General features: G+C 64.9%; 53 protein-coding genes (2 of these 53 running past the window's edge). 23 read left to right on the top strand and 30 right to left on the bottom strand.

What is annotated here, in order from left to right:
- A protein-coding gene (locus CEJ45_RS13310; protein ID WP_034331706.1) for a response regulator crosses the window boundary here: on the bottom strand, positions 1 to 312 show its 5' end (the start). 402 nt of this gene lie to the left of the window's left edge; only the first 312 of its 714 coding nucleotides appear in the window; its start codon is at positions 310 to 312; its stop codon lies beyond the left edge, outside the window.
- Between the two features lie 24 nt (positions 313 to 336).
- On the bottom strand, positions 337 to 1,668 hold the full coding sequence (locus CEJ45_RS13305; protein WP_088755561.1) for an ABC transporter substrate-binding protein: 1,332 nt from the start codon (positions 1,666 to 1,668) through the stop codon (positions 337 to 339).
- A gap of 414 nt (positions 1,669 to 2,082) precedes the next feature.
- On the opposite strand from CEJ45_RS13305, the gene CEJ45_RS13300 reads away from it, so the two are divergent.
- From CEJ45_RS13300 to CEJ45_RS13270, 7 genes are all read left to right on the top strand, one after another.
- Positions 2,083 to 3,390, top strand: coding sequence for an ABC transporter substrate-binding protein (locus tag CEJ45_RS13300; protein WP_241517339.1), 1,308 nt, complete (start codon positions 2,083 to 2,085; stop codon positions 3,388 to 3,390).
- A gap of 88 nt (positions 3,391 to 3,478) precedes the next feature.
- Complete coding sequence (locus tag CEJ45_RS13295) at positions 3,479 to 4,393, top strand: carbohydrate ABC transporter permease (protein WP_088755560.1); 915 nt, start codon at positions 3,479 to 3,481, stop codon at positions 4,391 to 4,393.
- Between the two features lie 73 nt (positions 4,394 to 4,466).
- Positions 4,467 to 5,321 carry a carbohydrate ABC transporter permease gene (locus CEJ45_RS13290; protein ID WP_088755559.1) on the top strand — a complete coding sequence of 285 codons (855 nt, stop codon included), beginning with the start codon at positions 4,467 to 4,469 and terminating at the stop codon, positions 5,319 to 5,321.
- A 15-nt stretch (positions 5,322 to 5,336) separates the two neighbouring features.
- Positions 5,337 to 6,470: an ABC transporter ATP-binding protein gene (locus CEJ45_RS13285; protein ID WP_088755558.1), complete on the top strand. Its 1,134-nt coding sequence runs from the start codon at positions 5,337 to 5,339 to the stop codon at positions 6,468 to 6,470.
- A gap of 3 nt (positions 6,471 to 6,473) precedes the next feature.
- Positions 6,474 to 7,391 (top strand): glucosamine kinase nucleotide-binding domain-containing protein, encoded by a 918-nt coding sequence (locus CEJ45_RS13280; RefSeq protein ID WP_088755557.1) that lies wholly within the window; start codon positions 6,474 to 6,476, stop codon positions 7,389 to 7,391.
- Complete coding sequence (nagA, locus tag CEJ45_RS13275) at positions 7,388 to 8,515, top strand: N-acetylglucosamine-6-phosphate deacetylase (RefSeq protein ID WP_088755556.1); 1,128 nt, start codon at positions 7,388 to 7,390, stop codon at positions 8,513 to 8,515. The genes CEJ45_RS13280 and nagA overlap by 4 nt, the downstream gene beginning before the upstream one ends.
- On the top strand, positions 8,508 to 9,518 hold the full coding sequence (locus CEJ45_RS13270) for an SIS domain-containing protein (protein WP_088755586.1): 1,011 nt from the start codon (positions 8,508 to 8,510) through the stop codon (positions 9,516 to 9,518). The genes nagA and CEJ45_RS13270 overlap by 8 nt, the downstream gene beginning before the upstream one ends.
- Before the next feature lie 9 nt (positions 9,519 to 9,527).
- On the opposite strand, the gene CEJ45_RS13265 is transcribed toward CEJ45_RS13270, so the two are convergent.
- Positions 9,528 to 10,415 carry a LysR family transcriptional regulator gene (locus tag CEJ45_RS13265; protein WP_088755555.1) on the bottom strand — a complete coding sequence of 296 codons (888 nt, stop codon included), beginning with the start codon at positions 10,413 to 10,415 and terminating at the stop codon, positions 9,528 to 9,530.
- An 8-nt stretch (positions 10,416 to 10,423) separates the two neighbouring features.
- Here CEJ45_RS13265 and CEJ45_RS24560 point away from each other — a divergent pair, with 8 nt between their 5' ends.
- Together CEJ45_RS24560 and CEJ45_RS13260 are read left to right on the top strand one after the other, a co-directional pair.
- Positions 10,424 to 10,756 (top strand): hypothetical protein, encoded by a 333-nt coding sequence (locus CEJ45_RS24560; protein WP_141107000.1) that lies wholly within the window; start codon positions 10,424 to 10,426, stop codon positions 10,754 to 10,756.
- A 137-nt stretch (positions 10,757 to 10,893) separates the two neighbouring features.
- Positions 10,894 to 12,552: a DUF3300 domain-containing protein gene (locus CEJ45_RS13260; RefSeq protein WP_187697674.1), complete on the top strand. Its 1,659-nt coding sequence runs from the start codon at positions 10,894 to 10,896 to the stop codon at positions 12,550 to 12,552.
- 90 nt (positions 12,553 to 12,642) lie between these two features.
- On the opposite strand, the gene CEJ45_RS13255 is transcribed toward CEJ45_RS13260, so the two are convergent.
- Positions 12,643 to 13,164 carry a GNAT family N-acetyltransferase gene (locus tag CEJ45_RS13255; protein ID WP_088755554.1) on the bottom strand — a complete coding sequence of 174 codons (522 nt, stop codon included), beginning with the start codon at positions 13,162 to 13,164 and terminating at the stop codon, positions 12,643 to 12,645.
- Positions 13,165 to 13,609: 445 nt separating this feature from the next.
- Here CEJ45_RS13255 and CEJ45_RS13250 point away from each other — a divergent pair, with 445 nt between their 5' ends.
- The 4 genes from CEJ45_RS13250 to CEJ45_RS13235 all read left to right on the top strand — a co-directional run bounded on the left by CEJ45_RS13250 (position 13,610) and on the right by CEJ45_RS13235 (position 18,035).
- Positions 13,610 to 14,323, top strand: coding sequence for a gluconate 2-dehydrogenase subunit 3 family protein (locus CEJ45_RS13250; protein WP_088755553.1), 714 nt, complete (start codon positions 13,610 to 13,612; stop codon positions 14,321 to 14,323).
- Positions 14,324 to 14,376: 53 nt separating this feature from the next.
- On the top strand, positions 14,377 to 16,149 hold the full coding sequence (locus tag CEJ45_RS13245) for a GMC family oxidoreductase (protein ID WP_088755552.1): 1,773 nt from the start codon (positions 14,377 to 14,379) through the stop codon (positions 16,147 to 16,149).
- Between the two features lie 14 nt (positions 16,150 to 16,163).
- A complete protein-coding gene (locus tag CEJ45_RS13240; RefSeq protein ID WP_088755551.1) occupies positions 16,164 to 17,447 on the top strand; it encodes a c-type cytochrome in 1,284 nt (427 codons plus the stop codon).
- 156 nt (positions 17,448 to 17,603) lie between these two features.
- A complete protein-coding gene (locus tag CEJ45_RS13235; protein ID WP_088755550.1) occupies positions 17,604 to 18,035 on the top strand; it encodes a hypothetical protein in 432 nt (143 codons plus the stop codon).
- Between the two features lie 15 nt (positions 18,036 to 18,050).
- Here CEJ45_RS13235 and CEJ45_RS13230 read toward each other — a convergent pair whose 3' ends face one another.
- On the bottom strand, positions 18,051 to 18,383 hold the full coding sequence (locus CEJ45_RS13230) for an ArsR/SmtB family transcription factor (protein ID WP_088755549.1): 333 nt from the start codon (positions 18,381 to 18,383) through the stop codon (positions 18,051 to 18,053).
- A gap of 125 nt (positions 18,384 to 18,508) precedes the next feature.
- Between CEJ45_RS13230 and CEJ45_RS13225 the strand changes: the two genes are divergently transcribed.
- Entirely contained in the window at positions 18,509 to 19,597 is a 1,089-nt protein-coding gene (locus CEJ45_RS13225) for an NADH:flavin oxidoreductase/NADH oxidase (protein WP_088755548.1), read from the top strand.
- A 189-nt stretch (positions 19,598 to 19,786) separates the two neighbouring features.
- The gene (locus tag CEJ45_RS24925; protein ID WP_167386300.1) at positions 19,787 to 19,939 is read left to right on the top strand and encodes a hypothetical protein; all 153 of its coding nucleotides are present in this window, start codon (positions 19,787 to 19,789) and stop codon (positions 19,937 to 19,939) included.
- Between the two features lie 387 nt (positions 19,940 to 20,326).
- On the opposite strand, the gene CEJ45_RS13220 is transcribed toward CEJ45_RS24925, so the two are convergent.
- Positions 20,327 to 20,950 carry a glutathione S-transferase family protein gene (locus CEJ45_RS13220; protein ID WP_088755547.1) on the bottom strand — a complete coding sequence of 208 codons (624 nt, stop codon included), beginning with the start codon at positions 20,948 to 20,950 and terminating at the stop codon, positions 20,327 to 20,329.
- A gap of 150 nt (positions 20,951 to 21,100) precedes the next feature.
- Here CEJ45_RS13220 and CEJ45_RS13215 point away from each other — a divergent pair, with 150 nt between their 5' ends.
- Complete coding sequence (locus CEJ45_RS13215) at positions 21,101 to 22,054, top strand: DMT family transporter (protein ID WP_241517338.1); 954 nt, start codon at positions 21,101 to 21,103, stop codon at positions 22,052 to 22,054.
- 74 nt (positions 22,055 to 22,128) lie between these two features.
- Here CEJ45_RS13215 and CEJ45_RS13210 read toward each other — a convergent pair whose 3' ends face one another.
- The 8 genes from CEJ45_RS13210 to CEJ45_RS13175 form a co-directional block, all read right to left on the bottom strand.
- A complete protein-coding gene (locus CEJ45_RS13210) occupies positions 22,129 to 23,049 on the bottom strand; it encodes an ornithine cyclodeaminase family protein (RefSeq protein WP_088755546.1) in 921 nt (306 codons plus the stop codon).
- A gap of 33 nt (positions 23,050 to 23,082) precedes the next feature.
- On the bottom strand, positions 23,083 to 24,021 hold the full coding sequence (locus CEJ45_RS13205) for a LysR family transcriptional regulator (RefSeq protein WP_088755545.1): 939 nt from the start codon (positions 24,019 to 24,021) through the stop codon (positions 23,083 to 23,085).
- Between the two features lie 200 nt (positions 24,022 to 24,221).
- Complete coding sequence (locus tag CEJ45_RS13200; RefSeq protein ID WP_088755544.1) at positions 24,222 to 25,376, bottom strand: TRM11 family SAM-dependent methyltransferase; 1,155 nt, start codon at positions 25,374 to 25,376, stop codon at positions 24,222 to 24,224.
- Complete coding sequence (locus tag CEJ45_RS13195; protein ID WP_206601749.1) at positions 25,373 to 26,560, bottom strand: hypothetical protein; 1,188 nt, start codon at positions 26,558 to 26,560, stop codon at positions 25,373 to 25,375. The genes CEJ45_RS13200 and CEJ45_RS13195 overlap by 4 nt, the downstream gene beginning before the upstream one ends.
- A gap of 4 nt (positions 26,561 to 26,564) precedes the next feature.
- A complete protein-coding gene (locus CEJ45_RS13190) occupies positions 26,565 to 27,614 on the bottom strand; it encodes a bifunctional nicotinamide-nucleotide adenylyltransferase/Nudix hydroxylase (RefSeq protein ID WP_088755543.1) in 1,050 nt (349 codons plus the stop codon).
- Positions 27,615 to 27,677: 63 nt separating this feature from the next.
- A complete protein-coding gene (locus CEJ45_RS13185; protein ID WP_088755542.1) occupies positions 27,678 to 29,375 on the bottom strand; it encodes an NAD+ synthase in 1,698 nt (565 codons plus the stop codon).
- A 28-nt stretch (positions 29,376 to 29,403) separates the two neighbouring features.
- The gene (gene pncB, locus CEJ45_RS13180; RefSeq protein ID WP_088755541.1) at positions 29,404 to 30,606 is read right to left on the bottom strand and encodes a nicotinate phosphoribosyltransferase; all 1,203 of its coding nucleotides are present in this window, start codon (positions 30,604 to 30,606) and stop codon (positions 29,404 to 29,406) included.
- A 26-nt stretch (positions 30,607 to 30,632) separates the two neighbouring features.
- Positions 30,633 to 31,496, bottom strand: a complete 864-nt coding sequence (locus tag CEJ45_RS13175; RefSeq protein ID WP_088755540.1) for a cysteine hydrolase family protein — start codon at positions 31,494 to 31,496, stop codon at positions 30,633 to 30,635.
- A 211-nt stretch (positions 31,497 to 31,707) separates the two neighbouring features.
- On the opposite strand from CEJ45_RS13175, the gene CEJ45_RS13170 reads away from it, so the two are divergent.
- Positions 31,708 to 32,370, top strand: a complete 663-nt coding sequence (locus CEJ45_RS13170) for an NUDIX hydrolase (RefSeq protein ID WP_088755539.1) — start codon at positions 31,708 to 31,710, stop codon at positions 32,368 to 32,370.
- Positions 32,371 to 32,466: 96 nt separating this feature from the next.
- Here CEJ45_RS13170 and CEJ45_RS13165 read toward each other — a convergent pair whose 3' ends face one another.
- From CEJ45_RS13165 to CEJ45_RS13135, 7 genes are all read right to left on the bottom strand, one after another.
- A complete protein-coding gene (locus CEJ45_RS13165; RefSeq protein ID WP_088755538.1) occupies positions 32,467 to 32,691 on the bottom strand; it encodes a hypothetical protein in 225 nt (74 codons plus the stop codon).
- 115 nt (positions 32,692 to 32,806) lie between these two features.
- Positions 32,807 to 33,067, bottom strand: a complete 261-nt coding sequence (locus tag CEJ45_RS13160) for a DUF4148 domain-containing protein (protein WP_088755537.1) — start codon at positions 33,065 to 33,067, stop codon at positions 32,807 to 32,809.
- 263 nt (positions 33,068 to 33,330) lie between these two features.
- Positions 33,331 to 33,534: a hypothetical protein gene (locus tag CEJ45_RS13155; protein ID WP_088755536.1), complete on the bottom strand. Its 204-nt coding sequence runs from the start codon at positions 33,532 to 33,534 to the stop codon at positions 33,331 to 33,333.
- 16 nt (positions 33,535 to 33,550) lie between these two features.
- The gene (locus tag CEJ45_RS13150) at positions 33,551 to 33,832 is read right to left on the bottom strand and encodes a hypothetical protein (RefSeq protein WP_088755535.1); all 282 of its coding nucleotides are present in this window, start codon (positions 33,830 to 33,832) and stop codon (positions 33,551 to 33,553) included.
- Between the two features lie 155 nt (positions 33,833 to 33,987).
- Complete coding sequence (locus tag CEJ45_RS13145) at positions 33,988 to 34,956, bottom strand: SphA family protein (protein ID WP_241517337.1); 969 nt, start codon at positions 34,954 to 34,956, stop codon at positions 33,988 to 33,990.
- 87 nt (positions 34,957 to 35,043) lie between these two features.
- Positions 35,044 to 35,811 carry a coniferyl-alcohol dehydrogenase gene (locus CEJ45_RS13140; protein WP_088755534.1) on the bottom strand — a complete coding sequence of 256 codons (768 nt, stop codon included), beginning with the start codon at positions 35,809 to 35,811 and terminating at the stop codon, positions 35,044 to 35,046.
- Between the two features lie 64 nt (positions 35,812 to 35,875).
- Entirely contained in the window at positions 35,876 to 37,345 is a 1,470-nt protein-coding gene (locus CEJ45_RS13135; protein WP_088755533.1) for a benzaldehyde dehydrogenase, read from the bottom strand.
- 294 nt (positions 37,346 to 37,639) lie between these two features.
- Here CEJ45_RS13135 and CEJ45_RS13130 point away from each other — a divergent pair, with 294 nt between their 5' ends.
- Positions 37,640 to 39,514, top strand: a complete 1,875-nt coding sequence (locus CEJ45_RS13130) for a sigma-54-dependent Fis family transcriptional regulator (protein WP_088755532.1) — start codon at positions 37,640 to 37,642, stop codon at positions 39,512 to 39,514.
- A 42-nt stretch (positions 39,515 to 39,556) separates the two neighbouring features.
- On the opposite strand, the gene CEJ45_RS13125 is transcribed toward CEJ45_RS13130, so the two are convergent.
- Complete coding sequence (locus tag CEJ45_RS13125) at positions 39,557 to 39,868, bottom strand: hypothetical protein (protein ID WP_241517336.1); 312 nt, start codon at positions 39,866 to 39,868, stop codon at positions 39,557 to 39,559.
- Between the two features lie 244 nt (positions 39,869 to 40,112).
- On the opposite strand from CEJ45_RS13125, the gene CEJ45_RS13120 reads away from it, so the two are divergent.
- Both CEJ45_RS13120 and CEJ45_RS13115 read left to right on the top strand, forming a co-directional pair.
- Positions 40,113 to 41,312: an ATP-binding protein gene (locus tag CEJ45_RS13120; RefSeq protein WP_088755530.1), complete on the top strand. Its 1,200-nt coding sequence runs from the start codon at positions 40,113 to 40,115 to the stop codon at positions 41,310 to 41,312.
- Positions 41,313 to 41,488: 176 nt separating this feature from the next.
- Positions 41,489 to 42,922, top strand: a complete 1,434-nt coding sequence (locus CEJ45_RS13115; RefSeq protein ID WP_154135020.1) for an MFS transporter — start codon at positions 41,489 to 41,491, stop codon at positions 42,920 to 42,922.
- 42 nt (positions 42,923 to 42,964) lie between these two features.
- On the opposite strand, the gene CEJ45_RS13110 is transcribed toward CEJ45_RS13115, so the two are convergent.
- Both CEJ45_RS13110 and CEJ45_RS13105 read right to left on the bottom strand, forming a co-directional pair.
- Positions 42,965 to 45,454: a DEAD/DEAH box helicase gene (locus CEJ45_RS13110; RefSeq protein ID WP_088755529.1), complete on the bottom strand. Its 2,490-nt coding sequence runs from the start codon at positions 45,452 to 45,454 to the stop codon at positions 42,965 to 42,967.
- Positions 45,455 to 45,511: 57 nt separating this feature from the next.
- Positions 45,512 to 45,691, bottom strand: a complete 180-nt coding sequence (locus tag CEJ45_RS13105; protein ID WP_034331740.1) for a hypothetical protein — start codon at positions 45,689 to 45,691, stop codon at positions 45,512 to 45,514.
- A gap of 168 nt (positions 45,692 to 45,859) precedes the next feature.
- Here CEJ45_RS13105 and CEJ45_RS13100 point away from each other — a divergent pair, with 168 nt between their 5' ends.
- Positions 45,860 to 46,390, top strand: a complete 531-nt coding sequence (locus tag CEJ45_RS13100) for a cysteine hydrolase family protein (RefSeq protein WP_088755528.1) — start codon at positions 45,860 to 45,862, stop codon at positions 46,388 to 46,390.
- 9 nt (positions 46,391 to 46,399) lie between these two features.
- Here the strand turns inward: CEJ45_RS13100 and CEJ45_RS13095 are convergent, their stop codons facing one another.
- Both CEJ45_RS13095 and CEJ45_RS13090 read right to left on the bottom strand, forming a co-directional pair.
- Complete coding sequence (locus tag CEJ45_RS13095; protein ID WP_088755527.1) at positions 46,400 to 47,686, bottom strand: NAD(P)/FAD-dependent oxidoreductase; 1,287 nt, start codon at positions 47,684 to 47,686, stop codon at positions 46,400 to 46,402.
- Positions 47,687 to 47,765: 79 nt separating this feature from the next.
- Positions 47,766 to 49,433: a phosphoethanolamine transferase gene (locus tag CEJ45_RS13090; protein WP_088755526.1), complete on the bottom strand. Its 1,668-nt coding sequence runs from the start codon at positions 49,431 to 49,433 to the stop codon at positions 47,766 to 47,768.
- A gap of 241 nt (positions 49,434 to 49,674) precedes the next feature.
- On the opposite strand from CEJ45_RS13090, the gene CEJ45_RS13085 reads away from it, so the two are divergent.
- Positions 49,675 to 50,301 (top strand): cysteine hydrolase family protein, encoded by a 627-nt coding sequence (locus tag CEJ45_RS13085; RefSeq protein WP_088755525.1) that lies wholly within the window; start codon positions 49,675 to 49,677, stop codon positions 50,299 to 50,301.
- Positions 50,302 to 50,405: 104 nt separating this feature from the next.
- On the opposite strand, the gene CEJ45_RS13080 is transcribed toward CEJ45_RS13085, so the two are convergent.
- The 3 genes from CEJ45_RS13080 to CEJ45_RS13070 form a co-directional block, all read right to left on the bottom strand.
- On the bottom strand, positions 50,406 to 51,956 hold the full coding sequence (locus CEJ45_RS13080) for a methyl-accepting chemotaxis protein (RefSeq protein WP_088755524.1): 1,551 nt from the start codon (positions 51,954 to 51,956) through the stop codon (positions 50,406 to 50,408).
- A 173-nt stretch (positions 51,957 to 52,129) separates the two neighbouring features.
- On the bottom strand, positions 52,130 to 52,966 hold the full coding sequence (locus CEJ45_RS13075; RefSeq protein ID WP_420913293.1) for an amidohydrolase family protein: 837 nt from the start codon (positions 52,964 to 52,966) through the stop codon (positions 52,130 to 52,132).
- On the bottom strand, positions 52,963 to 54,204 hold the full coding sequence (locus tag CEJ45_RS13070) for an MFS transporter (protein WP_088755523.1): 1,242 nt from the start codon (positions 54,202 to 54,204) through the stop codon (positions 52,963 to 52,965). Before CEJ45_RS13070 ends, CEJ45_RS13075 begins: the two co-directional genes overlap by 4 nt.
- A gap of 404 nt (positions 54,205 to 54,608) precedes the next feature.
- Between CEJ45_RS13070 and CEJ45_RS13065 the strand changes: the two genes are divergently transcribed.
- Positions 54,609 to 55,343 (top strand): GntR family transcriptional regulator, encoded by a 735-nt coding sequence (locus CEJ45_RS13065; protein WP_088755522.1) that lies wholly within the window; start codon positions 54,609 to 54,611, stop codon positions 55,341 to 55,343.
- A 60-nt stretch (positions 55,344 to 55,403) separates the two neighbouring features.
- Here the strand turns inward: CEJ45_RS13065 and CEJ45_RS13060 are convergent, their stop codons facing one another.
- Positions 55,404 to 55,807: the 3' portion of a type II TA system antitoxin MqsA family protein gene (locus tag CEJ45_RS13060; RefSeq protein ID WP_088755521.1), read on the bottom strand. The gene runs 79 nt beyond the window's last position; the window shows 404 of its 483 coding nt (coding positions 80–483); the start codon falls outside the window, past its right edge; it ends in the stop codon at positions 55,404 to 55,406.

Here is a 55,807-nt window from a genome sequence, read left to right as displayed (position 1 = left end):
CTTGGCGATGTAGTCGTCCGCACCCAGCTCCAGCCCGACCACGCGGTCGGTCTCGTCGGAGCTGGCGGTGAGCATGATGACCGGCACGTTGGATTTGCGGCGCACCGCCTTGCACAGGGCAAAGCCGTCGGTGTCGGGCAGCATCACATCGAGGATCACCAGCGAAAGCTCATCGGCAAAACGCTGGAACTCGGTCAGGAAGGCCGCGCCGTCATGGGCCAGGCGCACTTCGTACTGGTTCTTTTCCAGATAGGCCTTCAGGAGGGTACGGGTCTTCTGGTCATCGTCGACGATCAATATCTTGCGCGTCATGTTGCTGCTCCATCTCCGAAATTCTTAATCGTTACGATTGCGGGCGAGTGTACGCGCAATCGCTGCAAGCCGTTTCTGGGTCTGTTCTTCGCTCAGGTTGCGGTCGAGGAAGAAGCGCTGCACCTCGGCCACGATGGCGTCCTTGGTCGTATCGTCGGTGGCCATGCGGTGCACCAGGCTGGGGGCCTGCCAGGCAGGACCCTTGCTGAAGGCGCGCCAGGAGTCGCGCGCACAGCGGTCCATGTGCGGATCGGCCGCGCGCAGCACGGGAATCGAACCCTTGATCCTATTGTATTCGGACTGCACGGCCGGCGACATGGTCAGCCGCGCCAGCGTTTCCTGCATCGGCTGGTGCGCATAATTGCCGGCGAACATGGCCAGGGTGTCGGTACTGTAGAGGTGGAAGTCGCCCGTGCCGGGCGCCGGTGCACAGCCGAACTGCTGGTCCACTTCCATGCCCCAGGCATTGAGCTCGCCCTTGGCCCAGTCGCCCATGATGAGCATGGCGGCTTCGCCGCTGACCATGCTGCGCGCCACTTCGGTCCAGGGCCGTTCGCGCACCGGCTGCGGCATGGCGGCGGCCAGGCTGCGCAGGCGCTTCAAGATATGCAGCATGCGCGCATCGAGGAAGGCGGCCGGGCTCATCTCCACGAACAGGCGGCGATAATAGGCGGGCCCGCTCTCGGCCAGGGCGAGGTTCTCGAAGAGCGTGGCCAGTTGCCAGGCTTCGGCGCTCTGCGCCAGCGGGACGATGCCGGTGCCCTGCAGCTTCTTGACGATCTGGTCGAAGTCGTCCCAGGTCTTGGGCGGCGTGAGGTTGTAGCGCTTGAAGATGGCCGTGTTGTAGAACAGCGAATTGATGCGGTGGATGCCCAGGGGCGCGGCTACCACGTGGCCGTGGTTGTTGAGCAGCGACCAGACAGTGGGGAACATCTGCTTTTCCCAGTTGCCCTGCACGGCCACATTGTCCAGCTCCAGCAAGAGGCCGAGGTCGGCCCACTCGCCGAAGACCACGCCATTCAACTGCGTGACTTCCGGGGCGCGGTTGGCCAGCACCATGCTCTTCAATACTTTGGCCGCGCCCATGCCGGCCCCGCCGGGGATGGCCACGTCGCGCCACTGGATATCCTGCTTGGCCAATTGATTGACTACCACGTTGATGGCCTGGCGCTCGCTGGCCGAGGTCCACCAGTGCAATACCTGCAGGGAACCCCCGCCACCGGCCGGCGGCACCGGCGACTGTGCGCGGGCCGGCAGGCCCGCCATCCCCAGCGCCAGCGCGAGCAGGCACAGCACGGCCAGCCCGAAGCGGGCCGGGCCGACGCGTGCATTCGCGGGCCGTTTCGTTTTTATCATGGGGGGTGCTGTCTCCAAACCGGAAGAGACTATAGCCGGGTGACTGCCATTGTGCAATTTGTGCAGCGGCGCGCCGCCGCCGCACGCATCTTGAAAACGATGAACTCGGTTTAGCTCTTGTTAATAAATGTAAGACTGGTTCTGCTTATCTTATCCACAGGCGCTGCCCGATGCTGCACCACACTCCCCTCCCGCCGCCTCGGAAAATCCGGCCGCGCCATGCTGCGGGTCCTGTAAGGATATGTAATCCGGCGGGCCCGGCGAAATGACTTAATTTCTTTTTGAATCAAACACTTGCGGCACTCTCCGCCGGGCCGCTGACCGGGCTCGCATCACATGCTGGCCGCTGCTACTGTCACGGCGTTTCGTGGCGCACGGCTGCTGCGATCCCTACAAAAACCAAGGAGACCCAAGATGCAGACCGAACAAAAGGCTGGTCGTTTTCCCCTCATCCCTTCCCTCCCGGCATTGCCGCGTCGCCGCCTGCTGGCCGCCTGTGCCCTGGCCTTGGGCCTCACGGGCCTGGCCGCCGCTCCCAGCCAGGCAGGCACGCTGACCATCGAAAGCTGGCGCGTGGATGACCTGCCACTGTGGCAGGAAGTGCTGATCCCGGCCTTCCAGCGCAGCAATCCGGGCATTACCGTCAAGTTCTCGCCCACCGCCCCGACTGAATACGATTCCAGCCTGGCCGCCCGTATGGCCGGCGGCACCGCCGGCGACCTGGTGGCCTGCCGCCCCTTCGACGTTTCGCTCTCGCTCTACAACAAGGGCCACCTGGAGAAGCTGGACGGCAAGCCCGGCATGGAATTCTTCGCGCCTGCGGCCAAGGCCGCCTGGCAGACCGATGACGGCAAGGATACCTTCTGCATGCCGATGGCCTCGGTGATCCACGGCTTCTTCTACAACACCAAGATCTTCAAGGAACTGAACCTGGAGCCGCCCAAGACGGAAGCAGAATTCTTCAAGCTGCTCGATACCGTCAAGGCCAATGGCAAATACGCGCCCCTGGTGATGGGCACCTCCGAACAGTGGGAATCGCACCAGGTGCTCTTCACCGGCATCGGCCCCAACTACTGGAAGGGGGAAGAAGGCCGCAAGGCGCTCATCGCCGGGAAGGCCAAGTTCACCGATCCGCAATTCGTGGCCGCCTGGGACTATGAAGCCAAGCTCGGCAAGTACCTGCCCAAGGGCGCGTCGGCCCAGACCTACAGCGACAGCCAGAACATGTTCGCGCTGGGCAAGGGCGCGGTCTATCCGGCCGGTTCCTGGGATATTGCCTACTTCAACGGCAAGATGGACTTTGCCGCCTTCCCGCCGCCGGTCCCCAAGAATGGCGATGCCTGCTACATCTCGGACCACAACGACATCGGCATGGGCATCAACAAGAAGTCCAAGAACAAGGACGACGCCTACAAGTTCCTGGCCTGGCTGGGCTCGCAGGAGTTTGCCGATCTCTACACCAACAAGGTCACCGGCTTCTTCTCGCTGTCGAACCACCTGATCTCGGTGAAGGACCCGATTGCCAAGCAGATGATGGGCTGGCGCAAGAACTGCGCTTCCACCATCCGCGTCAATTCGCAGATCCTCAACCGTGGCACCCCCAGCATGGAAAACGAGATGTGGAACGTCAATGCCCAGGTGCTCAACGGCAAGATGACTCCGCAGGATGCGGCGGCCAAGATCCAGGCCGGCTTTGCCAAATGGTACAAGCCGCAACAATGACCTGACGGCCTGGCCAAGCAAGGCATTACCCCGGAGCCAAGGACCCGCCAAGAGGTCCGCTCCCTCCCCTTCAGGAAGAGAGACACCCGTGAAAACCATCCGCGCCTGGCAACTGGCGGTGCTGCTTGCACCCGCCGTGCTGATCTACGCGCTCTTCAGCGCCCTGCCCCTGCTCGATACCCTGCGCCTCGGTTTCTACACCGCCAATGATGCAGGCGTGCGCAGCTTCGTGGGCCTGGACAACTACCGCACCATCCTGTTCGATCCCGACTGGTCGGCCGCCTTCTGGAATGCCATGTGGAACAACGTCAAGTTCTTCTGCATCCACATGGCCCTGCAGAATCCCATCGGCCTGTTGCTGGCCTCGCTGTTCAGCCTCAAGGGCCTGCGCGGTGCGCGCACCTACCGCACGCTGATCTTCCTGCCCACGCTGCTGTCGGTGGTGATCATCGGCTTCATCTGGCAACTGATCCTCTCGCCGCTGTGGGGCGTGGGCGAGAAACTGCTGGGCTTGGTCGGCCTGGCCGACTGGTTCGCGCCCTGGCTGGGGCAGGAATCGACGGCGCTGCTGACGCTGTCGCTGATTTCGGTGTGGCAGTACGTGGGCATTCCCATGATGCTGATCTACGCCGCCCTGCTGGCGGTGCCCGAAGAAGTGCTGGAGGCGGCGCACGCGGAAGGCGCCAGCGGGCTGCGCATCTTCTGGCAGATCAAGCTGCCGCTGATCTATCCGACCCTGGGCCTGGTGACCATCCTCACCTTCGTGGCCAACTTCAATGCCTTCGACCTGATCTATTCGGTCAAGGGCGCGCTGGCCGGCCCCAACTATGCCACCGACCTGCTGGGGACCTACTTCTATCGTACCTTCTTCGGCTACCAGGCGCAGATCGGCAGCCCGACCATGGGCGCGGCGGTGGCGACCCTGATGTTCCTGGTGATCCTGGCGGGGGTGGGGGCCTATTTCGTGATGGTGCAGCGTCGATTGACGCGCTACGCCCTGTGACGACCAGGAGAACGGCATGCAGCTTTCCTCTTCCGTCGGCACTTCTTCCACTCCTGCAACTAACCCGACCACCATGCGCAAACCCTCGCTGCTCCAACGCAGCTTCGGCCCCGCCGGCCATCTCTGGGTGCATGCGGTGCTGTGCCTGTATGCGGTGATCGCGCTGTTTCCGATTGCGCTCATCCTCATCAATTCGGTCAAGACCCGCAATGCCATCTTCGAAGGCCCGATGGCCCTGCCCACGGCCGAGACGCTGACCTTCGCCGGCTTCCAGAAGGTGCTGGCAGGCACCCACTTCCTGCTCTATTTCGGCAACAGCCTGGCCGTTACGCTCGCCGCCCTGCTGCTGATCGTTCTCTTCGGCGCCATGGCGGCGTGGGCGCTGACCGAGTACCGTTTCTTCGGCAACCGCGCGCTGAACTTCTTCATCGCCATCGGCATCATGATCCCGATCCGGCTGGGCACGGTCTCGATCCTGCAACTGGTGGTGGCGCTGGACCTCATCAATACACGTACCGCGCTGGTGCTGGTCTATACCGCGCAAGGGCTGCCGCTGGCGGTGATGATCCTGTCCGAATTCATGCGCCAGATCCCGGGCGAGCTGAAGGATGCGGCGCGCTGCGATGGCGTGGGCGAACTCAGCATCTTCTTCCGCGTGATCCTGCCCCTGCTGCGTCCGGCCATCGCCACCGTGGCCGTGTTCACCATGATCCCGGCCTGGAATGACCTGTGGTTCCCGCTCATCCTCGCCCCCGGTGAAGACACCCGCACCGTCACGCTGGGCGTGCAGCAGTTCATCGGGCAATACGCCACCGACTGGAATTCGGTGCTGGCGGCGCTGTCGATGGCGGTCATCCCGGTGCTGATCCTGTACATGGCCTTCTCGCGCCAGCTCATCCGTGGCCTCACCTCAGGCGCCGTCAAATAATTCAAAGGAGACTTCATGGCACACGTCAACATCAAGCAATTGCGCAAGACTTACGATGGCCGCGCCGATGTGCTGGCCGGGCTCAACCTGGATATCCGCGATGGCGAATTCTGCGTGCTGGTCGGGCCTTCCGGCTGCGGCAAATCGACCCTGCTGCGCATGCTGTGCGGGCTGGAAGAGATCAGCGGCGGCGAACTGGCCATCGGCGGCGAGGTGGTCAATCACCTGCCGCCGGCCGAACGCGGCATCGCCATGGTGTTCCAGAGCTATGCGCTGTATCCGCACATGAACGTGTACAAGAACATGGCGTTTGGACTGAAGGTGGCCGGCAGCAGCAAGAGCGACATCGATGCGCGCATCCGCCATGCGGCCTCCATCCTCAAGATCGATCACCTGCTGCAGCGCCTGCCGCGCGAACTCTCGGGCGGCCAGCGCCAGCGCGTGGCCATCGGCCGCGCCATCGTGCGGCAGCCGCGCCTGTTCCTCTTCGACGAACCGCTGTCCAATCTGGATGCGGCGCTGCGCGTGCAGACCCGGCTGGAGATCGCCAAGCTGCACCGGCAACTGGCCGCCACCATCGTCTACGTGACGCACGACCAGGTCGAGGCCATGACCCTGGGCGACAAGATCGTGGTCATGCACGAGGGCCGCATCCAGCAGGCCGGTACGCCCCTGGAGCTGTACCAGCAGCCGCAGAACCTGTTCGTGGCGGGCTTCATCGGTTCACCGAAAATGAATTTCTTCCCCGGCGTGGTCACACGCTGCGACGACAGCGGCGTGCAGGTCGAGATCGCTGGCGGACTGCGGCTGCTGGCCGATGTCGATCCCCAGGGGGTCGCGCCGGGTGCAGCCGTCACGCTGGGCCTGCGTGCCGAACAGATCCGCGAAGGACTGGGCGATGGCCAGCCGCTGCGTGGCGTGGTCAACCTGGTGGAGCACCTGGGCGAAGCCAACTTCCTCTATGTGACCCTGGAGGGCGGCCACGACATCGTGGTGCGCGGCGATGGCAATCGCAGCGTGCACATCGGCGAGCTGATCGCGCTCTCCGTACAAAGCCACGCCTTCCATCTCTTCGATGCGCAAGGGCAGGCGCTGCGCCGGCGCAACCCCGGCAACCTGCAGGCGGCACGTCGCCTCGCGCAGGAGTGATCCATGGAAGCGATCGCCTATCTGGTGGGCATCGATGGCGGCGGCACCAAGACCCTGGTGCGGCTGGCCTCGCTGCAAGGGCAGGTGCTGGCGCAGGCCAGCGGCCCGGGCTCAGCGTTACGGATTGGCGCGGCGCAGGCATGGCGCGTCATCGGCCAGACCATCGACGCCGCCTTTGCCAGCGCCGGGCTGCAGCGTCCCGCCGATGAGACGCTGGCGGTTGGCATCGGCATCGCGGGCGAGAACGTGGCGCAGTGGTCGGCCGACTTCCGTGCACAGGCCCCGGCCTTCGGCGTGCTGGAAATCGTCAACGATGGCGTGGCCACCTTGCTGGGTGCGCATGGCGGCGCGCCCGGTGCCATCATCGCCGTGGGCACCGGCACCATCGGCCTGTCGCTGGACCTGGATGGCAGCCGCCGCGTGGTCGACGGCTGGGGCTTTCCCAGCGGCGACGATGGCAGTGGCGGCTGGATGGGCTTGCGCGCCCTGCACCATGCGCAGCTGGCCCTGGATGGCCGCAGCCATCGTGGCCCGCTGGCCGACGCCGTGCTGGCGCTGTGCCGCAGCGAACTGCCTGCCAATACCGCACGCGATGAGCGCGCCACCTTGCTGGACTGGCTGGCCCAAGCGGACCAGGCGGCCTTCGCCCGTGCCGCGCGGCCGGTGGTGGCGCACGCCCATGACGATGTCGCCGCCCGCAGCATCCTGCAGGCAGCGGCCGCCGAGATCAGCCGCATGATCGATACCCTCGACCCCGCACAATGCCTGCCGCTGGCGCTGTGCGGCGGACTGGCCGCTGCCTTGCAGCCCTACCTGGAACGGCGCCAGCAGGCGCGCATTGTCCCGCCACAAGCCGATGCGGTGGACGGTGCCCTGCTGCTGGTACGACGCGCCCTGCAACCCAAGGAAACCCCGGCATGAATGCACTGACCCAATTGCACGGCAACGTGCTCACTCCCCAAGGCTGGACCCATGGCAGCATGGTCTTCGACCAGCGCATCCGCTCCATCGACGGCCGCCCGCTGCGGCAGCAGCCGCGCGTCATCGATGAAGGCGACTACATCCTGCCCGGCTTCATCGACCTGCACGTGCATGGCGGCGGCGGACGCGACGTGATGGAAGGCGGCGATGCCGTGCAGGTGCTCTCGCGCCTGCATGCGCGGCATGGCACCACGAGTCTCTTGGCCACCACCATGACCGCGCCGCTGGAAGAACTGGAAGTGGCGTTGAAAGCCATCCGCGCCTCCACCGACAAGCGCCTGCCCGGCCACGCACGCGTGCTGGGGGTGCACCTGGAAGGGCCCTACATCAACCCCGGCAAGCTGGGCGCGCAGCCCGACTTCGCCATCGCGGCCTCGCTTGAGCAGGTGGACTATCTCGACGGCCTGGCCCCCATCAAGCTCATCACCATCGCCCCGGAAGTGGACGGCCACCTGAAGCTGGTCTGCAAGCTGGCCCATCGCGGCATGAAGGTGCAGATCGGCCACACCGCCGGCAGCTATGACGATGGCGTGGCCGCGCTGGCGCATGGCGCCTCGGGCTTCACGCACCTGTTCAATGCCATGAGCGGCTTCCATCATCGTGCGCCCGGCATGGTCGGTGCGGCGCTGGCCCACGCGCAGTATGCGGAACTGATTCCGGACCTGTTGCACGTGCACCCCGGTGCCATCCGCGCGGCGCTGCGCTCCATCCCGCGCCTGTTCTGCGTGACCGATTCCACGGCGGCGGCCGGCATGCCCGATGGCGACTATGCGCTGGGCCGGCAGGTGGTGCACAAGTGCGCAGGCGGCGTGCGGCTTGACGATGGCACCCTGGCCGGCAGCGTGCTGACCATGGACCAGGCGCTGCGCAACCTCATCGCACTGGGCATGGACGTGGCCGAAGCCTCGCTGCGCACCTCGACCTATGCCGCCGATTACCTGGGCCTGGCCGACCGTGGCCGCCTGGCCACCGGCCACTACGCCGACGTGGTGGTGCTGGACCGGCAATTTGCCCTCAAGGCTGTCTATGTGGAAGGAGAAGAGATTGACCTCGCTGATGCTTAAGGAAGCCCGCTCTGCGGCCGATTACGTGGCCGTGCAGCTGACCCGCGACCAGGACCGCTATGCCGCACTGGGCGCGCAACTGCGCGCCACCCCGCCGGCCAGCATCGTGACCGTGGCGCGCGGCAGCTCCGACCATGCGGCCGCCTATTGCGCCTATCTCATCATGGCCCGGCTGGGCCGCATCGTGGCGTCGCTGCCGATGTCGCTGGTGACGCTGAACCGGGCTCCCCTGCAGGTGCGCGATGCGCTGGCCATCGCCATTTCGCAATCCGGGCAGAGTCCGGATGTGGTGGAGCCGATCCGCTATTTCCAGACGCAGGGGGCGAGTACGGTGGCGCTGGTCAACCAGGCCGATTCGCCACTGGCCAGCGCGGCGCAGTGGAGCCTGCCGCTGCATGCGGGCGTGGAAGCCAGCGTGGCAGCCACCAAGAGCTTCATCGCCAGCCTGGTGGCGGGGGCCTTGCTGACGGCACACTGGCAGGATGATGCCGCGTTGCTGGATGCCCTGGTGCAGTTGCCGCAGGCGCTGCGGACAGCGTGCGAATCCGACTGGTCAGCGGCGGTCGAAGCCCTGGTCCCGGCCGATCGCCTCATGATCGTGGGGCGCGGTATCGGCTTCCCGCTGGCGCTGGAGGCCGCGCTCAAATGCAAGGAAACCTGCGCCATCCAGGCCGAGGCCTTCAGCGGCGCGGAGATCAAGCACGGGCCGATGGCCTTGATCGAGGAAGGTTATCCGCTGCTCATGTTCGCCACGCGCGGACCCTCGCAGGCCGGCATGCTGGCGCTGGCAGCAGAGATGCGCGCGCGCGGCGCCAGGGTCTTGCTGGCGGCCCCCGGGGATGTGATCGAGCGCGACCTCACCTTGCCGGTAGCGGCCACGCCGGACCTCGATCCCATCGTGGCAATCCAGGCTTTCTATGTGATGGCGGCGCAATTGTCCGCCGCGCGCGGGATGGATGCGGACCGGCCGCGGCATCTCAACAAAGTCACAAAAACGAACTAAGTCTGCGGCTCATGCCTGTGCCTGCCGCGCCTCTTCAATGAAGGCGCGCAGGTAGTCGATCTCCACGTCGCTCTCGCGCGCACCCAGGTAGATGTGCTTGGCGATGCCCTGCTTGCCCAGGCGCACCGGCACGATCTCCATCTGCTCGGCATATTCCAGCACCAGCCAGCGCGGCAGGGCCGCCACGCCGCGTCCGCTGGCCACCATCTGCAGCATGATGTCGGTGGTCTCGATGGTCTTGTGCCGGCGCGGCACGATGCCGGCCGGCGCGAGGAACTGGGTGTAGATGTCGAGCCGGTCCACCGGCACCGGATAGGTCACCAGCACCTCGTTGTTCAATTGCTTGGGCTTGACGTAATCGACGCCCGCCAGCGGATGGTCGGCCGCCACCACCAGCACCTGTTCATAATCGAACACCGGCTCGAACACCAGGCCGGGCTTGTCCAGCGGATCGGGCGTGACCAGCAGGTCGATCTCGTAACCGAAGAGCGCACCGATGCCGCCGAACTGGAATTTCTGCTTCACGTCCACATCCACGTCAGGCCAGGCGGCCAGGTAGGGCGAGACCACTTTCAACAGCCATTGGTAACAGGGGTGACATTCCATGCCGATGCGCAGCGCGCCACGCTCGCCCTGGGCAAACTGGCGCAAGCGTTCTTCGGCCAGGTTCAGTTGCGGCAGCACGCGGTTGGCCACCGCCAGCAGGTATTGGCCGGCTTGCGTGAGGCGCAGGTGGCGGCCTTCACGCAGCCAGATGTCGGTGCCGAGTTGCTGTTCCAGCTTCTTCATGCTGTGGCTCAGCGCCGACTGGGTGACGTGCAGCACGCCGGCTGCGGCCGTGAGCGAACCCTGGCGTTCGACTTCCTGCACGATGGAGAGGTGGATGCGGTCCAGCATGATGTTGAATGGAACTCATGGTTGATGGCGATTCCATCATTTTAAGTCATGTGCATTCCGGCATGAAATCCTCGCGGGCGGTAGATAGTCCGATGCCGGATCATTCTTTCCAGCGACTCCAAAAACTAAGTTTTTTTATTTCCTTGGTCGTTTGTTGCATCGTTGCATTTAGCTGGAAGAATGCCACTTCCTTGCAAAACGCTGACAGAGCTCATTGCCCGGACGTTCTTTTCTGGTGCGGCTTTTCAGTCAGTGCTTTGTCAGTTTCCCGTATCACGCGATCTCTGCATTCTGAAACACTTCGCGTCGAACCTTTCAACTTGACCGTGCTCGAATCCTAACAGTGTGCGAGGCCTTGGCTGGCCTCGTACGGTTACATCCCATCACAATTTTTGCGTCAACTGGGTAGCCGCGCCTGCCGTTAGCCAGGCTATCGCAACGTCATTTTCCTGCTTCGGCACGGATCGAGGATTTCATCATGACAACAAGAAACAGATCTTCCGCCCTCATCGTCTCGGCTTCACTGCTCGGTGCAGTGCTGGCCCTCTCGGCCTGCCAGAAGCAGGATGCCACGCCGCCCACGGCCGCGGCCGCACCGGCAGCACCGGTCACGCCGCCCTACACGCCGCCCACGGCAGATCAACTGTCGCAGATGGTGGCACCCATTGCCCTGTTCCCGGACAAGCTGGTGGCGCAGGTGCTGGCCGGGGCCACCTACCCTGACCAGATCGTCGCGGCCAACCAGTGGCTGGGCCAGAACGGCGCACTCAAGGGCGATATCCTGCAGGCCGCCGAAGACAAGCAACCGTGGGACGTGAGCGTGAAGTCGCTCACCATGTTCCCGGCGGTGCTGTCACAGATGGCCGCCAACCCGGACTGGACCCGCTCGCTGGGAGACGCCTTCGTCAATGATCCCAACGACGTGATGAACGCCATCCAGGCCCTGCGCCTGCGCGCGCAGCAGGCGGGCAACCTCAAGAGTTCCTCGCAGCTGAAGGTGGTCAGCACCGCCCGCAGCAGCGAGACCGTGCGGGTGGATAACCCGCCCGAACCGCGCACCGTCTATGCCGGTGCCCCGGTGATCGCGCCGCCGCCGCAGACCATCGTGATCGAATCCAGCCAGCCCGACCGGGTCTATGTGCCGGCCTACAACCCGGCCGTGGTCTACGGTCCGCCGGTACCGGTCTATCCGGGCTATGCGTATCGTCCGCCCAGCCCGGTGGCCAATGAAGTGGTGGTGGGTGCGCTGTCCTTTGGCGTGGGCGTGTTCGTCGGCGAAGCCATCAGCCACCACGGTGACTGGGGCTGGCATGACTGGGGCATGCACTGGGGCGGCGGTGGCGGCGATCGGCCGTCCGGCGACTGGCAGCGTCCGGCCGTGGTGTACAAGAACACCACTTATGTGTCGCACTCCACCACGGTGATCAATCGCGTCACCAACAACAACGTGACGGTCAACAATACGCGCGTGGTCAACAACAACGTGAATAACGTGAACAACGTCAGCAACGTGAACAACGTGCGCAACGTCGACCAGCGCAACCTCATCAACCAGACCCGCATCGACAATCACCGCGAACCGGTGGCACCGGCCGCCATGAGCATGCCGCACTTCACCACCAGCGACGCACGACCCGGCGCGATGCCTGTACAGCATGCCCTGGTGCCACAGCAGAAGCCGGAGCCAGCCAATCTGCACGCGCAACAGGTACAGCAGAAGGAAGCGGCGCAGCAACAGGAGGCGCGGCAACACCAGCAAGCGGCACTGCAGGCGCAGCAGGCCCAGCGTGAGCAGCAGGAACAACATCAGCTGCAGCAACAACAGGAGCAGCGCGCGCAGAAGGAGCAGCAGGCTGTGCGTGAACATGAGCAGCAGGCCCAGCAAGCCCGCCAGCAGGCCGAAGAAAGGAAGGTGCAGGCGATGAAGCAGGAAAATGCCCGTCCGCAGATGCAGGCCCATGGCGCTGCCCCGGCGGCGCATGAAGAGCGTCCGGCACCGCACGAACAGAAGATGGCGCCCCATGCACAGGAGACGCATGGCGAGCCCAGGCATGAACCTGCCAAGCACGAGGCAGACAAACACGCCAACGACAAGCATGAAGGCGAGAAGCACGAGGGAGAAAAGCATAACGGCTGAGGCCGCCAGCGCCCGCCTCCCATCGCCGGGTACCAATACAAAGGGCCGCTTCCATGCGGCCCTTTGTCTTTGTGTTTGACGCTGCGGCAATCAGTTGCCGATGTTGTCCGGATCAGTGCGCTGGTCCAGCGTCAGCTGCAGGAAGGCCAGGTCCAGCCACTTGCCGAATTTGGTACCCACCTGCGGCATGTGGCCGACCTGCTCGAAGCCGAGCTTCTTGTGCAGGGCGATGGAGCCCACATTGCTGGCATCGATGGCGGCCACCATCACGTGCTTGCCGACGGCGCGCGCACGCGGGATCAGGGCTTGCATCAGGGCCACGCCCAGGCCTTCGCCACGGTGATCCTTGTGGACGTAGACCGAATGTTCCACCGAGTGGCGGAAACCATCGAAGGGCCGCCAGTCACCGAAGCTCGCATAGCCCAGCACCTTGTCGCCCTCCACCGCCACCAACACCGGATAGCCCAGCTGGCGACGGGCGGCCAGCCAGTCCTGGCGGTTCTGGTCGTCTACCAGCTTGTCGCTCCAGATGGCGGTGGTATTGACCACGGCGTCGTTGAAGATCAGGGTGATGCCTGGGATGTCGGCGGGGGTAGCGTCGCGGATCTGCATGGTGTCTCGGTCTCGGGTATCAGGTATGGGGTTCTAAGGGAACAATTGTGTGGGTGAGCAGTGTAGCCGAAGACGGGGAGGGGCGGATCTTGCCGCGCGGCGGTGTCTTAAGACATCCGACAACTAGAGGTGTTAGAATGCGTGCGCTCATCCATAGAGCAGCCCGCCTTGCCTGATTGAACATGGCCAGGACCGGGAACCACAAGAAATGCCAGCCCCGCAGGCTGGACGCAAGATCGGAGACGAGTTGACCCACTCTGAGATTGCGACCCATGACCGATTCCATTGTCCCGACGCCTCATCCTGCGTACACCGCTCCCCGCGGCGGCGCGGGTGCCGGCGCGCGTGCCGTGCATCGATCCTGGCAGGCGCAGTCCTGCCTGAGGCGTCCGTGTGCCGGCGCTTCGCGCAGCTTGTTTTCCACCTACTCCTTATTGCTCCCATCATGACCACCAAGTTCAGTCCCTCGCGGCGTGCCGTCCTCACGGCCACCGCAGCGGCGGTGCCGCTAGTCTCGCTGCCCCTGCTCAAGCAGGCCCGGGCCGATGGCCTGGAAGGCATCGAGCTGCAGCACTACAAGCCGGTGTTCTTCAATGCCGCCCAATGGCTCTTCATCCTGGCCGCCTGCGACCGCCTGATCCCCGCCGAAGGGCGCGGGCCCGGCGCGCTGGAAACCAATGTGCCGGTCTTCATCGACCAGCAATTGCACGCCGGCCTGGGCAGCGACATTTACCAGCAGGGTCCGCACCAGCCGGATGCACCGGCCACGCTGGGCTTCCAGATCCCCTATGCGCCGCAGGACGTCTATCGCATCGGCATCGAGCTGACCCAGCAGATCAGCCAGCAACAGCACGGCAAGCGCTTCGAGCAGCTGGAGGCCAAGGACAAGGATGCCCTGCTGACCTCGCTGCAGAAGAATGGTGCGGACTTCGCCGCGCTGGGCGAGAAGGCGATGAAGCCATCGCAATTCTTCGGCCAGTTGCTGGGCGATACCAAGAACGGCTACCTGGCCGATCCCATGTACGGCGGCAACAAGGACATGAAGGCCTGGGTCGCCATCGGCTTCCCCGGCGCGCGTGCGGCCTATACCGAATGGGTGGACCAGCACAACGTGAAGTATCCGCTGGGGCCCGTGAGCCTGTCGGGCAAGCGCGCCTGATGCGCGGCCCCGTCTCCACGTTCACGCCTGCAACCTCTTACTGACTTGATTCCATGCCTAACATTACCAACGACGACGTCGACGTCGTTATCGTCGGCCTCGGCTGGGCCGGCTCCCTGATGGCCATCGAACTGGCCCAGGCCGGCCTGAAGGTACGCGCCCTGGAGCGCGGCCCGGACCGTCCGCCCGAAGACTTCGCCTATCCCAAGCCAGCCGACCAGTACGGCTACGCCACCCGCAACAAGGTCTTCGCCACGCCGCGCGATGCCGCGCTGACCGTGCGCTACAACACCGCGCAGCAGGCCCTGCCGACCCGCAAGTGGGGCGCCTTCGCACCCGGTACCGGCGTGGGCGGCTCGGGCCTGCACTGGACCGCCGTGCTGATCCGCGCCACGCCCACCGACCTCAAGCTCAAGACCTACGCCGACCAGGCCTACAAGCACAGCAGTCTCGATCCCGAGATGCGCATCAAGGATTTCCCCTTCACCTGGAACGAGATCGAGCCGCACTACGATTTCTTCGACAAGGTCTGCGGCCTGTCGGGCAATACCGGCAACCTGCGCGGCCAGATCCAGCCGGGCGGCGATCCTTTCGAAGGACCGCGCTCGAACCCCTATCCGCTGCCGGCGCTGCACGACACCTACAACAACACCCTGTTCGCCGACGTGGCGCGCAAGCTGGGCTACCATCCCTTCCCCAATCCGTCGGCCAATGTCTCGCAGGCCTGGACCAATCCGTATGGCGCGCAAATTGCACCTTGCAACTATTGCGGTTTCTGCAGCAAGTATCCCTGCCTGAACTATTCCAAGGCCTCGCCGCAGACCACCATCCTCGATGTGGTCAAGCGCCTGCCCAACTTCGATTACAAGGTCAACGCCAACGTCATCCGCGTGGACCTGCACGCCGACAAGAAGACCGCACGCGGCGTGACCTACATCGACGAGAACATGAAGGAAGTGTTCCAGCCGGCCAAGATCGTGATCCTCTCCAGCTTCCAGTTCGCCAACGTGCGGCTGATGCTGCTCTCGGGCATCGGCAAGCCCTATGACCCGATCACCGAGACTGGCGTCATCGGCCGCAACTATGCTTTCCTCTCCAATGGCGGGGCGACGCTGTTCTTCAAGGACAAGCATTTCAATTCCTTTGCCACGGCCGGTGCCACCGGCGAAATGTTCAACGACATCTCGCCCGGCAACTTCGACGACGGCATCAAGCTGGGCTTCATCGGCGGCGCCAAGATCCACAGCTCGCAAGCCTCGGGCGCGCCCATCGGCACAGCCCTGCCGCCAGGCACACCGAGCTGGGGACGCGGCTGGAAGGAAGGCATGATCGACTGGTACGACCATTCCATGAAGATCAGCATCACCACCACCTGCATGTCCTATCGCGGCCACTTCCTGGACCTGGATCCGAACTACAAGGATCCCTGGGGCCAGCCGCTGTTGCGCATGACCTTCGACTGGCGCCAGAACGAACTGAAGCTGCAGCGCTACCTGCGCGACATCGTGCTCAAGATTTCCAAGGAGCTCAATCCGGACCACATGTCGGAAAGTTTCCTGGCCCTGGATTCGCACTGGGACATCACCAAGTACGTGTCCACCCACAACGTGGGCGGCGCCATCATGGGTGATTCGCCGCGCGATTCGGCCTTGAACAAGTACCTGCAATCCTGGGATGTGCACAACGTCTTCGTCCCCGGCGGCAATGCCTTCCCGCAGAACTTCCAGGCCAATCCGACGGCCACCATCGGCGCCATCACGCTCATGGCCGCGCACGCCATCAAGACGCAGTACCTGAAGAACCCCGGCCCGCTGGTCCAGGCATGAAGGGGGGAGAGAACATGAAAAAAATGACTTCATTGCTGGCCGCTCTGGCCTTGTCTCTGAGTGTGCTGGGTGGGCTGGGTGCCTGCAATGCAGCGCAGGCGGCCGACCAGGATGTGGTCGCGCGCGGCCAGTACCTGGCCCGTGCCGGCGACTGCATGGCCTGCCACAGCGCCGCCGGCAAGCCGGCCTATTCGGGCGGACTGGCCATCGACAGCGGCCACGGCATCATCTATTCCACCAACATCACGCCGGACAAGGAACACGGCATCGGCAACTACAGCGAAGCCCAGTTCTCCGCTGCCGTGCGCCATGGCGTGCGCGCCGATGGTACGCAGCTCTATCCGGCCATGCCCTACCCCAGCTATGCCAAGGTGAGTGACGAGGACATCCACGCCCTCTACACCTACTTCATGCAAGGGGTGAAGCCGGTGGCCTCCACGCCGCCGGCCAGCAGCATGAGCTTCCCCTTCAACATCCGCTGGGGGATGAAGCTGTGGAATGTCTTCTTCGCCAATGACAAACCGTTCAAGGAGCAGGACGGCTGGAGCGCCGAGATCAAGCGTGGTGCCTATCTGGCCGAGGGCCTGGGCCACTGCGGCAGCTGCCACACCCCGCGCGGGTTCGCCATGAACGAGAAGGCCAGCGACAGCAGCCAGGCGCAATTCCTCTCGGGCGGCGACCTCAACGGCTGGGCGGTACCGTCGCTGCGCGGCATGCCGCACTGGAGCGCGCAGGACATCGTCGACTACCTGCAGACCGGCCGCAACAAGACCGCCTCGGTGGCCGGCGAGATGAGCCTGGTGGTGGAACACAGCACCGCGCACCTCAAGCCGGAGGACCTGCAGTCCATCGCGGCTTACCTCAAGACGCTCTCGCCGGTGGCCTCGGCCGGCAGCGGCCGCGTCACCCCGCAAGGGGCCGAGGCGACCACGAAGAAGCTCACGGCCGCCAAGGACCTGAGCCTGGGCGAGCGCCTCTACCTGGACAATTGCGCGGCCTGCCACTTCGTCAACGGCAAGGGCGCGCCGGGCATCTTCCCGGTGCTCGATGGCGCGACCGTGGTCAATGCCGACAATCCCAGCGCATTGCTGCACGTGATCCTGGCTGGCGCGCGCACGCCCTCCACCGAGAAGGCACCGTCGATCCTGGTCATGCCGGGCTTTGCCCATCGCCTCTCCGACAAGGAAGCGGCAGAACTGGCCAGCTTCGTGCGCCAGGGCTGGAGCAACCAGGCAGGGGCGGTGTCGGAGAAGGAAGTGAAGCGGATGCGGGAAGGCCTCGCCAAGCACGGGTCCTGATTTCCTGCGCCCATTGCCACTGTGAAGGAGAAGGCTCGCATGGCAACATGCGGGCCTTTTTTACGCCGCGCTCACGCCATGCCGGCCGCACGACGATTGACCACGATGAACGATCGCGCCACTATAGCGCCCAGGCAATTCTTCTTGAAAGCACGCATGCTCCCCACTTATGGCGCCACCTATCGCGGCAAGCACATCAGCGTCTCCTGCACGCAGCAACGCGATGGCGACGTCCTTTGCACCGTGCAGGTCGACGGCGAACCGGCCCCCGGCCTGCGCGGCAATCCCTTCGCTTCGGTGGCCTCGGCACAAGTGGCTGGCGTGGGTTACGCGCGGGCGGTGATCGACACCCAGCTCGACAATGACGTGGCCGAGCACCACGGTTATTTCATCCGGGTCAGCAGCAGGGAACAGATCGACGGCACCTGGGTCGGCAGTTACCAGCTGCATCGCAATGACAACCCGGTCGCTTTCCGGCGCGTGGTGTGCGAGGACTTTCGCGGCAATACTTCGGTAGAGGCAGAACAGTATGCAATGGCCACGGCCTTCGTGGCAGTGGACGCCGAGGTCAAGGCCGGCAAGCTCTGAGCGGACGGGGCAGCTTCAGGCCGCTTTCCTGCGGCGGGCCGGCAGCTTGTCGTGCTGGGCCAGGATGGCCGACAGCAAACCCGGAAAGCGCTGCTCGATATCGGCGTGGCGCAAGGTGTTGATGTGGGTGGTGCCATTGCTCTCGGTGCGCACCAGGCCGGCTTCGCGCAAGACCTTGAAGTGATGCGAGACGGTGGACTTGGGACGCCCGCCATCGAGCTCGCCGCAGGTCGCACATTCCACGCGCGCCAGGTGGCGCACGATCTCCAGGCGGATCGAATCGCTCAGCGCGTAGAGCACGCGCTCCAGCACGAACTCGGCAATCTCGGGATGTTTGTAGGGACGCATCTGCAAGATGATACACCCTGGGTTATACTCCTTCCATAGTTCGAATATTTACGAACAACCGAAGCGAGTGCTGTGCCAGTGCAGTGCTTGTTGATTTCATTTTCATCATTGACAAGAAGCCATCCATGTCTGCTCTCTTTACTCCCTTCAAGCTCAAGGACCTGACCCTGCGCAACCGCATCGCCGTCCCGCCCATGTGCCAATACATGGCGGTGGACGGCAAGGCCAACGAATGGCACTTGTCGCATTACGCCAGCATTGCCCGAGGCGGTGCCGGCCTGGTGATCGTGGAAGCCACCGCCGTGGTGCCGGAAGGCCGCATCACGCCGGGCTGCACCGGCATCTGGTCGGACGAGCTGGCGCAAGCCTTCGTGCCTGTCGTGCAAGCCATCAAGGCAGCCGGTGCGGTGCCCGGCATCCAGATCGGCCACGCCGGCCGCAAGGCCAGCGCCAATCGTCCCTGGGAAGGCGACGACCATATCGCTGCCGACGATGCCCGCGGCTGGGACACCATCGCCCCCTCCGCGATTGCTTTCGGCAAGGGCTTGCCCAAGGTCCCCAAGGCCATGAGCCTGGACGACATCGCCCGCGTGCGCCAGAACTTCGTCGATGCCGCCATCCGCGCCCGTGACGCCGGCTTCGAATGGCTGGAGCTGCACTTCGCTCACGGCTACCTGGGCCAAAGCTTCTTCTCGGCGCATTCCAACCAGCGTGATGACATCTATGGTGGCAGCGTCGAAAACCGCGCCCGCTTCCTGCTGGAAACCCTGCGCGCCGTGCGTGAAGTGTGGCCGGAACACCTGGCGCTGACGGTGCGCTTCGGCGTGCTGGAATACGATGGCCGCGACGAGCAGACGCTGGTCGACTCCATCGGCGTGGTGCGCCAGTTCAAGGAGATCGGCATGGACATGATCAGCGTGACCATCGGCTTCACCATTCCGGAAGTGCAGATCCCCTGGGGCCCGGCCTTCCTCGGTCCGATCGCCCAGCGCGTGCGCGAGCAAGCGGGTGTGCCGGTCTCTTCCGCTTGGGGCTTCGGCACGCCGGAACTGGCCGAACGCGCCGTCAAGGAGGGCCAGCTCGACCTCGTGATGGTGGGCCGCTCGCACCTGGCCAATCCGCACTGGACTTACCAGGCCGCCAAGGAACTGGGCGTGGAGCGCCCCTCCTGGACGCTGCCGGCACCTTACGCGCACTGGCTGGAACGTTATTGATGGGCTGATGCGGCGGCGTGCTGCGACTTGCTGCGACTTGCTGCGACTTGCTGCTTGGCAGGATGACAGCATTGCCGGCCTGCAAGCCGCTCGGGGATTCCCTGATCGGCTTGTTTGTTTTCTAGGGAAAATCACTAGAGCCACGGGCGGTGCTTTCTCCTAAGATGAAGTCGTCTTGAGGAGATCATCATGTTCACCACCTTCCTGCTGACTGCCGTTCTCTCTACGCTGGTGACCGTTGCGTTGTCGGCAACGGGCATCTACCTGTTGGCCGAAGCGCGCTGGCGGCATCATCCGCTGGCCGGCCGTGCCAGCCTGCCGCCCCATCGGCTGCCGTATTGAGCGAGCGGGACGGCACCGTCTCCGGTGCCGCCTGGTGTGTGTCTGCCTGAATCGCGATGAAATGATGTTGGCCCCCTGGTCATTGGACCCGGGGGATTTTTTTTGCGTGAGCTGCGTGCTACCTGTCGGGGCAAGGCGTACCGGATTTCCAGGAAGAGCGAACCATCAACACCTTTTTTGTAACGCCTGATACGATTTCGAGCCAGGCGCAAGTGACCAAAAAAAATCAGTAAAACAGCAAAGCCCACAAGGGAACGCTGGCCAGCAGCAGACAGCCAAGGAAGGCGGCAAGGAAGAGCAGTTTTTTCTTTCGGGTGGCCATGGTGAACCTGCAGGACGGAAATGGGCGCGCATGCGCAAGGCCGCAGTGTACCGCGCCCGCCGCCATCAGGCCATGCCGTTGCGGCCGTAGGCACGGAAGCCGGGCCGCTCGCTGAGGCGCTCGCAATACGCTGCCACGGCCGGCAAGGGCGCATGCTCCAAGGGCGTGCCGAACCAGCGATTGACCGACAGCCCGACCGGAATATCGGCCAGCGTGAATGCAGGCCCCGCCACGAAACCGCCACTGTGCTGCAACTGCTGCTCCAGCACCTGCATGAAGCGTGTCCAGCCGGCGATGGAAGCCGCCAGTTGCTGCGCATCGCCATGCTCGGGCGACTTGCGCACCAGCGCCATGAAGGCATAGCTCCAGCTGCGGTTGAGGTCGCTGGCCTGCCAGTCCATCCACTGGTCGATGCGCGCGCGCAGGCGGGGTTCCTGCGGATACAGCGCGGTGCCGCCGTACTGCGCGGCGAGATAGCGCAGGATGCTGTTGGACTCCCACAGGACGAAGCCCTCATCATCGATCACCGGCACCATCGCATTGGGATTCATGGCAACGAAGGAAGGCTCGCTGGTCGGTTTGAAACCGATGCCCCAGTCCTGCCGCTCGAAGGCAATGCCCAGCTCGGTGCAGGCCCACAGGACCTTGCGTACGTTGATGGAATTGTCACGGCCGTAGATCGTCAGCATGCGGGCTCCTGTACAGTAAGTGTCAGGGTGGCAAGCCTAGCAGGTGGCCCGGTACGGTGCCATGCACAGTTCTTCCTCATTCTCCCCGGTGACTGTTGCGCTGCAGTCAAGTGGCCCGGTACAAAGCTGCCAACTGTACCGGGACGGCTCGTGGAAGTGGCCGTACAATCGACCTCCCACTGGCCATTCCTGCCGCCCTCGCCCATGTCTTCCTCCAACATTGCCAAGCTGTTGCTGCTCGCTGCCATCTGGGGCACCAGCTTCATGCTCATGCGCATTGCCGCACCGGTCTTCGGTCCCATGCTGACCACCTTCGGCCGTGCCTCGCTGGCCACGCTGTCGCTGCTGGCCTTTGCCCGCGTGCGCGGGGTACCGCTGCAGTGGCGACGCAACTGGCTGCCCTACCTGGTGATCGGCATCTTCAATACCGCCCTGCCCTTCGCGCTCTTTGCCTGGTCGGCGCTGCACATTCCCTCGGCCTACATGGCCACCATGAACTCGCTGGCGCCGATCTTCACGGCCATGTTCGGTTTCCTGCTCCTGGGTGAACGACTGAGCCTGGTGCGTACCGGAGCCTTCGTGCTGGGCCTGGTCGGCGTGGCGGTGCTGGTCGGCATCGGCCCGGCACCAGTCGATGCGCTGGTGATCGCCGGGGTGCTGGCGGCCATGGGTGCGGCGGTCAGCTATGGTTTTGTGGCCACCTTCACGCGCATGCGCGCCGGCGGCATCCCGCCCATCGCCATGGCCACCGGCAGCCAGTTCGCCGCGGCCCTGTGCCTGCTGCCGCTGGCTGCGCCGTCGATGCCGCATGCGCTGCAGGCCGGCACCCTGCCTGCGCTGTTATCTGTACTGGTGCTGGGCGTGGTCTGTACCGGTATCGCTTACGCACTGTTCTTCCAACTGATTGCCGCTGAAGGGGCGACCAAGGCCATCACCGTGACCTTCCTGGTGCCGATGACGGCGTCGCTGTGGGGCTGGCTGCTGCTGGATGAACCAGTGACCGTAGGCACCGTCACCGGCATCGCCGTCGTGCTCATCGCCACCGCCACCGCCTTGCGGGCCAAACCGGCAGCGGCCGCCAAGGACAAGAAAGTGGCGGCCTGATTCGAGGCTGACCCAAACAAAAATGCGCTGCGGGGAAATCCGCAGCGCATTTTTTCATGCCATCCAGGTTCGGCTTACCAGCCGTACTGCACGCACGCCTTGCGATACGCCAGCCCGGCCAGCGCCACATCTTCCAGCCCGATGCCGATGGCCTTGTAGATGACGATGTCCTCGTCCTGGCGCTGATAAGGCATGCTGCCATCGACAGCCTGCGCCAGTTCCATCACCTTGTCCCACTCGAACACGCCCGGTGCGCACTGCACCAGGTCGCCGGCCTCCTGCTGCGCCTGCGGCTTCCATTCCACGAACAGCGCGGCGGCACGGCCGATGGCGGTATCGTCCAGCTCGCGCACGTTGGCCTTGGAGGCACCGACGGCGGCGACGAACGCCCCCGGACGCAGCAGCTTGCCATCGAACAGCGGCGTGGCTGACCGGGTGACGGTCACCAGCACGTCCGCTGCGGCAGCGGCTTCATCGATACTCACCACGCGCGCCGGAACGCCCAGGGTGCGCGTGACCTCCTCGGCCAGGGCTTCGCGGCCCGACAAGCCGGCGATCAATACTTCCTTGAACGGCCGCACCTGCAGCAGCGCCGGAATGTGCGAACGCGCCTGCACGCCGGTGCCGACCACGGCCAGGGTGGCGGCGTCCTTGCGGGCCAGCGCGTCGCAGGCCACGGCCGTGGCAGCGGCGGTGCGCAGGCCGGTCATGGCATCGCCTTCGAGGGTGCACAGCGGAGCGCCCGTCTCGCTGGAGAACAGCTGGATGACGAACTTGAACTGGCCCTTGATGGTGGTGTAGACCTTGGCCCCGGCAATACCGGCCGAGGGAATGACTGCCCCCATCATCGACAGCATCACGCCATTGGCAGCACTGGTGCGCACGCGCCCCTGGTGTGCACCCTCGGCGGCGTGGGCAAATGCCTCGCGCATGGAGGCGATGGCGTCTTCGGTGGTCAGCAGTTCGCTGACCTGCTGGTTGGTGAGAAATTTCATGCGGGACCTTGGCTTCAAAAAATGCAGGAGAAATTACGGCGTGCCGTGCTCGGCCTTGAGATAGTTCCAAATCCGGTCTATGTCCGGATTGGCGCCATCGAGGCGGCGATAGACGCGGATATCCATCTCGTCGCACCACAACCCTTGCTCCAGCGCTTCACTGTCGTTCGGGGCGATGGCCAGGGTCAGCTTGCCCTCGGCGATCTCGCGCGAGACCGCGCTGGCCGGCAGCCAGGCGATACCGTGGCCTTCGACGGCCATGCTCTTCAAGCCTTCGGCCAGGTCGGTCTCGAAGCGGCGGAACAGGTGCACGCGGCGCGGGCTGGAATGCAGGGCCTTCTCGACGATGCGCGAGAGCGAGGAATACGGGGAATAACTGAGGAAAGGTTGCGGATCGTTGGGCGTGCCCGGCAACACGTACTTGGGCTGGCCGCCAGGCAGCGTCTTGACGTAGGGACGCAGCGGCTCCTTGCCCAGCGAGAGCACGGCATAGCGTTCGGTATCGAGGGCGATGCCCTGCTGGCGATGGTCATAGCACAGCAGCAGGTCGCAGTTGCGTTCCACCAGGGCCATGACGGCATCGTGCACGTTGCCGGCCATGACGGTGGTGGCGATGGCGCCGATGGTCTTTTCGATTTCCGACAGCAGCTTGGGGAACACCGTCAGCAAGAGCGTGTGCGGCATCGCAAAGCGTACCGAGGATTGCGCCCCGGCCAGCTGGCCGCGCAGCACCAGCCGGGCCTGCATGGACTGGTTGAGCATCTCCTTGGCGATGGGGACGAAGGATTCACCGGCCGGCGTGAGCGTGCAGGGATAGGACGAACGATCGAACAGTTCGGCACCCAGCCAGGTTTCCAGCGAGCGGATGCGGCGGCCGAAGGCCGGTTGCGTCACATTGCGCAGTTTGGCCGAGCGGCTGAAGTTCAGCGTATCGACGACCGAGAGGAAGTCCTCCACCCATTTGATTTCCATCTTCCCTACCCCGTTGGCGTGCCGCGCTGGTCCGGCGGCTTGTCTTTGGCGCCGGCCACGTTGTGCCTGGCAGCGACCTTCCCTTGGAACGCCAGCCACTATACCGAAATGGCATCGGGAGCGCCCCATGCCATTTTGGCATGGGGCGCAGGAAAAGCGGGTGAACAGTCGATGAATAAACGATGAGACGCAGTGGCAGCTCAGACGGTGGCCTGCAACAGCGCCGGCGGCATCAGCGGCAAGCCGTGACGGAAAACGGCTTGTCCGAGAATGTCTGCCCCGTCGTACCGGGCATCGCGCAGGCACAGGTCCAGTCGCACCTGCCGGCCCGTACGGTCAAGCCGCACGGCGCGCAGGTAGTGGCGCTGCGGGAGCACGGCCGCCGCAGGGCCGGTCATGGCAGCCGAGAACGGAGCGCCCCAGCAGGTGAGCGCGAAGCCCTGCTGTTCCAGCCAGTGGCACAGGGCAGCGAGCAGTGACGGGTTGTCGGGCAACAACAGATCCGCATCGGCAGGCGCCTGCGACAACGGCAGATCCTGCAGCCACCGCGCAAAGCTGCCGTAAAGGACAAACCCCGGATACGCCGCCTGCAGCGCTTGCAGCACGGCGAGGGTCTGGTCCGTATCGATGGCGTGCGGAAGATGGCGCGCGATCAGCGCATATTCATGCGAACGGTTGCTGTGCAGTTGGCCCGGGCTCTCGGGCAGGCTGGCGCGGTCATAGATCAGGATGCGCTCTTCGATGAATCGGAAGCGGTCCGCCATCAGCCGCGCCAGGTCCCAGGCCAGCGGCACGAACTGCTCGCCCACACGCAGGTTCTCGGCGCACAGCACCAGCCAGCCGCCGGGTCGCAGGCAATCGCGCAACGCGCGCAGCAGACGCTCCAGCATGCCGAGGAATGCGGCGTAGGTCTGGCTGGCGTAGAGCTGGCCATCTTGGGCGGCGTCGGCTGTGTCCGGCCACCGGCAGCCGAAGTAAGGCACGTTGCTCAACACCAGGTCCACCGGCGGCAGGGAATGCGCGAGCGCCGTGGCATCGCCTTGCAACACTTGCTGTGGCGGACCATCGGCCCCGAGACGCTGCAGCCGCTGGCGCGTCAATGCCACGCGCTGGCCATCTATCTCGATGCCGATGCCCGCGCGGCCCACGCTGTGCGCGGCGACTAGCGTGCTGCCGAATCCGCAGAAGGGATCGAGCACCGTGCCACCCGGCGGGCACAGGTGCGCAATGAACGGCTGCATCTGCTCCACCCAGCCGCAATCGCGCGCGCCGAAGCGGTCGGTATCGGCCAGCGCCTGCGGCAGGGTCCAGGCCGGGTCTTGCTTGCTGAGGTGCAGCCAGCTGTTGTCGTTCATGACGGACTCCGCAGCAGCGGGCGCAGCGGCTGCACCGTGCGGCTGCGCATGGGCGCGGCACCGGCGGTTTCCAGCAGCACGTGCTGTTCGGGATTCCAGCCGCCGCACAGGCGGCCATTGGCATGGAACACCAGCTTGTAGATGCGTCCGCTGGCATGGCGCGCATGCATGCGCACGTAATCCGAGGCTTCGAAGGTGAGTTGCATGCCGCGCCAGTGCAGCACCACATTCCAGAAATAGTAGCCGGAGGTGGCGTGTGCCAGTTGCGCTTCCGCGCTCCATTCCGGATCGGCCAGGCAGGCTGCCAGCAAGGCCGCGACATCGATGCGCGCGCCGCCGATGTAGCGGGCCGTGACGTTGTTGCGGTACTGCGGTCCGAGTTGTGAGAACTCGCGCAGGATCACCGCCTTCACACCGTGCTGCCGGGCCCAGCGCAGATAAGCTTTCAGCGCCGGGACGCCATCGATGCCGCCCTGCTGCACGATGCACACCAGCTTCACCGGCAACTGCGGCACCAGTTGCGTGAGCGTGGCGTCGATGCCGATCTGCGTGGCAACCGTCTGTCCGCTGCGAAAGCGCATGATGGCCTGGTTGGCGCCGGCCTCATGATGATGGCGCGACAGTTCCACCCAGCCCAGATCAAAAGCCTGCAGGCGCGTGATCAACTCCGCGCCCTGCGGCGAGGCCAGGCCGGCGCCATTGGTGTAGAGCACGCTGCCCTGCACCGGCGAATGGCGCGCGTGCTCCTGCAGGGCATCGAGCATGGACAGCATCCAGCCGGCGTCATCGGTGGTCTCCAGTCCTGAGAGCGACCACGACAGCGGCAGCCCGCGCAGCGCGGCAAGCGCCTGCCGAAGCTGCGCGCCGTACTGCGGACCGGGGCGCAGTGCGGCGGCGTGGGGGCCGCCATCGTCCAGCGTTTCCGAACAGAAGCGGCAGCGTGCCGAGCAAGGCCGCGCCGAGGCATAGGGCGTGAAGGTCACCGGCTGGGCGATCTGCACGGTGCGCCCGCCGATCTCCCAGCGGCGCCAGCGCGTCGCATCGTCCTGGCCGGGTTCGCGCCGGATCACCCGCGGCAGGCGGCTTTCCAGCAGCTGCTGCAGGGCGGCGGGCATCAGGTCCGGCAGCGCTGGCCCATGCGGCGCGATGGCCTCGGTGCTGTCGACGGTATCGGGGATGGCCATGGTCTCACTGGCTGCCGGTGAGGTTGAGGAAGGTATCGAGGATATGGAAGTGATCGTCGAAGAAGCTCGCTTCCATCGCCGCCAGGTTCGCGATGGGTGTCCACACCGCCTGGGCTGCATCATCGGCGGCCTCAACCTCGGGCAGGTGTTCCAGCCGCAGGTCGAAGTAGTAGGCGTGGGTGATGGTGCGGCCGCGTGCGCTGCGGTCGGGGTGATCGAAGATCTTGACGTCCACCAGGGCCTCTTCCAGCGTCACGTCCAACACGGCCAGGTTGGTTTCCTCGGCCAGTTCGCGCAGGGCGGCCTGCATCAGGCGCTCGCGCTGGTCCAGGAAGCCGCCGGGGATGGCCCACAGGCCGCGTCCCGGAAAGCCCTTGCGCTGTACCAGCAGCACGTGGTCGGCGGCACGGATGACGGCATCGACGGTCGTGAAGACGGGCGGATAAGGTGCCGCCGCCCAGGCCGCTTGATACTTGCGTAACTGGCGATGTTCTTCCACCAGCGCGGCGTAATGCGGCAGCAATGACCAGGCGCGCAGGTAGTGGCGTACGCTGGGCGGCACCATCGTGTCCAGGACATCCAGGCTCACTTCCAGGTCCTCGGCCTCGAACCAGACGTTGCGGATGTCGGTGGCATCGATGTCGCCGGCGCGCGGCAGGGTTTCCAGCTGCCATTGCGGGAAGTGGCGCAGGTAGTAGCTGGAGGCATCCTTGAAGTGGCCGACCAGCAGCACCCTTGCCTGGGGATCGGTCTGAGCCGCGACCAGGCGGCGCACTTCGGCGGACCAGCGGCGATCGTCGTAGTAATCGCGGGTGGCCACGAAGCGCAGGCGTTCGCGCTGGCCGGGCGGCATGGCGCCGGCGATCATGGCAGCGCGCTCTTCCCGGGTGAAGGGGTTCTTGGTGTTGCGGGCGTGGAAGGCCGACCCCAGCACCACGATCACCGTGGCCGCGCGCTCCAGCGCGTGATGCAGCAGGTGCAGGTGGCCGTTGTGCACGGGCTGGAAGCGGCCGATCACCACGGCGGCATCGTATTGCGGAGTCAGGACGGGCATGCGCTTTCCTTTATTTTTATCAACAGGGTCGAACGGCCTGTCACCTTGATGACGGCCAGCGCCTCAATAGCGCACCGCGATCGGAATCTGCCGTCCGCTGCCGAAGGCGCGGGCGCGTACCCGGATCACCGGCGGCGACTGGCGGCGCTTGTACTCGTTGCGCGCCACCATGCGGCAGATGCGTTCGACCAGTGCGGCCCCGGTTTCGGTTCCGCTGAGCTGTTCGACTGCACGGCTGGCCGCCCGGGCTTCGTCGGCGGGAAGGCGGCTGCCTTCGATGTGCCATTTGAGGATCTCGTCGAGCACCTCGTAAGGCGGCAGGCTGTCGGTATCGCGCTGGTCGGGCGCCAGCTCGGCCGAGGGGGCCTTGTCGATGATGGCGGCGGGGATGATCTCGCGGCCGGCCTGCGCATTGAGGTGGCGCGCCAGGGCATAGACCTCGGTTTTGTAGAGATCGCCGATCAGGCCCAGGCCGCCGTTGGTGTCGCCATACAGGGTGCAGTAGCCCACGGAAATTTCGCTCTTGTTGCCGGTGGTCAGCAGGAGCGCGTCATAGCCGTTGGAATACTCCATGAGGATGGCCCCGCGCACGCGGGCCTGCAGGTTCTCCAGCGGCAGGCCGCGCAGGGGAGCGCCGAAGGCCTTGGCAAAACCGTCCTCGAACTCGCGCACCAGGTCGGAAATGGGGTGGCGGAACAGCGTCACGCCCAAGGCCTGGCACAGCGTTTCGGAATCATCGACCGAACCGGTGCTGGAGAACATCGAGGGCATGGTCACCGCCACCACGTTCTGCGCACCCAATGCCTCCACGGCCAGCGCGATGGTGAGCGCCGAATCGATGCCCCCGGAAGAACCGACCACCACCTTGCCGAAGCCACAGCGGCGCGCATAGTCGCGCAGGCCCAGCAGGATCTGGCGGCGCTGGAATTCCGGGGTGGCCAGGGTCTGGTCTTCACGGACCGGTTCGCCCACACCGTCGCTGCGCAGGAAGCGTCCGCTCTCGAAAGCGATGACCTGGAAATCTTCGGCCAGGCGCGCCGCCTCGAAGGCCAATCCCTGCAGCGGCGACATGGCGAAGGAGCCGCCGTCATAGACCAGCTGGTCCTGCCCGCCCACCTGGTTGACGTAGAGCAGCGCCATCTGGCGGCGCAGGCAGGCGGCCTGGAACAGGGCGTGGCGCTGGCTGCGCTTGCCCACATCCGACGGGCTGGCATTGATGGAGACCACCAGTTGCGCATCGGCCTGCGCCAGCTTCTCGAAGGGATTGACGCGGTAGCTGCGCAGGTCATCGTTCCAGCCGTCCTCGCAGATCAGGAAGCCGACCCGCAGGCCCTTGATGGGCAACACGCAGGCGGTCTCGGGACCGGCCTCGAAATGGCGGCCATCATCGAAGACGCCATACACCGGCAGCAATTGCTTGTGATATTCGGCCACGATGCTGCCCTCGCGCACCGCCAGCAAGGCATTGAAGAGCGGCTTGCCCGGACCGGGATTGCGGCGCGGCGCGCCGATGACGGCCGTCAGTCCGGGCAGGCTGCGGGTGGCGTCGATGACCGATTGCAAGCTCTCTTCGGCCTGTGCCAGGAAGCGCGCTTCTTCCAGCAAATCGCCGGGGTAGTACCCGCAGAGGGAGAGTTCGGGAAAGACCACCAGGTCGGCACCGGCCCCGGCGGCGCGCTGCAGGCCATCGAGGTGCAGTGCCAGGTTGCCGGTGAAGTCACCGATGGTGGGGTTGCATTGGGCGATGGCGATGCGAAGCATGATGCATCCTTTCTGCCGCCGCAGCGGCTCAGGCAGGGGTGGCCGGCGCGGCGATGCCGAACAGCTGGCGCAGGTAGGCCAGGAAAGTTTCATCCTTGCACAAAGTCTTGCCCGGCGAATCGGACAGCTTGGCCACGGCCTGGCCATTGCAGGACGACAGCTTCATGACGATGTTCAGCGGCGCGATGCCGGTGTCGTTGCTGAGGTTGGTGCCGATGCCGAAACCGGTCATGGCACGGTCGGAAAAATGGCGATACAGACGCAGCGCCTGCGGCAAGTCCAGTCCATCGGAGAACACCAGGCGCTTGGTGTTGGCATCCAGGCGCAGCTTGCGATAGTGCGCCAGCGCCTTCTCGCCCCATTCGAAGGGATCGCCCGAATCGTGCCGCAGGCCATCGAAGAGCTTGGCGAAATACAGGTCGAAGTCGGCCAGGAAGGCATCCATGCCGACCACGTCGGTCAGGGCCACGCCCAAGTCGCCCCGGTATTCCTGCACCCAGTCTTCCAGCGCGGCCTTCTCGAAATCGCGCAGGCGCACGCCGAAGGACTGATAGGACTGCAGGTATTCGTGGGCCATGGTGCCGATGGGTACCAGCTGGTACTTCTTGGCCAGCCAGACGTTGGAGCTGCCCTTGAAATACTGCGGGACCTCGCGCGCCAGCGTGGCCACCACTTCCTCCTGCCAAGCACCGCTGTAGCGGCGGCGTACGCCGAAGTCGAAGAATTCGAAGGGATGGCGGCGCGGCACTTCGGTGGCGAAGGCGTGCAGCAGTGCGATCTTTTCCTGCAGGCGGCGGCGCGCCTCTTCCACCGCCGCTGCCTTGCCGATGCGGCGGAAATACAGCTCGTTGACGATGTAGAGCACGTAGATCTCGAAGCCCATCACATGCACCTGCGGACCGCGCGCCACGATGCACAGGCGCTCGCCCTCGGTGCTGACTTCGATGAACTTGCGCTGGAAACGGAACAGCGCGAGGAAATCGATGAAGTCGCTCTTCATGTAGCGCAGCTGGGCCAGGTAGGCCAGCTCATCGTTGCCAAAGCGCAGGCTGCACAGGTGATCCAGTTCGCGCTCCACCTCGTCTTTCAGTTCGGCCAGCGGGAATTGCGGCTGGTTGCGGCATACGAAGGTGTATTCGGCCTGGGCACCGGGATGGCCGTGCAGTAGCGCCTGCCACATGGTGAACTTGTAGAGATCGGTTTCCAGCAGACTGCGAACGACGGGTGCCATGATGGGCACTCCTTTCCGTAGATGGGTCAGGCGTTGGCTTGCAGCTCTTGCAGCACCTGCTCCGAAGTGGCCAGGCGCACGCCGGCCTGCGACATGGCGAGCAGGAAATCCTGGTACTGCGCCTCGAAGCCGGCCACCGGGCTCATGCAATCGGTCACCAGCACCAGCCGGGCACGGCCCGCGGCATCGAGGTTGGCGGCGATGTGTTCGGTGGTGGCGCGCACGCAGTGGCTGCCCGCTTCGCCGGTGATGTAGACGGTATCGGCCTGCGCCAGGGTAGCGATGAAGCCACGGTTGAGCTGGGTGGCGGGATCGTCCTCATCCGGTACTTCGGCCATCACTGCCGAATAGTGCTCGGTCCACGGATTGCTGCCCTTGCCCAGCTTGGTGACCACGCCCAGCGTGCGCTCTTCCCAGCGGTTGTAGGCGGCACGCACATCGGCGTGGACCGCACCGCCCCAGCTGCCGATCTCGCAGTGCACCGGCCAGACCATGAGGCGGTAGCGCCCGGCGGTTTCCAGGGCATCGAGATAGGCCAGTGCGCGCGGCAGCGCTTGCGGATCGCGTGGCAGGAAAGTACCGGCACGCACCTGCGCGGCCTCGATCTGGGTGAAGGGCGTGACCGCCGCGCCATCGGCTTGCTGCCAGAACGTGGGGTGGGCGATGTCCAGCCTGTGGTGCGCATCGAGGGTGATGCTGATGGCCGAGAGGCCCGTACCGCCCTGTTCGATCAGACGCGCCACGCGTTGCAGGTCGGCATGGCTGCCCGCCACCGGCAACGCCGGCCGCAGTACCCCGCCGGTAGCCGGATCCACCGGCAGCCAGTCCGCCGGAAGGTCACAGAAATCGTTTTGCGGATCGATCACGAGGAGATGCAGCGAGCGCTTCATGGTGTCCACCTTTCGGAGTGCGTCGGGTTACGGTAAGGCCAGTGTAGACCACTTAATTTACTTTTGCAACTAACTTGGAGATCGTAAATTTTCTGGAAGTGCCCTGAAAATCGGTTTCGTAGCGGGCCTATGGTGTCAATTGCAACAAATAGATTCACAATGACACTAAGTACCTTTAGACTTCCCGCACTTGGACAAGGCGAGGATAAAAATGGATCCGGTGATCTGTACAGTCGATGTGGCGTTGCTCACGCTCACAGCCGAGGGACTGGAGGTAGCACTGCTCAAGCGCGAACATGCGCCCTTCAAGGGGGTAGCGGCGCTGCCGGGCGGCTATATCCATGCGCGCACTGACGTCGATGCGCGCGATGCCGCGCGCCGCGTACTGCTGGACAAGACCGGCATCGCTGCGCCCTACCTGGAACAACTGGCCACATTCTCCGGCGCGGCGCGTGATCCGCGCGGCTGGTCGATATCGATCGCGTATTACGCGCTGGTGCCGGCCACCACCATCGCCCAGACCGAGCGGGACGAGGTCCGCCTGCACAGCGTGGACCGGCTGCCGCCGCTGCCCTTCGACCATGGCGACATCATCGGCACCGCCGTCTCGCGCCTGCGCAGCAAGAGCCAGTATTCGTCACTGCCCTGCCATCTGCTGGGCGATGTCTTCACCTTGCCGCAGTTGCAGCGGGTCTATGAGGTGCTGATGGGCGAAAGCATCAACAAGGTGAGTTTTCGCCGCAAGATGACTGAGATGGACATGCTCGATCCGGTGGACGGACAGTTCGAGAGCGGGGCGCATCGTCCGGCGCAGCTGTATCGCCTGAAACCGGCCTTCCGTGAACAGTTGCAGTTGCTGGAGCGCGGGCTTTGAGGCCAATGACGCTTCGAAACCGCACCGGCGCAAACGAAAACGGCGCACCCCGATGGGTGCGCCGCTTTTCTTCATATCGAAATTCTTGAGCCAGGCTCAGGCACAGCAATTGCCGCCGGTATCGGCACAGCGTTCACGACGCTGCAATTCACGGCGGTGGCGCACGCGCTGCCAGACGCGATAGACGGCGCGCTGGGTCAACATCATGGACAAGGTGCTCAAGCTGAACTCGGCGGCAATGAGCAAACCGACCAGAGCGGCAAATTGCAGGTAGATCCGTGGATACACGGAGAGACTACGCGAGAACAGTTGATGCAGCATGATGAATTCCTCTTTCTTGTTTTACGTGCCGGGGGTTCTGCTTCACACCAGTGACGATGCAGCGAACCGCGATGCGTGGCCGATCAATCCGGCCCACGCATCGGATCACCCTGCATCAGGCACCAGCGTAGGTCGAATCAGCAGCGCTGCCGGCGGTTTGCACGGCGCTCTTGGCGGGTGCATTGCTGACGGCCGGGAACACCGAGTCAGGTTGGTTGGCGATGCCTTGTGCCTGGGCGCGGGCCAGGTCAGCCTTCACTGCAGCGCGGGTGGTGTGCGAAACGAAAGGCTGGTCGACCGGGTATTGGGCTTCAGCGAATGCGACGGACGAAGCGGACAGGGCCAGGACGGCGGCGATGATGGTCTTTGCGGACATGATGTTTCTCCTTGAATGCGTTAAGTGGACTTCAGTAGGGTTGTGCTTACAGTTCAGTGATGCATGTGGCCGGGATGTCGGTCGGCTCATGCCACTCTCTAGAACCGCATCGTTTCTTGCGTTGCGATGTCGTTCATCGATGGACTGAAGTCTACGGAAGAGCGCGAAAGAGAAAAACCATGCTGGAAAGAATTGAGTGTTCCGGGTTCTGGAACAATCGTCAGGGACTATCAAGCCAATAGGCTACGGCCGCAGGACAGCGATCATCGCCCCTGGCGGTCCAGCTTTTGCTGTTCCAGCAATTGTTCTGCTTCGGACAGGCCGCCAGGCTTGAGCACCGTGCGGCCCTTGGCAGGCGCACCGGCCAGCGGATCGGGGACGATCTCGCGGGGCGGGGTGTGGCGGGCATCGGGATGATCGTCCAGGGCATTGTCGGCAGGACGGACTTGCGGATCAGGGCGGGTCATGGTGGGCTCCTCGGGATCAGGTCCACTGGCGCTGGCTCACGCGCAGGGGCTGGGTGTATTCCTCATGCTGGACTTGCTTGACCACGGCCTGCTTCATCACAGGCCTGGCGTGGCCGGCCTCGCGGACGGCACGGCAATCCGCCGCGCAAGGCTGGGGAGATAGTTGCAAAGTGCGCTTTAGCTGCTGCGGCGGACGCTCCACCGGCGGCATGCGCCCGCCCGCAAGGGTCTTGCGCGAACGAAGACGCAGCGCATCGTCGGCGATGGGGTCGGTTCCGGCTGGATTGGCGGCTGGCATGATGCGGGTCTCCCTTCTTGTGGCGGCACGCGTACGTGCCATCTTGGAGAAGGAGTATCCCTGCGCCAGCCGCAGCCGTTAAGCGGACAACGGCTCTGCCTGCTGTAGGAAAGCAGGCAGGGCCGCAAGCGACGGCAGGACTGAACGCGGCCGGCTCAGAAGTGATGGTCGTAGCGGACCTGGAACTTGCTGTTCTCGGCCCGGTTGCGCACGGCAAATTCCTGATAGACGTTGAAGAACAGCAGGTCGCGCTCGGACAACCTCACCATGGCCGCCGGCCCCAGTCCGACCACGCGCTCGCGCCGCCCGCTCACATCGTTGCCGTTGACCTTGGTATCGGTGACCTGCTGCAGCCAGTAGCCGGCTGCGCCAATGGTCAGCTTGGGATTGAGGACGTACTCGGCGGAGAAGTTGGCATGCACCGCTTGCCCCGCCTGCGTGGAACTGACGTTGTTGCCGAAGGCTGCATTGGGCGAGTTGTTGCGGGCATTCCAGAGATAGTGCAGGCGCCAGCTGAAGCTCAGGTTCTGGCTGGCCCAGAGCGTGCCGGCCCAATAGGGATCGAAGGACCAGGTATTGCTGCCCGGATTGACGGTGGCATTGCGGTCATAGGCCCCGGTCGGCAGGATGAACTGGAGTTCGAACCGCTGCGCATAAAGCGGCCCTTGCGCCCCCATGACGGGATCGACCTGCACAGACACGCCGGCGCTGATGTCGCCAATGCCGGTATTGCCGCGAAGGATGGCATTGCCGGCGCCATCGTCGACCTTGGCATGGGCCACCCACGGCACCAGCACCTGGAAGCCCAGTTGCTTGTTGCCGAACTTGGCCCCCGGTGGCACGTAGATGAACTGGCTGATGGGAGCGAACACGCTGATGTCCTGGGTGGCAGGAAAGCCCAGCCGGTTGCCGTTGTTGTCCACCAGCCTGGTGGCCTTGGTGTAGGTGAGGTATTCGACGAAATAAAAGCCGGGACCGCCGGGCAGCGGTGCGCCATCGAAGAAGCTGGTACCGCCCATGTTGACGGCAGGCTGGTCGTAGGCGCTGGCCAGCGCGGGCAGCAGGCACAGGGCCAGGGCCAGCCGCGCCGCACGCCGGCCGGCGGGCTGTCGATGCTCTCTCATGTTGTCTCCTTGTGTTGTTCTCGGTTGTTGTTGCCGGTGGTTGTTGTCGGCTGTGTTGTGGAATGGATCGCTTGCCGCGCTTGCGATTCAGAGATACGTCGAGGCCAGTCCCCCATCGACCGGCAGGTTCACGCCATTGATCCAGCGGCTGCCGTCGCTGCACAGCCAGACGATGGCCGCAGCGATCTCGTCGGGATAGGCCGGGCGTTTCATGCGATGGGCATCCTTCTGCACGCGCTCCTGGCCGAGCATGGTCACGAAGTCCCCCAGGATGGGCGTGAGCACCGGGCCGGGCGCGACGCTGTTCATGCGGATCGAGTGCTTCAGGAACCAGGGCTGGGCCTGGGCCATGCTCCAGACGATGAGCGCTTCCTTGAAATACTGGTAGCAGCTCTCCTGCGCGACCGGATGCCGTGCCAGCCACTCGGCGCCCGCCGCGAAACCTGCTGTCTGGGCCAGCGCCTTGTGCTGCTCCAGCCGCTTGGGCCATTCCGCACCCAGGATGGAGGCGACATTGACGATGGCGCTGCCCGGCGGCATGCGGCGAATCAGCAGCTCGGTGAGATGGCGCAAGCCGAGATAGTTCACGCGTGCAACCAAGTCAGCCGGGGCCGTGCCGGGCACACCGGCTACGTTGCAGAGACCATCGATCTTCTCGGGCAACTGCGCGGCGGCGTCATGGATGGCATCGGCGGTGGAAAGATCGGCCTGCACGAAACCCTCCACGCTGATGATGGGCGCATTGCGATCCACCCCGATCACGCGGGCACCCTGTACCCGCAGCAGCCGTGCGGTCTCGGCACCGATGCCGGAAGAAACGCCGGTGACGACGATGGTCTTGTCTTGCAGTGTCATGCTGGTCTCCTTGAATAATGATTGATATCGTTTGGTTTTTTGCAGCCGCACGCATGCGATGGCGTCAGAAGGGATACGGCGTGGCCTGCTCCTTGACCGTGATCCACTTCCATTGCGTGTACTCTTCCCAGTCGGCCGGTCCACCCACGCTGGTGCCGTTGCCGGCGATGCCGGGACCGCCGAAGGGGTTCACGCATTCGTCGTTGACGGTCTGGTCGTTGACATGGACCATGCCCTGGCGCAGCCGCCCCGCCACCCGCATGGCGCGGGCCAGCGAAGCGGAGATCACGCCGGCGGCCAGTCCTCCCTGGTTCTGGTTGGCCAGGGTGATGGCTTCTTCCTCGGAATCCACCGTGATGACGCTGGCCACCGGACCAAAGATTTCTTCATCAAATACGCGCATGCCGGGCCGCACGCCGGACAGCACCGTCGGCTGATAGAACAAACCTTCATAGGAGCCTCCCGCCAGCAAGCGTGCGCCGGCCGCCACACTGTCCTGCACCAGCCCGTGCACGCGCTGCAGCTGGCGCGCATCGATCAGCGGGCCCAGCGCCACCTGGCCGCTGGCGCCATCGCCCACGGGCAGGTGACGCGCCTTGTCCACCAGGCGTTCCAGCAGACCCGCTGCCTGCGAGGCGTGGACCAGGATGCGATTGGCCGCCATGCAGATCTGCCCCTGGTGCAGCCACGCACCCCAGGCCGCATTGCTGGCGGCGACATCAAGGTCGGCATCGTCGAGGATCACCAGCGCGTTGGCTCCGCCCAGCTCCAGGGAGACCTTCTTGAGATGCCGTCCGGCCAGCTCGCCGATGCGGCGGCCCACGGCGGGCGAACCGGTGAAGGCGATCATCGGCACCTGCGGCGCCGTCACCAGCGCCTCGCCAGCCTCCGCGCCACCGGGCAGGATGTGCAGCAAACCGGCCGGCAAACCCGCTTCCTCGAAGACGCGCGCCAGCATGAAGCCGCCGGAAACCGGCGTACGCACATCCGGCTTGACCACCACCGCATTGCCCGCCGCCAGGGCAGGCGCGACGGTGCGCAAGGTCAGGATCAGCGGAAAGTTGAAGGGCGAGATCACGCCGATCACGCCCAGGGGGGCACGTTTGGCGATGCTCAGCCGCCCGGGCGCGCTGGGCAGCAACTGTCCCTGCGCCTGCAGCGGCATGCCGGCCGCGAGGTGGCACAGGGTGATGGCTTCGCGCACCTCGTGTTCGCCCTTGAAGAGCACGCCGCCGGTCTCGCGCGCCACCATGCGCGCCAGTTCATCGAAGTGCTGCTGGAACAGGCTGGCCGCACGCCGGAAGATCTCGGCGCGCTCACGCGGCGGCACCGCCAGCCATTCGGCCTGCGCGGCCACGGCAGCCTGGACGGAGGTGGCCACGTCATCCGCGCTGGCCAGGCCGACATCGGTCAGCGGTGCGCCGGTGGCGGGTTCGATCACGGTGGTGCCGTGTGCGGTTTCTTCCCAGCGGCCACGGAACAGGTGGCGTTGCCAGCGGGCAGGATCGAGCAAGGGGGTCGGTGGGGCGGACATGCGGGTCTCCTTTGTAATGGCCGGTGAATCCGGATCAGCAGCCATTCTGCAAAGCCTGTGCCACCGCGCTGCGCGCCATCCCATGCGGCTTTGCAGCAAGCTAATCCATCCGCTACGAGGAAAGCCAGGGCAGGTTTCAGGGGGATTTTTTTGCTGCAGGGGAGCGACATCCTTGATGCACTGCAGCTTGCGCAATTGCGCAAATTCGCCAACCATCAGTCCACTGAACTTTCATCATTTGATGAAACTTTTCCACCGCGCGCCCCGCTATCCCCTTCCGCCAGGAGCCTGCCCATGCCGCCATCCCAGCGTATTTCCCTTGCCGAGATGGTGCGTAGCCAAGGCAGCGCCGCGGCCCCGGTGCAGCTGAGCTCTGCCAGTACCGACCGCTGGAGCGTGGATGCCCATCCGACCCTGGCGGACCTGGGCGAATGCCTGTTTTTCTCGCCGGGCGACGGCCGCATCTGGCTCAATGACCAGCGTATGCTGCTCATCCACAGCCGCAGCATGGGCACGCTGCGGCGCGAGCTGATCGACAATCTCGGCATCGACAAGGCACGCGGCCTGCTGACCCGCGCCGGCTACATCTCCGGCGCGCGCGACGCGCAGCTGGTGCGCGAACGCTGGCCCGATGCCGACCCCTCCACCATCCTCATGGCCGGGACCAGGCTGCATACGCTGGAGGGGGTGGTCAAGGTGATCCCGGTCAGCTTCAGCTATGACCCCGACAGTGGCCGCTACGAGGGCGAATTCCTCTGGCACAACTCCAGCGAAGCCGATGAGCACCTGGCCGCCTATGGCATTGCCACCGCGCCCTCGTGCTGGCAGCAGATCGGCTATGCCATCGGCTACGTCAGCACGCTGCTGGGACACCTGGTGATCTTCCGGGAGGTGGAGTGCCGCGCCATGGGCACACCCCATTGCCGCGTGATCGGCAAATCGGCCGAACTGTGGAGCGATGCCGAAGACGACCTGCGCTACCTCAATGCCCAGGACTTCGTCGGCAGCGGCATGCTGGCCACCGATGGCGAATCTGCCGCCACCGGCGCCAGCGGGCTCAGTGCCGAAGCGGTGGAAGCCATGGAGGCCGATCTCACCCGTGCGCTGGTGGGTACCTCCTCTGCCTTCAACGCCGCCTGCCATCTGCTGAACCGCGTGGCACCGACTGATGCGACCGTGCTTTTCACGGGCGAGTCGGGCGTGGGCAAGGAGCGCTTTGCGCGCATGCTGCACCAGATCGGTCGGCGCGAACGCCAACCCTTCGTGGCCATCAATTGCGCAGCCATTCCCGAGACGCTGATCGAGACCGAACTGTTCGGTGTGGAACGCGGCGCCTACACCGGGGCCACGCAGTCACGGGCTGGCCGCTTCGAACTGGCAGATGGCGGCACGCTGTTCCTCGATGAAGTGGGGACCTTGAGCCTGGTGGCGCAGGGCAAGCTGCTGCGGGTGCTGCAGGAGGGCGAATTCGAGCGCGTCGGTTCGACCCGTCCGCGCAAGGTCAAGGTGCGGGTGGTGGCCGCCACCAATGAAGATCTGGCCGTGGCGGTCCGGGAGGGACGCTTCCGGCAGGACCTGTTCTTCCGCCTCAACGTGTTCCCGATCCACCTGCCCCCGCTGCGCGAGCGGCGCGACGACATTCCGCTGTTGATGCATCACTTCCTCAAGTTCTACGGGCAACGCCACGCCATCGCGGTGCGCGGATTCACGCAGCGCGCCGTGCAGGCGCTGCTCAACTACAGCTTCCCCGGCAACATCCGCGAACTGCAGAACCTGATCGAGCGCGGCGTGATCCTGGCCCAAGGGCATCCGCTGGATTTGCCGCACATGTTCATCAGCGGCGAGACGCTCAATGACGAGGTCCTGTCGCTGGCGCTGCAGGGCGAAGGGGAAGGCGAGACTGGCACGCTCGCAGGGCGGCAGGAGGAGCGCGGGAAGAAAGCTTCACAGCTGCCTGGACCGGGAGGCAGCCTGCTGGAGACGGTGCAGCAATGGCGCAGCGGCCAGCAGGAAGATGACGCCGCGCTCTCCCTGCCAGCGCTTGAGCAGACCCTGATCACCGAGGCCATCGAACGGGCCGGCGGCAACCTGTCGGCGGCGGCGCGCCTGCTGGGCATTACGCGGGCGCAGCTGGCGTACCGGCAGCAGAAGAAGGAAAGCCAGGGATAGACGCACGAATCGCCTGCCGGGCAGGCGATCCATCGAAGACCGTCAGGCGACGTTCTTGTAGGGGCTGGGCCGGTCGTTCTCCTCGGCCACGATCTGCATCTCGCCGATGCGATTGCGCAGTTCTTCCCAGGGATGCGGGGGCAGATCGGCCTCGTGATGCTCCTGTCGCAGATGCTGCGCGAGTTCCTCCACGTCCTGGCTCACGCGGTCCTGCCAGCGGTGTTCCAGCGCGATGAACAGCGCAATGGAGGCCACCAGCCCGAGCGAACACACTGCCAGGGCGGCATAGATGACGTACTGCATGATGGTATCGAACCAGCCCATGTCCTCCCCGTTCTGGTTGGTTGGTGGCAATACGGCGATGGTAGCGTGGGGCCCTGCCAGCGCCCATCAGGAAATGACTGAGGCAAATGCAGCGTAGAACTGGCATGACATGCAGCGGATTTGCAGACCTTTCATCAATTTGCACACAGAGATACAAGCCAAAATTTTTCTAGAATGCAAATGTATTTGGCAAGGCTTCGGGGGGCCGGGTTGACGAGTCTACTGACTTTAGCTAATTTATCCTTACAACATAAAATGCATAAAAAGGATAGATATGAACCCGGTCACGAACCCCTACGCTCCCGGCGCGGGCAGTCCACCACCTGAATTGGCAGGCCGCGATGCGGTTCGCGAAAAGATGAGCATCTGCATCCAGCGTGTGCGTCTGGGCAAGGCCGACAAGAGCATCATGCTGGTCGGGCTGAGGGGGGTAGGCAAGACGGTCCTGCTTGACCAGATGATGCGTGATGCAGAGGCACAAGGCGTTGTGGCCATCCGCATCGAGGCACCGGAAGGCAGATCCCTTCCCGCAGCGCTCTTGCCGCAGTTGCGACTGGGCTTGCTTCGCCTGAGCAGACTGGAGAAGTCGAAAGATTATGCGGTGCGCGGTTTGCGCGCATTGGCCGGCTTTGTGGGGAAACTGAAAGTCACCTTCAACGACATCGAAGTCGGTCTTGATTACGAAGCTGAACCCGGTCTGGCCGACAACGGCGATCTGGAAGGCGACCTGACAGCGCTGCTCGAACAAGTTGGAAAAGCCGCTCAATCAGCAGAAACCGTAGTGGTCATCTACATCGACGAACTGCAGTACGTTCCCGAACCTCAGATGGCAGCGCTTATCTCCGCGCTGCACCGTTGTGCTCAGCAGAAATTGCCATTGATCGTCGCTGGAGCCGGCTTGCCCCAGCTCAGGGGGCGCATGGGTGAAGCGAAGTCGTACGCAGAGCGACTGTTCGCTTTCCCTCCCATCGGTCCTCTGGGAGAGGAGGATGCGACTGATGCGATCGTCAAACCCGCTGCAAGCGAAAACGTCGCGGTTGACGAGGATGCAGTCAAGCTGATCGTTCAATACACCCAAGGCTATCCCTACTTCCTGCAGGAATGGGGCAAACACGCTTGGGATGTCGCCGAAAAAAGTCCGATCACCAAAGCAGATGTCGAGAAAGCGTCCACCGAAGCTATCGCGGCTTTGGATGAAAGCTTCTTCCGCGTACGTTTTGACCGACTCACTCCCACCGAAAAAAGATACCTGCGTGCGATGGCGGAGCTGGGTCAGGGGCCTCACCGCTCCGGAGACATTGCTTCCGAATTGGGACGAGAGAGCTCATCCCTGGGACCGGTACGAAGCAGCCTGATTGCCAAAGGCATGATCTGGAGTCCGACACATGGGGACACCGCCTTCACCGTTCCCTTGTTTGATGACTTCATGAAGCGAATCATGCCGGGCCGCGACTGGCTCAATGCGGAGGTTTAACGGTGCCTCGGCATGAGCTCCCACAGGGGCGGCATGGACGTCACCCAATCCAGAAATAACGTCATCATCGCATTTGGCCGTCCAAGCTCATCCACAGGAACCCCCGCCGCCAGCGGGCGGTCTGCCGTTCAGGCGCAGGCTGCACGGTGCGCCTCGTCTCGCCCACGGAGCCCTCGATGATTGCCATCCCATCCGCCACCATTCCTGCCCGCCTCGACCGCCTGCCCTGGTCGCGCTGGCACTGGCGCGTGGTCATCGCCTTGGGCGTGGCCTGGGTGCTGGACGGGCTGGAAGTCACCCTGGTCGGCTCGCTGGGCAGCGTGCTGGAGCGCAGCGATACGCTGGCGCTGGATGCGGCGCAGGTCGGCTGGACCGGCTCGCTCTACATCGCCGGTACCGTGCTGGGCGCGCTCATCTTCGGCCGCCTCACCGACCGCCTGGGTCGCAAGCGGCTCTTCATGCTGACGCTCATGCTGTACATGGCGGCGACATTGGCTACCGCCTTTGCGCAGGATTTCCTGTTCCTCGCACTGTGCCGCTTCGTGACTGGCCTTGGCATCGGCGGAGAGTACGCGGCCATCAATTCCGCCATTGATGAGCTGGTGCCCGCGCGCGTGCGGGGACGGGTCAACCTCATCATCAACGCCAGTTTCTGGATCGGGGCAGCGCTGGGTGCAGGCTTGTCGCTGGTGATCCTGGACCCGCAGGTGATGGGCGCCGCACTGGGCTGGCGCGTCTGCTTCCTGCTGGGAGCCGTACTGGCAGTAGCGGTGCTGCTGGTACGGCGGCATGTGCCGGAAAGTCCGCGCTGGCTGCTCATGCATGGCCGCCACGCAGAAGCCGAAGCCGTGGTGCGCAGCATCGAAGCGCAAGTCGAGCAGCAACACGGAGCCCTGCCCGCCGTGGACCACGCGCCCGGCGCATCGATCCAGGGTGGCACGGCCGGCAGCGGCATGCTGCCCTGGCGCGAGATCGCCCACGTGCTGCTGCATCGCTATCGCCAACGCAGCGTGATGGTGGCGCTGATGATGGTGGCGCAGGCCTTCGTGTACAACGCCATCTTCTTCACCTATTCGCTGGTGCTCACGCGTTTCTTCCAGGTGCCGGACCATCGCGTGGCGCTCTACATCTTTCCTTTTGCACTGGGCAATGTGCTCGGGCCGCTGCTGTTGGGCCATCTGTTCGACAGCATCGGCCGCCGCCGCATGATCGCGGCCACTTACCTGCTCTCTGGTGCGGGACTGGCCGCCACGGCCTGGGCCTTCAATGCCGGGTTGCTGGATGCGCGTTCACTGGCGCTGTGCTGGAGCGCGGTGTTCTTCGTGGCCTCGGCGGCCGCCAGCTCGGCCTACCTGACGGCCAGCGAGGTATTCCCGCTGCGCATGCGGGCCATGGCCATTTCGATTTTCTATGCCATCGGGACCGGCGTGGGCGGATTCGTCGCGCCGGTGCTGCTGGGCTGGCTCATCGCCAGCGGTGACCGCCATGCGGTGGCCGCAGGCTATGCGCTGGGCGCATGCCTGGCGCTGTTGGCCGGGGGGTGTGCGCTGCGCTTTGCGGTGGATGCGGAACGGCGCACGCTGGAAGAGGTGGCGGAGTGGAAATCCTGAATGCCTGAGCTGATGGCGATACCGTTCAGTCATCAGCCGGGCTTATGACAGGATTTTCTCCGCAATGCCCGCCCCCAGCGGTGCCAGCAAGGCCTGCAATTCCTCTTCGCCGAACTTGATGGTGGCGGTGTCATCGTGCCCCAGCATGCCCTCGGCCAGCGCCGACTTGCGCGTCTGCAGTTCGAGCAGGCGTTCTTCGATACTGCCCTCGATGACCAGCTTGTAGACGAACACCTGGCGCGTCTGCCCCAGCCGGTGCGCGCGGGCAATGGCCTGCTCTTCCACGGCCGGGTTCCACCAGGGATCGGCCAGTACCACGGTATCGGCGGCGGTGAGATTGAGGCCGACGCCCCCCACCTTCAGGCTCACCAGCATCAGCGGCACGTCACCTTGCTGGAAGCGTTCAATCACACCGCTGCGGGCGGCCGGTTCGGTGTCACCGGTGAGCATGAGGCAAGGCAGTTGCAGCGCCTGCAGTTCTGCTTCGATCAAGGCCAGCATGCTGGTGAATTGCGAGAACAGCAGGATGCGCCGCCCCTCCTCCACCAGCGCGGGCAGGGTATCGCGCAGCCACTCGATCTTGGCGCGCTCCAGCCCGCGCGGCATGCGGCCCTGCTTCAACAGGTAGGGATCGCAGCAGACCTGGCGCAGCTTGAGCAGCGCATCCATCACCGAGACCTGGCTGCTGCCGAGGCCCCGGCGTTCCAGCGCACGGCGAACCTGCTTGTCGGCAGCGATGCGCACGCTCTCGTAGAGCTCGCGCTGGCGGCCCTGCAGTTGCAGGCGCTCGACGATCTCGATGCGCGCCGGCAGCTCCTGCAAGACATCCTCCTTGCGCCGGCGCAGGATGAAGGGCCGCACGCGCTGGGCCAGCAGGCGGGCACGGACGGTCTCGCCCTGCTGCTCGATGGGCTTGCGCCAGAGCCGCGCGAAGCTGCGCGCATCGCCGAGAAAACCGGGCATGAGGAAATGGAACTGGCTCCACAATTCGCCGAGATGGTTTTCCAGCGGCGTGCCGGTCATGCAAAGCCGATGACGTGCGTGCAGGCGGCGTGCGGCGGCAGTGCTGCGGGCGGCGGCGTTCTTGATGGTCTGCGCCTCATCCAGCACCAGCAGGTGAAAGCGCAGCGACAGCAGCAGGTCGAGATCGCGCCACAGCAGCGGATAGGTAGTCAGCACCAGGTCGGCCTGTCCCTGCCCGATGGCACCGGCATGGCGCGCGCGGTCCTGGCCATGCAGCACCTGCACGCGCAGGGCCGGGGCGATGCGTTGGGCTTCCTGCTGCCAGTTGAACAGCAGCGAGGTCGGCACCACCACCAGCGCGGGCAGGTCGAGCCGGCCCTCTTGTTGTTCGATGAGCAGATGGGCCAGCACCTGCGCCGTCTTGCCCAGGCCCATGTCGTCGGCCAGGATGCCGGCCAGGCCGTGCTGGCGCAGGTACTGCATCCAGGCCACGCCTTGCAGCTGGTAGCCGCGCAGGGTCAGGCCCAATCCTGCCGGTGGTGCTACCGGTGCAACGCTGCCGGCGGCACGCAGTCGCTGTGCCAGTTGCAGTACGCCGGCAGCGCCGCTCATGTGCCAGGACGCGCCACCCTGCAGCGCTTGCAGGTCGGTCTGCAGGCTATCCAGACGATGGGCATCCCAGGGCGAGAGCTGCAGCGGACCGTCCTTGCGCTTGAGGTCCACCAGCAGATCCAGCAAGGACAGCACCACCGCCTTGAGTGGACCGGCCATGGCATCGATGCGGCGGCCGCCCGGTGCACGCAGCGAGATCACGGCATGCGGATCCATGCGCTCCACCTGTTGCGCATCGGCCCAGCGCGGGTCGCGCCGCAACAGGTCGGCCACCATCGGCGCCACATCCAGGGTCTGGCCATCGACCTCGATGCCCATCGCCAGCAGCCAGCGGCCACTGGGGTCGAGGCCATCGAAGATCTCGCTGGAGAAGGCGCGCGGCTGCAGGGGCGCGGCCACCTCGCGCGCACCGGTCTCGCCGGCCGGGCTGCTGACGACGAAGCGCCAGGCCGTCACCGGTACGCTCTCATGCGCAAACCCCGGATGCACGCGCAAGGTCCAGCCCTGCTGCTGCAAAAGCGGGGCCTGGTCGGCCCAGAAATCGCCGAAGGATTCTTCCAGCATCAGGGTCCAGAGCGGACCGGCGTCATGCAGGGGATTCTCGGCACGCCATTGCAGGGCATCCTCACGCAGGGGCAGCAGGCCCATCTCGCGAATGCTCTCCAGTGCTGCCGCCTCGGCGGCGTGATCGCGCACGACATGCGCGGGCGTGTAACCGGCCTCGTCATCGGGGTGGCCCACAGGGGCCGGCATGCTCCAGCGCTGTGCCCCCTCGCCATAGACCCAGTCGATCTGCGCCACCGTCACCATGCCGCCACGCGGCCCGAACAGGCCGTGCGCGCGCATGCCCAGCAAGCCCTCACCACGGGTGAGCGTCTGCAGGGTCAGGCGGGGGTGGAAGGCACTGGAGGAAGGCGAAGCAGGCATGCGGCCGATGAAAAACGGGGAAGCGGCCATTGTAGGGCGCTTGAGGCCGGGCGTGCAGGAAGGCGGGGAAACCGGGCGACGGGAGGCTTACTTCGCCGGCGGCGTGATGCAGAAGTCCAGCATGCCGAAGGGCGTGCGGCCCTCGCCGGTGGCCCATACCCACACTGCCCAGCACAGCAGGCCGCACACCAGCAGCAGGGCCAGCAGGATATGCAGTCCGGATGCCTTGCGCAGGAAGCCTTCAACGCGGTCAAAGAGGGCAGTCATGGAGATTGTTGCAAAAACGGAATAAGCTCGGGAGACCTCATTGTAGCCAAGCACCGGGGCCGATGTAATGGGACAAATTGCCGCAGTGTCAGGCTGGCAAGATCCTTGCGGGGCCGCTTGGCCGGGGCTCTGTTACCCTAGCGCACTCTTGTCCACGCGTTCGCCACCATGACCACTGCCCTGCTCATCATCGACGTCCAGCAAGCCCTGTGCACCGGCCCCGAGCCGGTCGCCAACGGCGCGGCCACCATTGCCAACATCAACCTGCTCTCGGCCCGTGCGCGCGCGGCGGGTGCCCCGGTGATCTTCGTGCAGCATGAGGACAGCGGCAGCTTGCAACACGACAGTGCCGGGTGGCAACTCGCACAGGGATTGCAACACCAGGACGATGACCTCACCCTGCGCAAGCGCGGCTCGGACGCCTTCCACCAGACGGCACTGGAGTCGCTGCTGCGCGACCGTGGCGTAACGCGCCTGGTGATCGGCGGCATGCAGACCGAGTTCTGCGTGGAATCGACCGTGCGCCGCGCGCTGGCGCTGGGCTTCCCGGTGACGCTGGCGGCCGGGGCGCACACCACCGCGCCCAATGGGGTGTTGTCGGTGGAGCAGGTGGTGGCCCACCACCAGGCCACGCTGTCCAACCTGGGGGCGCATGGCGTGCGCACCACCATCACGGCGGCGGCCGATATCGTTTTCTGAAGCCGGACCTCAGAAGCGCTGCGGGCTGAACGGCGCCAGGTCGATTTCCGGCGCCTGCCCCGCCAGCAGCTGCGCGACGATGCGCCCGGTGCGCGCCGAGCAGCCCAGGCCGATGTGACCGTGTCCATAGGCGTGGATGATGTCGCCGCTGGCGCTGGCCGGGCCGATGCAGGGCATGCCGTCGGGGGTGCTGGGACGGCGGCCCAGCCAGTATTTCACGTCTTCCGCCGGCAGCGTGCGCGGCAGGCCGGGGAAGAGTTTCAGGGCGATGTCGCGCATGATCTCGCCGCGCCGCCAGTCAGGCGCCGCCTCGAAGGACGCGAACTCGACCTGGCCGGCGATGCGCAAGCCCGTTTCCATCTGCGTGGCGATGATCTTGAATTCGGACACCATCATCGGCGTGCGGGCACGCGCTGCATGCTCGTGCCCGCCAATGACGGCGTGATAGCCGCGCTCGCTCTCCAGTTGCACGTGATCGCCGGCGGCGGCGGCCAGGGCCTTGGAGCGTGCGCCCGCGCAGATGACGGCAGCGTCGCAGGCCAGTTCACCGTGTTCGGTCAGCACCGCCTTCAAGCGACCGCTCTCCACGCGGAAACCGGTGGCCCGTCCCTCGACCCGGCACGCTCCGCGCGCCAACGCATAGGCCTGCAAGGCCTGCAGGTAAGCCCCGGGATTGCGGCAATGGCCGGCCTCGTCGACCTGTACCGCAAAGCCGAAGGCCGGGTCCAGGTCCGGTTCGCGTTCGCGCAGGGCCGCGCCCTCCACTTCCTGCCACTGGATGCCCAGCTCGCGGCGCACGCCCCAGCCGAAGGCGTCATTGTCGAAATGCCGGCGCGAACGGTAGACGTGCAGCACGCCCGAGGTATCGATCAGGTGCGCCACACCGGCACGCTGCGCCACTTCCAGATGCAGGCTGCGGGCGTCGGCCACCAGCGTGCGCAGGGCGCGTGCGGTGGTGCGGATGCGATCACGGCGCGCGCTGGCGAGATTGCGCACCAGCCAGGGGGTGAGGCGCGGCAGGTAACGCCAGCGGATCGACAAGGGACCCAGCGGATCCACCAGGTAGCCGGGCACCTTCTTCCACATGCCCGGCTCCACCGGCGGGATCACCGAGTGCGAGGACAGCCAGCCGGCATTGCCATAGCTGGACGCCTCCTGGCTGCCGGCCTCGTTGAAATCGAGCAGGGTCACCTGCAAGCCCTGGTCGAGTGCGTGGATGGCGCTCATCAGGCCGACGGCGCCGGTGCCGATGATCACGGCGTGGCGGGGAAAGGCGATTTCGGGGGAAGTGGACATGGCGGGATCTGCGACGAAAGCAGCATGATACGAGAACTGGCGGGATCCTGCGGCAGGCCGAAGGCCTGCGCTGGCTGCGTCAATTCTGGTTGTAGGCCACGGTGCGCGGCTGGTAAGGCTGGCCGTTGATGCGTCGCTGCTGGTGGAACACGCCGCTGGTGAAGTCCTCGCTCAAGATGTCATGGCGCGCATCGTAATAGCGTGAGCGCACGCCCATGAGGCCCATGACCGTATGCTCCAGCTGGTCAGTCTGGTAGGGACGGTATTCGAGACGGGCCTTGTCTTCCGGACTCTTGCCGGTGAAGGAGCGGGTCCAGACCAGCATGGGGATTTCATAACCGGTGGCGTCGGCGACCGACTGGCCGGCGTGATTGCGGGTATGGCCCACTTCCTGCGCGTGGTCGGAACTGAAGAGCAGGCTGGCATTGTCTTCACGTGCCGCATTCATGGTCAGCCTGGCCATGTTGCCGACCACGTAATCGTTGTAGGCCATGGCGTTGTCGTATTCATTGCGCAGCTGGCGTATCCATGCCGAACGATCGGCCCCCTCCAGTTTTTCCATCACGCCATCACGCACGGTGTCAAAGCGCGCGTACTGGCTGGGATAGCGCATGTCGTAGGTAGGATGCGCGCCCAGCAGGTGCACCACGATCAGCTTTTTCGGGGCCGGGTCCTGCAGGGCGGTCTCCAGCGCCGGCAGCAGGTTGCCGTCGAAATTGTTTTCGCCGCGCCCGGATCCCTTGTTGATGAACACCTGCTCGTCGGCACGGCGCGAGACCAGGCCCAGCCAGCCATCATTGGGCGGCTGGTTGGAGAGCCAGTGAATCCGGAACCCTGCTTCGCGCGCCAGCATCAGCACATCGGGCTTGCGGTTCCAGGCCTGGGGATCGTTGAGGTCGGCCGGCGTCAGCATCTTCATCAGCGAGTCCATGGTGGCCGGCGCCGAGGAGACCACGTCACGGAACACGATGAGCTCCTTGCGCATCGATTCCAGCGTGGGCGAGGTGGGGCGCTCATAGCCATAGAGCGACATGTTGGCGCGATTGAGGCTCTCGCCGATGATCCACACCACGGTGTTGCGCTCGGGCCCCGCATAACGCACCTGCCAGTCGGAGCGATGCGCCATGTTGCGGGCCACGTCCGCTTCCATGTGGGCAGCCTGGGCCAGTTGCTCGCGATAGTCCAGATAACGGATGGGCCAGAACAGCAGCGGATTTTCCTTGGCCATGGTGGGATTGAAATGCAATGCCACGAACACGGCCAGCAAGCTGCCCACGGCCAACCGGCCGCGCCAGCGCCACGGCGCGGCTGGCCGTACCTGCTCACGGCGCTGCAGCCAGCGTTCGCCCAGCCACAGCCCCGTCCAGGCCACCAGCAGTAGGCCCAGTGACTCGGCCAGGTCGCGGCCGTTATGACGGAAGAATTCGCTGCTCTCGGCCGGGTTGGTGTTGAAGATGGCTTGCAGCACCAGGATGGGATTGGGGCGCAGGCCGAAGTAGTCGCGCAGGAACCCCTTGATGGCTGCATCCAGGAAGAACAGCCCGATGATGGCCAGGGCCGTGCGCGAGAACCAGCGCGGACGCTCGCGCAGCCACGGCAAGACCAGGAACAGCCCGGCGATGCCCGGCAAGGCGGCTGCCATGAGCACGCCGCTCTTGGCCAGTTCGTTGGTGCTGATGCACTCCAGTGCCCAGAAGAAAACCAGGCCGGTCAAACCCAGCCCGAGTCGTGCAAGCAGTTTGTTCAATGCTGTCTTTCAGCCGCCCCATCGGCAAGATGTTGTCCTGGTGAAATATTATCCGTCGCGCCGCTTCCCTGGCGGCTTGTCCCCGGTGGCACAAATGCGCTGCCTGGCCTGCGCGATAGGACAAGCTCAGCGATAATTTGTTTCCGCGTGGCGGGCAGAGTATCGCACGCTGCGGGAAGTGAGCACGAAATGAACAACCATACCGATTCTCCAGGCTCCCCCTGTTCCTGAAAGGAAACCCATGCGCCTCTTTTCCCACGCCCTCCTGGCAGCCCTGATGGGCCTCGCGGCAAGCATCCCGGCTGCGGCCCAAGGCGTCTATGACGACTGGTCGGCGGTGAAGGCCCCGGCCGCGCCGGCGCTGTCGCACGTGGTCATCGACCCGGCCACCACCGCCGTGCTGGTGCTCGACATCGCACGCCAGACCTGCCATCCGGATACGCGTCCGCGCTGCGTGGCCATGCTGCCGCGCGTGGCCAAGCTGCTGGCCATGGCACGCGAGAAGAAGGTTCCGGTGATCTACACCCTGGGCGGCAACAGTACCCCGGCCGACATCTGGCCTGAAGCCGCCATGCAGGGCGGCGAGCCGCTGTTCAAATCCGGCCCGGACAAGTTCGTCAACACCGACCTGGAAAAGATGCTGCGCGAAAAAGGTATCAAGACCGTGGTCTGCATCGGTGCTGCCGCCCACGGCGCAGTGCTGCATACGGCGGCCAGCGCCGCCTTCCGTGGCTTTGACGTGGTGGTGCCGGTCGACCTGATGGCCTCCGACACCGCCTATGCCGAGCAATACACGGCGTGGCACCTGGTCAATGCGCCGCGCCTGGGCGAGCGCGTCAAGCTCACGCAGTTGAGCTGGATCGAGTGAGGCCGGCGGCGCGCTGGAGGAATGATCCGCTGGAGCGATGGTGCAGCGGATGCATCAATGATGGGTGTTGATGCAGGCCATGCATCAATCGCTTTGGCTGGTTCTCATGCAGTGCGCAGCTGGAAGCGAGCGACCAGGCCCGCCAGCTGGTGCGTCTGGTCGCGCAGGGAATGAGCGGCTGCGGCGGCCTGTTCCACCAGCGCGGCGTTCTGCTGGGTACCTTCATCCATCTGCGTGACGGCGTTGTTGATCTCTTCGATGCCGCGGCTTTGTTCGCGGCTGGCCACGGCAATTTCACTCATCAGGGTGGCCACGCGCGCCACTGAATCCACGATCTGGTGCATGGTCCGTCCGGCCTGGTCGACCAGGTCCGCGCCGGTGGCCACCTGCTGTACCGATCCCTCGATGAGCTCCTTGATCTCGCGCGCGGCGGCGGCCGAACGCTGGGCCAGGCTGCGCACTTCGGTGGCGACCACGGCAAAGCCACGCCCTTGTTCGCCGGCACGCGCCGCTTCCACGGCGGCGTTCAAGGCCAGGATATTGGTCTGGAAGGCGATCCCGTCGATGACCCCGATGATGTCGGCAATGCGCGCCGATCCGGTACGGATCTCGCCCATGGTCTGCACCACGCGGTCCACCACGGCCCCCCCTTCGCTGGCCAGGCGCGAGGACGTGTTCACCAGTTCGTTGGCCTGGTGCGCGTGATCGGCATTCTGGCGCACGGTGGAGGTCAGCTGCTCCATCGCCGAGGCCGTCTCTTCCAGGCTGGAGGCCTGCGATTCGGTGCGGGAAGACAGGTCGGCATTGCCGCTGGCGATTTCGCCGGACGCCGTGTTGATGATGGCGATGCTGCGATGGACTTCACCCACCATGCTGCCCAGGCTTGCCGTCATGTCATTCAACGCTTGCATGAGCTGGCCGGTTTCGTCACGGCTGCGCACGCTGACCTGGCCGCTGAGATCATTGGCGGCCACGCGCCGCGCCAGTGTCAGCGCTTCGGCCAGCGGATGCGAGACCACCCGGGCAATGGCGATGGCCAGTACCAGGCCGATCAGGATGCCGGCCACCAGCAGCCCGATGATCCAGCGCTGCGAACTCCCGAAGACCTGGTCGGCGCGGGTGTTGGCTTCTTCCTTGTGGTCGATGTTGGCTTGGCGCAGGGTGGCGAATTGCTTCTCGATGGCGCGATAGGCCTTGAGCGAATCGCCCTTGGTCAGGGCCAGGGCGTCTTCCTTGTGATTGTCCCGGGACAGCGCGATGATTTTCTTGTGTTCCACCAGATAGGCCGCCAGCGTCTTGCTGAGCTGGTCGAAGGCGCTGGCTTCCTCGGCGGTGAGACCGAGCTGGCGATACTGTGTCTCCAGCGTGGCAAATTCGGCATAGCGCTCGGTGAGTGCCTTTTCCAGCGTGGCCATGGTCTGCTCATTGCCCAGGATGTGCTGGAATTCAGTGGAGCGCACGCGCACCAGCGTGCGTTCCAGCATCAGGCTGATGCGGATGCCGGGTTCCCATTTGTGGGCGATTTCGGTGGCTGCGTCATTGACCTTGTCCATCTGGTAGACCGCAAACAGACCCAGTGCACTCATCAGCCCCAGCACCGTCACGAAGGACAGCAGCAGCTTGGTGGCGATCTTCCTGTTCATGAACCATTTCATGGTGATACCCCTTTCCCTCATTGCTTGCGCCGCCCGATGCGGCATTTCCATCACGCAGGAAGATTGGCAATCCGCCATTTCCTTTCCCGCAAAAACAAAGGACCCAGCTCGTCATGCGAACCGGGTCCGGAATGCCATGGCCCAAGGCGGCCGCCCTCCAGCCTGTTGCAGGCTCAGGCGAACTGGAACAGCTGCGCCGCCGTCTCGCCAGTGATGCGACGACGATCTGCCTCGTCGCTGACCAGGGTTTCAAAGCGCCGCCAGCTGTCGGCATAGCTGGTCATGCTTTCATGCTGGGTATGCGGCCAGTCGCTGCCCCACAGCAACCGATCCGTCCCCAGGTGCTGGCGCAGCAGCGGCCATGCCTGGCCGGCGAAATGTGCGCCCCCCTCGCTGCCGCCATTGCGGTACTGCGCCGACAATTTGACCCACACCTGGCGCGAAGCGCCGGTGGAGAGCAGGTAGCGAAATCCCGGATCGTCCACACCCAATGCCGGGTCGACCCGGCCGAAGTGATCGACCACCACCTTCAGGCCCAACTTCAGCAAGGGCTCCAGCACCAGCGGCAAATCACCTGCCTCGCGATGGATCTCGACCTGCCAGCCCAGGGCGGCAACGCGGGTGAGCGTGTCGCGCCACGCGCCCTGGAAATCGGGCAACGGTGCGCCGCCGACCAGGTTGAAACGCACCCCGACCACGCCCCCTTGATGCAGGGCCTGCAATTGCGTGTCCTCGCACTGCGCATCGATCATGGCGATGCCGCGCAGGCGCTGCGGCGCGCGGGCGATGGCCTGCAGCAGGTAGCTGTTGTCGCTGCCCAGGAAGCTGGGCTGCACCAGCACGCCGTGGCTCATGCCATGCGCATCCAGGCGCGCCAGGTACTCCTCGACGGTGACGTCGTAGGCAGGCGTATAGCGGCGCGCGGCGGCCATCGGCAGGCTGCGCGCAAACACGTGCGCATGGGTGTCGATGCGCAGCGCCGGTAGGGCCATGGCGGGGGTGGTGTTCATGCGCCGGTTTCCATCTGGCGGCCCTTGGTTTCGGGCAGCATCAGCACGGCGATCACCACCAGCGAATAAGCGATGGCGGCATCGATGCCGATGGCCTGGCCCAGCGGCATGGAGTCGCTCATGTGGCCGACCAGCACCGGGAAGCCGGCCGAGGCCACGCGCCCGAAGTTGTAGCAGAAGCCCACGCCGGTGCCACGGATGCCGCTCGGGTAGAGCTCGTTGAACAGCGCACCCAGGCTGGCCGGGATGCCGGCAGCGAAGAAGCCCAGCGGGAAGCCGCAGATCAGCATCTGGGTATCGGTGAGCGGCAGGAAGATGTAGCACAGCACGGTGGCCACGCAGCACAGCGCGAAGGACGCCACGGTGCGGCGGCGACCGATGCGGTCCAGCAATTGCGCACTGGCGATGCAACCGCACCAGAAGGCGATGATGATGACGGCCAGGTAACCGCCGGTGGAGAGTACCGACAGGTGCTTCTCGGTCTTCAGGTAAGTGGGCAGCCAGGTCATCAGCGCGTAGTAGCCACCGTGTGCGCCCACGCCTAGCAGGCTGCCGATGAGGGTCAGGCGCAGCACGTCAGGGCGGAAGATGCCCAGAAGCGTACTGGCCGCAGGCTTGCCGGCGACGGCCTTGCGGCCGGCCAGGAAGGCATCGGTCTCGGGCACCGAGCGGCGCACGTAGACCACCAGCAGTGCGGGCAGCAGGCCGATGACGAACATCACGCGCCACGCCATTTCCTGCGGCAGCATCGTGAAGAGCACCGAGAACAGCAGCACCGCACCGCCCCAGCCGACGGCCCAGGCGCTCTGCACGGTACCCATCGCACGGCCGCGATGTTCGGCACGGATGGTCTCGGCCATCAGCACTGCACCGGCCGCCCATTCACCGCCGAAGCCGAAGCCTTGCAGCGCCTTGAGGACCAGCAGCTGCGGATAGCTCTGGGCGAAGGCGCTCAGGAAGGTGAAGAAGGAAAACCAGATGATGGTGATCTGCAGGGTCTTGACGCGCCCGTAACGATCCGACAGGGCGCCGGCGAACCAGCCACCGATGGCCGACGCCACCAGGGTGGCGCCGCTGATCATGCCGGCGTCCGCCTTGGAGAGTGAAAAGGCCGCGATCAGCGCGGGGATGGCCAGGCTGAACATCTGCACATCCAGTGCATCCAGCGCCCACCCGCTGAAGCAGGCCCAGAAAGTCTTGCGTTCCTTGGCAGTGACCTGCCGATACCATGAAAACATTGTCTCGTCCTCTAAGCTGAAGGCGCGCAACTACGGCGTTCCCGCGCCGGCGTCAAGCGGTGCCGGAGCATGGGGAAAACCGATGGTGGCGCGAAGCTGATTGATTTATCTGGTTGACTACTCATATAGTCATATATATGAGTTGTCGCACGATAACACAGCTGCGTTGACTCAACAATCCTCATCGGCTGCTTGTCTTTACGGCAAACCACGCTGCATCGCCGGGCGCGAAAGTCCGGCCGGCATGACATGGGTTGGGCGCATCATCCACCGGGCGCAAGTGCCGGACAAGGGAAGGCGCACTGTGCCGCCCGCTGGAGGCCGGCACTGTTCACCCTGTCGTTGTGAAGCTCGCCCGCCACAGGTAGACTGGGCACTTTCCCGTTTGCAAGGCCATTCCCTCCATGCTTGACCAGAACCGCGCCGATGCGCGCCTGCCGTTGTACCTGCAATTGCGCGATCAGCTCGCGGCCCAGATCCGTGCCCAGAAGTGGCAACCGGGACAGGCCATTCCCTCCGAGGCCGAACTGAGCCAGTCTTTCCAGGTGGCGGTAGGAACGGTGCGCCGCGCGATCGAGACGCTCATGAGCGAAGGCCTGGTGGAACGCACCCATGGGCGCGGCACCTTCGTGCGCAAGGCGCGTTTCGACAACTCGCTGTTCCGCTTCTTCCGCTTTGAATCGCCCGACGGCCGCCCGCTGGCACCCAAGAGCGTCATCGTCAGCCGCAAGGTCATCGAAGCGCCACGCCAGGCGGCCGAGGCCTTGCACCTGAAAGCGCATGCCCGGGTGATCGAACTGCTGCGCCTGCGCAAGGTGGATGGGCAGCCGGTGCTGGCGGAGAACATCTACCTCTGCGCCCAGCGCTTCAAGGCCTTGGCGGACAAGGCACCGGAGGATTTCGGCGACCTGCTCTATCCGCTCTATGAACGCGAATGCGGACTCATCGTCGCCTCGGCACGCGAGACCCTGACGGTGGAAACAGTGACGGCGGCGCAGGCCCGGCTGCTTGGCCTGAAGGAAAAGACGCCGGTGGTGGTGATCGAACGTGTGGCTTTCGCTTCGGATGGTGCGCCGCTGGAATGGCGGCAATCGCGCGGGGCGGCGAGCAAGTTCAGGTATAGCGCGGAGATTCGCTGAAACAGCGTACGCGCGAACCAAGCCAGGAGGGACTTTGGCGCGCCCTCTGGAGCGCTTGCTTTACTTGGCAGGCCTTCGCGCACGCACAGGCCGGGCGGGTTCCTGCACGGCGCACACCGAAACTGCGTGCGGTGCGCGAGGTGATTCATTGCGCAATTCACGCAGCAAACCCGGATGATTGCGCAGCAGCCGCAGCAGCAACACCAGCGCGCGAGGCGGCTTGATTTTGCCGGCCTCGTAGCGATTGAAGGCATTGACGCCCCCGCCGAACAGCAGACTGGCTTCGCGCTGGCCCAGTTGCAATGCCCGGCGCGCGGCAATGATCTCCTCCGGATCGATCAGTCCGGCATTGACCGTCTTGTTGAAAGCCAAGGCTTCGGCCGAGATCCTTTCTTCTTCGTCGGGATCCGGCAAGCATTCCCCGCAACGTGGGCAGTACTGGCCGCTGACGGCAGCGATCATCG

The organism is Herbaspirillum aquaticum (genome assembly GCF_002213425.1).
GTDB lineage: Bacteria > Pseudomonadota > Gammaproteobacteria > Burkholderiales > Burkholderiaceae_D > Herbaspirillum > Herbaspirillum aquaticum.
Note: the sequence above shows the minus strand (reverse complement) of the source record. Positions and strands in the feature narration are given on the sequence as shown.

Bases quoted from the DNA above. Each gene is read 5' to 3' on its own strand.
- CEJ45_RS13305 (WP_088755561.1), bottom strand. From the start codon at position 1,668: ATGATAAAAACGAAACGGCCCGCGAATGCACGCGTCGGCCCGGCCCGC.
- CEJ45_RS13300 (WP_241517339.1), top strand. From the start codon at position 2,083: ATGCAGACCGAACAAAAGGCTGGTCGTTTTCCCCTCATCCCTTCCCTC.
- CEJ45_RS13290 (WP_088755559.1), top strand. From the start codon at position 4,467: ATGCGCAAACCCTCGCTGCTCCAACGCAGCTTCGGCCCCGCCGGCCAT.
- CEJ45_RS13285 (WP_088755558.1), top strand. From the start codon at position 5,337: ATGGCACACGTCAACATCAAGCAATTGCGCAAGACTTACGATGGCCGC.
- CEJ45_RS13280 (WP_088755557.1), top strand. From the start codon at position 6,474: ATGGAAGCGATCGCCTATCTGGTGGGCATCGATGGCGGCGGCACCAAG.
- nagA (WP_088755556.1), top strand. From the start codon at position 7,388: ATGAATGCACTGACCCAATTGCACGGCAACGTGCTCACTCCCCAAGGC.
- CEJ45_RS13270 (WP_088755586.1), top strand. From the start codon at position 8,508: ATGCTTAAGGAAGCCCGCTCTGCGGCCGATTACGTGGCCGTGCAGCTG.
- CEJ45_RS13265 (WP_088755555.1), bottom strand. From the start codon at position 10,415: ATGCTGGACCGCATCCACCTCTCCATCGTGCAGGAAGTCGAACGCCAG.
- CEJ45_RS24560 (WP_141107000.1), top strand. From the start codon at position 10,424: ATGGAACTCATGGTTGATGGCGATTCCATCATTTTAAGTCATGTGCAT.
- CEJ45_RS13260 (WP_187697674.1), top strand. From the start codon at position 10,894: ATGACAACAAGAAACAGATCTTCCGCCCTCATCGTCTCGGCTTCACTG.
- CEJ45_RS13255 (WP_088755554.1), bottom strand. From the start codon at position 13,164: ATGCAGATCCGCGACGCTACCCCCGCCGACATCCCAGGCATCACCCTG.
- CEJ45_RS13250 (WP_088755553.1), top strand. From the start codon at position 13,610: ATGACCACCAAGTTCAGTCCCTCGCGGCGTGCCGTCCTCACGGCCACC.
- CEJ45_RS13245 (WP_088755552.1), top strand. From the start codon at position 14,377: ATGCCTAACATTACCAACGACGACGTCGACGTCGTTATCGTCGGCCTC.
- CEJ45_RS13240 (WP_088755551.1), top strand. From the start codon at position 16,164: ATGAAAAAAATGACTTCATTGCTGGCCGCTCTGGCCTTGTCTCTGAGT.
- CEJ45_RS13235 (WP_088755550.1), top strand. From the start codon at position 17,604: ATGCTCCCCACTTATGGCGCCACCTATCGCGGCAAGCACATCAGCGTC.
- CEJ45_RS13230 (WP_088755549.1), bottom strand. From the start codon at position 18,383: ATGCGTCCCTACAAACATCCCGAGATTGCCGAGTTCGTGCTGGAGCGC.
- CEJ45_RS13225 (WP_088755548.1), top strand. From the start codon at position 18,509: ATGTCTGCTCTCTTTACTCCCTTCAAGCTCAAGGACCTGACCCTGCGC.
- CEJ45_RS24925 (WP_167386300.1), top strand. From the start codon at position 19,787: ATGTTCACCACCTTCCTGCTGACTGCCGTTCTCTCTACGCTGGTGACC.
- CEJ45_RS13220 (WP_088755547.1), bottom strand. From the start codon at position 20,950: ATGCTGACGATCTACGGCCGTGACAATTCCATCAACGTACGCAAGGTC.
- CEJ45_RS13210 (WP_088755546.1), bottom strand. From the start codon at position 23,049: ATGAAATTTCTCACCAACCAGCAGGTCAGCGAACTGCTGACCACCGAA.
- CEJ45_RS13205 (WP_088755545.1), bottom strand. From the start codon at position 24,021: ATGGAAATCAAATGGGTGGAGGACTTCCTCTCGGTCGTCGATACGCTG.
- CEJ45_RS13200 (WP_088755544.1), bottom strand. From the start codon at position 25,376: ATGAACGACAACAGCTGGCTGCACCTCAGCAAGCAAGACCCGGCCTGG.
- CEJ45_RS13195 (WP_206601749.1), bottom strand. From the start codon at position 26,560: ATGGCCATCCCCGATACCGTCGACAGCACCGAGGCCATCGCGCCGCAT.
- CEJ45_RS13190 (WP_088755543.1), bottom strand. From the start codon at position 27,614: ATGCCCGTCCTGACTCCGCAATACGATGCCGCCGTGGTGATCGGCCGC.
- CEJ45_RS13185 (WP_088755542.1), bottom strand. From the start codon at position 29,375: ATGCTTCGCATCGCCATCGCCCAATGCAACCCCACCATCGGTGACTTC.
- pncB (WP_088755541.1), bottom strand. From the start codon at position 30,606: ATGGCACCCGTCGTTCGCAGTCTGCTGGAAACCGATCTCTACAAGTTC.
- CEJ45_RS13175 (WP_088755540.1), bottom strand. From the start codon at position 31,496: ATGAAGCGCTCGCTGCATCTCCTCGTGATCGATCCGCAAAACGATTTC.
- CEJ45_RS13170 (WP_088755539.1), top strand. From the start codon at position 31,708: ATGGATCCGGTGATCTGTACAGTCGATGTGGCGTTGCTCACGCTCACA.
- CEJ45_RS13165 (WP_088755538.1), bottom strand. From the start codon at position 32,691: ATGCTGCATCAACTGTTCTCGCGTAGTCTCTCCGTGTATCCACGGATC.
- CEJ45_RS13160 (WP_088755537.1), bottom strand. From the start codon at position 33,067: ATGTCCGCAAAGACCATCATCGCCGCCGTCCTGGCCCTGTCCGCTTCG.
- CEJ45_RS13155 (WP_088755536.1), bottom strand. From the start codon at position 33,534: ATGACCCGCCCTGATCCGCAAGTCCGTCCTGCCGACAATGCCCTGGAC.
- CEJ45_RS13150 (WP_088755535.1), bottom strand. From the start codon at position 33,832: ATGCCAGCCGCCAATCCAGCCGGAACCGACCCCATCGCCGACGATGCG.
- CEJ45_RS13145 (WP_241517337.1), bottom strand. From the start codon at position 34,956: ATGAGAGAGCATCGACAGCCCGCCGGCCGGCGTGCGGCGCGGCTGGCC.
- CEJ45_RS13140 (WP_088755534.1), bottom strand. From the start codon at position 35,811: ATGACACTGCAAGACAAGACCATCGTCGTCACCGGCGTTTCTTCCGGC.
- CEJ45_RS13135 (WP_088755533.1), bottom strand. From the start codon at position 37,345: ATGTCCGCCCCACCGACCCCCTTGCTCGATCCTGCCCGCTGGCAACGC.
- CEJ45_RS13130 (WP_088755532.1), top strand. From the start codon at position 37,640: ATGCCGCCATCCCAGCGTATTTCCCTTGCCGAGATGGTGCGTAGCCAA.
- CEJ45_RS13120 (WP_088755530.1), top strand. From the start codon at position 40,113: ATGAACCCGGTCACGAACCCCTACGCTCCCGGCGCGGGCAGTCCACCA.
- CEJ45_RS13115 (WP_154135020.1), top strand. From the start codon at position 41,489: ATGATTGCCATCCCATCCGCCACCATTCCTGCCCGCCTCGACCGCCTG.
- CEJ45_RS13110 (WP_088755529.1), bottom strand. From the start codon at position 45,454: ATGGCCGCTTCCCCGTTTTTCATCGGCCGCATGCCTGCTTCGCCTTCC.
- CEJ45_RS13105 (WP_034331740.1), bottom strand. From the start codon at position 45,691: ATGACTGCCCTCTTTGACCGCGTTGAAGGCTTCCTGCGCAAGGCATCC.
- CEJ45_RS13100 (WP_088755528.1), top strand. From the start codon at position 45,860: ATGACCACTGCCCTGCTCATCATCGACGTCCAGCAAGCCCTGTGCACC.
- CEJ45_RS13095 (WP_088755527.1), bottom strand. From the start codon at position 47,686: ATGTCCACTTCCCCCGAAATCGCCTTTCCCCGCCACGCCGTGATCATC.
- CEJ45_RS13085 (WP_088755525.1), top strand. From the start codon at position 49,675: ATGCGCCTCTTTTCCCACGCCCTCCTGGCAGCCCTGATGGGCCTCGCG.
- CEJ45_RS13080 (WP_088755524.1), bottom strand. From the start codon at position 51,956: ATGAAATGGTTCATGAACAGGAAGATCGCCACCAAGCTGCTGCTGTCC.
- CEJ45_RS13075 (WP_420913293.1), bottom strand. From the start codon at position 52,966: ATGAACACCACCCCCGCCATGGCCCTACCGGCGCTGCGCATCGACACC.
- CEJ45_RS13070 (WP_088755523.1), bottom strand. From the start codon at position 54,204: ATGTTTTCATGGTATCGGCAGGTCACTGCCAAGGAACGCAAGACTTTC.
- CEJ45_RS13065 (WP_088755522.1), top strand. From the start codon at position 54,609: ATGCTTGACCAGAACCGCGCCGATGCGCGCCTGCCGTTGTACCTGCAA.